At 60.6% G+C, this 57,671-nt stretch carries 48 protein-coding genes and 1 pseudogene (1 of these 49 running past the window's edge); 37 read left to right on the top strand and 12 right to left on the bottom strand.

Going from position 1 to position 57,671, the window contains the following annotated elements; genetic code table 11:
* Positions 1 to 699: the 3' end of a Lon protease family protein gene (locus ACR80S_RS12390; RefSeq protein ID WP_435403338.1), read on the top strand. 1,809 nt of this gene lie to the left of the window's left edge; the window shows 699 of its 2,508 coding nt (coding positions 1,810-2,508); its start codon lies off the left edge, out of view; the stop codon is at positions 697 to 699.
* Positions 692 to 1,447 carry a universal stress protein gene (locus tag ACR80S_RS12385; protein ID WP_435403337.1) on the top strand — a complete coding sequence of 252 codons (756 nt, stop codon included), beginning with the start codon at positions 692 to 694 and terminating at the stop codon, positions 1,445 to 1,447. Before ACR80S_RS12390 ends, ACR80S_RS12385 begins: the two co-directional genes overlap by 8 nt.
* Here ACR80S_RS12385 and ACR80S_RS12380 read toward each other — a convergent pair.
* Positions 1,444 to 1,650 (bottom strand): PIN domain-containing protein, encoded by a 207-nt coding sequence (locus tag ACR80S_RS12380; RefSeq protein WP_435403336.1) that lies wholly within the window; start codon positions 1,648 to 1,650, stop codon positions 1,444 to 1,446. The genes ACR80S_RS12385 and ACR80S_RS12380 overlap by 4 nt on opposite strands.
* A gap of 228 nt (positions 1,651 to 1,878) precedes the next feature.
* Here ACR80S_RS12380 and ACR80S_RS12375 point away from each other — a divergent pair, with 228 nt between their 5' ends.
* From ACR80S_RS12375 to ACR80S_RS12260, 24 genes and pseudogenes are all read left to right on the top strand, one after another.
* A complete protein-coding gene (locus ACR80S_RS12375; RefSeq protein WP_435403335.1) occupies positions 1,879 to 2,343 on the top strand; it encodes a DUF1289 domain-containing protein in 465 nt (154 codons plus the stop codon).
* The gene (locus ACR80S_RS12370; RefSeq protein ID WP_435403334.1) at positions 2,334 to 2,990 is read left to right on the top strand and encodes a MiaE family protein; all 657 of its coding nucleotides are present in this window, start codon (positions 2,334 to 2,336) and stop codon (positions 2,988 to 2,990) included. Before ACR80S_RS12375 ends, ACR80S_RS12370 begins: the two co-directional genes overlap by 10 nt.
* Before the next feature lie 31 nt (positions 2,991 to 3,021).
* Positions 3,022 to 6,942, top strand: coding sequence for an AAA family ATPase (locus tag ACR80S_RS12365; protein ID WP_435403333.1), 3,921 nt, complete (start codon positions 3,022 to 3,024; stop codon positions 6,940 to 6,942).
* 550 nt (positions 6,943 to 7,492) lie between these two features.
* Positions 7,493 to 7,687, top strand: a complete 195-nt coding sequence (locus ACR80S_RS12360) for a glycosyltransferase family 2 protein (protein WP_435403332.1) — start codon at positions 7,493 to 7,495, stop codon at positions 7,685 to 7,687.
* A gap of 30 nt (positions 7,688 to 7,717) precedes the next feature.
* On the top strand, positions 7,718 to 7,930 hold the full coding sequence (locus ACR80S_RS12355) for a hypothetical protein (protein WP_435403331.1): 213 nt from the start codon (positions 7,718 to 7,720) through the stop codon (positions 7,928 to 7,930).
* A 496-nt stretch (positions 7,931 to 8,426) separates the two neighbouring features.
* On the top strand, positions 8,427 to 9,425 hold the full coding sequence (locus ACR80S_RS12350) for a hypothetical protein (RefSeq protein WP_435403330.1): 999 nt from the start codon (positions 8,427 to 8,429) through the stop codon (positions 9,423 to 9,425).
* The gene (locus tag ACR80S_RS12345; protein ID WP_435403329.1) at positions 9,425 to 10,972 is read left to right on the top strand and encodes a class I SAM-dependent methyltransferase; all 1,548 of its coding nucleotides are present in this window, start codon (positions 9,425 to 9,427) and stop codon (positions 10,970 to 10,972) included. The genes ACR80S_RS12350 and ACR80S_RS12345 overlap by 1 nt, the downstream gene beginning before the upstream one ends.
* Before the next feature lie 53 nt (positions 10,973 to 11,025).
* The gene (locus ACR80S_RS12340; RefSeq protein ID WP_435403328.1) at positions 11,026 to 11,376 is read left to right on the top strand and encodes a hypothetical protein; all 351 of its coding nucleotides are present in this window, start codon (positions 11,026 to 11,028) and stop codon (positions 11,374 to 11,376) included.
* A 64-nt stretch (positions 11,377 to 11,440) separates the two neighbouring features.
* A complete protein-coding gene (locus ACR80S_RS12335; RefSeq protein ID WP_435403327.1) occupies positions 11,441 to 12,715 on the top strand; it encodes a nucleotide sugar dehydrogenase in 1,275 nt (424 codons plus the stop codon).
* A 2-nt stretch (positions 12,716 to 12,717) separates the two neighbouring features.
* A complete protein-coding gene (locus ACR80S_RS12330) occupies positions 12,718 to 15,201 on the top strand; it encodes a glycosyltransferase (RefSeq protein WP_435403326.1) in 2,484 nt (827 codons plus the stop codon).
* Between the two features lie 86 nt (positions 15,202 to 15,287).
* Positions 15,288 to 17,246, top strand: a complete 1,959-nt coding sequence (locus tag ACR80S_RS12325) for an acyltransferase family protein (protein ID WP_435403325.1) — start codon at positions 15,288 to 15,290, stop codon at positions 17,244 to 17,246.
* 263 nt (positions 17,247 to 17,509) lie between these two features.
* On the top strand, positions 17,510 to 18,163 hold the full coding sequence (locus ACR80S_RS12320; protein WP_435403324.1) for a class I SAM-dependent methyltransferase: 654 nt from the start codon (positions 17,510 to 17,512) through the stop codon (positions 18,161 to 18,163).
* 9 nt (positions 18,164 to 18,172) lie between these two features.
* Positions 18,173 to 18,901 (top strand): nucleoside/nucleotide kinase family protein, encoded by a 729-nt coding sequence (locus ACR80S_RS12315; protein WP_435403323.1) that lies wholly within the window; start codon positions 18,173 to 18,175, stop codon positions 18,899 to 18,901.
* 122 nt (positions 18,902 to 19,023) lie between these two features.
* A complete protein-coding gene (locus ACR80S_RS12310) occupies positions 19,024 to 19,308 on the top strand; it encodes a hypothetical protein (RefSeq protein WP_435403322.1) in 285 nt (94 codons plus the stop codon).
* Between the two features lie 173 nt (positions 19,309 to 19,481).
* Positions 19,482 to 20,647 (top strand): annotated as a pseudogene (locus ACR80S_RS12305) (nucleotide sugar dehydrogenase).
* 427 nt (positions 20,648 to 21,074) lie between these two features.
* Positions 21,075 to 23,000 carry a glycosyltransferase family 2 protein gene (locus tag ACR80S_RS12300; protein WP_435403321.1) on the top strand — a complete coding sequence of 642 codons (1,926 nt, stop codon included), beginning with the start codon at positions 21,075 to 21,077 and terminating at the stop codon, positions 22,998 to 23,000.
* A gap of 127 nt (positions 23,001 to 23,127) precedes the next feature.
* Positions 23,128 to 24,279: an ATP-grasp fold amidoligase family protein gene (locus ACR80S_RS12295; protein ID WP_435403320.1), complete on the top strand. Its 1,152-nt coding sequence runs from the start codon at positions 23,128 to 23,130 to the stop codon at positions 24,277 to 24,279.
* A complete protein-coding gene (locus ACR80S_RS12290; protein WP_435403319.1) occupies positions 24,276 to 26,060 on the top strand; it encodes a hypothetical protein in 1,785 nt (594 codons plus the stop codon). Before ACR80S_RS12295 ends, ACR80S_RS12290 begins: the two co-directional genes overlap by 4 nt.
* 257 nt (positions 26,061 to 26,317) lie before the next feature.
* Entirely contained in the window at positions 26,318 to 27,205 is an 888-nt protein-coding gene (locus ACR80S_RS12285; RefSeq protein ID WP_435403318.1) for a glycosyltransferase family 2 protein, read from the top strand.
* Entirely contained in the window at positions 27,202 to 27,630 is a 429-nt protein-coding gene (locus ACR80S_RS12280; RefSeq protein ID WP_435403317.1) for an oligosaccharide biosynthesis protein Alg14, read from the top strand. Before ACR80S_RS12285 ends, ACR80S_RS12280 begins: the two co-directional genes overlap by 4 nt.
* Positions 27,627 to 28,136 carry a glycosyltransferase gene (locus ACR80S_RS12275; protein ID WP_435403316.1) on the top strand — a complete coding sequence of 170 codons (510 nt, stop codon included), beginning with the start codon at positions 27,627 to 27,629 and terminating at the stop codon, positions 28,134 to 28,136. Before ACR80S_RS12280 ends, ACR80S_RS12275 begins: the two co-directional genes overlap by 4 nt.
* A 14-nt stretch (positions 28,137 to 28,150) precedes the next feature.
* On the top strand, positions 28,151 to 29,533 hold the full coding sequence (locus ACR80S_RS12270; RefSeq protein WP_435403315.1) for an undecaprenyl-phosphate glucose phosphotransferase: 1,383 nt from the start codon (positions 28,151 to 28,153) through the stop codon (positions 29,531 to 29,533).
* Positions 29,534 to 29,579: 46 nt separating this feature from the next.
* A complete protein-coding gene (locus ACR80S_RS12265; RefSeq protein ID WP_435403314.1) occupies positions 29,580 to 30,845 on the top strand; it encodes an O-antigen ligase family protein in 1,266 nt (421 codons plus the stop codon).
* An 11-nt stretch (positions 30,846 to 30,856) separates the two neighbouring features.
* Complete coding sequence (locus ACR80S_RS12260) at positions 30,857 to 31,993, top strand: glycosyltransferase (protein WP_435403313.1); 1,137 nt, start codon at positions 30,857 to 30,859, stop codon at positions 31,991 to 31,993.
* Here ACR80S_RS12260 and ACR80S_RS12255 read toward each other — a convergent pair.
* Entirely contained in the window at positions 31,990 to 32,802 is an 813-nt protein-coding gene (locus ACR80S_RS12255; RefSeq protein ID WP_435403312.1) for a glycosyltransferase family 32 protein, read from the bottom strand. The two genes, ACR80S_RS12260 and ACR80S_RS12255, sit on opposite strands and share 4 nt — an antisense overlap.
* Complete coding sequence (rimO, locus tag ACR80S_RS12250; protein WP_435403311.1) at positions 32,799 to 34,118, bottom strand: 30S ribosomal protein S12 methylthiotransferase RimO; 1,320 nt, start codon at positions 34,116 to 34,118, stop codon at positions 32,799 to 32,801. The genes ACR80S_RS12255 and rimO overlap by 4 nt, the downstream gene beginning before the upstream one ends.
* Before the next feature lie 78 nt (positions 34,119 to 34,196).
* On the opposite strand from rimO, the gene ACR80S_RS12245 reads away from it, so the two are divergent.
* Both ACR80S_RS12245 and ACR80S_RS12240 read left to right on the top strand, forming a co-directional pair.
* Entirely contained in the window at positions 34,197 to 34,607 is a 411-nt protein-coding gene (locus ACR80S_RS12245) for an SRPBCC family protein (protein ID WP_435400122.1), read from the top strand.
* Positions 34,608 to 34,716: 109 nt separating this feature from the next.
* Positions 34,717 to 34,866 (top strand): hypothetical protein, encoded by a 150-nt coding sequence (locus tag ACR80S_RS12240; RefSeq protein WP_435403310.1) that lies wholly within the window; start codon positions 34,717 to 34,719, stop codon positions 34,864 to 34,866.
* Positions 34,867 to 35,016: 150 nt separating this feature from the next.
* Here ACR80S_RS12240 and ACR80S_RS12235 read toward each other — a convergent pair whose 3' ends face one another.
* The 3 genes from ACR80S_RS12235 to coaE are packed head-to-tail and all read right to left on the bottom strand — an operon-like array spanning position 35,017 to position 36,783.
* A complete protein-coding gene (locus ACR80S_RS12235) occupies positions 35,017 to 35,895 on the bottom strand; it encodes a DNA replication terminus site-binding protein (RefSeq protein WP_435403309.1) in 879 nt (292 codons plus the stop codon).
* 7 nt (positions 35,896 to 35,902) lie between these two features.
* Positions 35,903 to 36,133, bottom strand: a complete 231-nt coding sequence (gene yacG / locus ACR80S_RS12230; RefSeq protein ID WP_435400119.1) for a DNA gyrase inhibitor YacG — start codon at positions 36,131 to 36,133, stop codon at positions 35,903 to 35,905.
* A complete protein-coding gene (gene coaE, locus ACR80S_RS12225; protein WP_435400118.1) occupies positions 36,130 to 36,783 on the bottom strand; it encodes a dephospho-CoA kinase in 654 nt (217 codons plus the stop codon). Before coaE ends, yacG begins: the two co-directional genes overlap by 4 nt.
* 254 nt (positions 36,784 to 37,037) lie before the next feature.
* Here coaE and ACR80S_RS12220 point away from each other — a divergent pair, with 254 nt between their 5' ends.
* The 4 genes from ACR80S_RS12220 to ACR80S_RS12205 are packed head-to-tail and all read left to right on the top strand — an operon-like array spanning position 37,038 to position 41,125.
* Positions 37,038 to 38,714 (top strand): carbon starvation CstA family protein, encoded by a 1,677-nt coding sequence (locus ACR80S_RS12220; protein ID WP_435403308.1) that lies wholly within the window; start codon positions 37,038 to 37,040, stop codon positions 38,712 to 38,714.
* Positions 38,715 to 38,728: 14 nt separating this feature from the next.
* Complete coding sequence (locus ACR80S_RS12215; protein WP_416137022.1) at positions 38,729 to 39,031, top strand: cory-CC-star protein; 303 nt, start codon at positions 38,729 to 38,731, stop codon at positions 39,029 to 39,031.
* A gap of 7 nt (positions 39,032 to 39,038) precedes the next feature.
* Complete coding sequence (locus ACR80S_RS12210; RefSeq protein ID WP_435403307.1) at positions 39,039 to 40,046, top strand: ArsA family ATPase; 1,008 nt, start codon at positions 39,039 to 39,041, stop codon at positions 40,044 to 40,046.
* Positions 40,046 to 41,125 (top strand): tRNA-queuosine alpha-mannosyltransferase domain-containing protein, encoded by a 1,080-nt coding sequence (locus tag ACR80S_RS12205; protein ID WP_435403306.1) that lies wholly within the window; start codon positions 40,046 to 40,048, stop codon positions 41,123 to 41,125. The genes ACR80S_RS12210 and ACR80S_RS12205 overlap by 1 nt, the downstream gene beginning before the upstream one ends.
* Here ACR80S_RS12205 and ACR80S_RS12200 read toward each other — a convergent pair.
* The 6 genes from ACR80S_RS12200 to ACR80S_RS12175 form a co-directional block, all read right to left on the bottom strand.
* A complete protein-coding gene (locus ACR80S_RS12200) occupies positions 41,098 to 42,201 on the bottom strand; it encodes a hypothetical protein (protein ID WP_435403305.1) in 1,104 nt (367 codons plus the stop codon). The genes ACR80S_RS12205 and ACR80S_RS12200 overlap by 28 nt on opposite strands.
* A gap of 88 nt (positions 42,202 to 42,289) precedes the next feature.
* Positions 42,290 to 42,925: an endonuclease III gene (nth, locus tag ACR80S_RS12195; protein ID WP_435403304.1), complete on the bottom strand. Its 636-nt coding sequence runs from the start codon at positions 42,923 to 42,925 to the stop codon at positions 42,290 to 42,292.
* An 85-nt stretch (positions 42,926 to 43,010) separates the two neighbouring features.
* On the bottom strand, positions 43,011 to 43,805 hold the full coding sequence (locus ACR80S_RS12190) for an RnfABCDGE type electron transport complex subunit B (RefSeq protein ID WP_435403303.1): 795 nt from the start codon (positions 43,803 to 43,805) through the stop codon (positions 43,011 to 43,013).
* Positions 43,806 to 43,812: 7 nt separating this feature from the next.
* Positions 43,813 to 45,849, bottom strand: a complete 2,037-nt coding sequence (gene metG / locus ACR80S_RS12185) for a methionine--tRNA ligase (protein ID WP_435403302.1) — start codon at positions 45,847 to 45,849, stop codon at positions 43,813 to 43,815.
* Positions 45,850 to 45,919: 70 nt separating this feature from the next.
* Positions 45,920 to 49,048, bottom strand: coding sequence for a transglycosylase domain-containing protein (locus tag ACR80S_RS12180; protein WP_435403301.1), 3,129 nt, complete (start codon positions 49,046 to 49,048; stop codon positions 45,920 to 45,922).
* Between the two features lie 313 nt (positions 49,049 to 49,361).
* Positions 49,362 to 49,643, bottom strand: a complete 282-nt coding sequence (locus ACR80S_RS12175; protein ID WP_435400109.1) for a hypothetical protein — start codon at positions 49,641 to 49,643, stop codon at positions 49,362 to 49,364.
* A gap of 468 nt (positions 49,644 to 50,111) precedes the next feature.
* Between ACR80S_RS12175 and ACR80S_RS12170 the strand changes: the two genes are divergently transcribed.
* From ACR80S_RS12170 to ACR80S_RS12150, 5 genes are all read left to right on the top strand, one after another.
* Positions 50,112 to 52,130, top strand: a complete 2,019-nt coding sequence (locus tag ACR80S_RS12170) for a TolC family outer membrane protein (protein ID WP_435403300.1) — start codon at positions 50,112 to 50,114, stop codon at positions 52,128 to 52,130.
* Between the two features lie 84 nt (positions 52,131 to 52,214).
* Positions 52,215 to 54,389 carry a type I secretion system permease/ATPase gene (locus tag ACR80S_RS12165; protein WP_435403299.1) on the top strand — a complete coding sequence of 725 codons (2,175 nt, stop codon included), beginning with the start codon at positions 52,215 to 52,217 and terminating at the stop codon, positions 54,387 to 54,389.
* Positions 54,389 to 55,831, top strand: a complete 1,443-nt coding sequence (locus ACR80S_RS12160; protein WP_435403298.1) for an HlyD family type I secretion periplasmic adaptor subunit — start codon at positions 54,389 to 54,391, stop codon at positions 55,829 to 55,831. The genes ACR80S_RS12165 and ACR80S_RS12160 overlap by 1 nt, the downstream gene beginning before the upstream one ends.
* The gene (locus tag ACR80S_RS12155) at positions 55,832 to 56,464 is read left to right on the top strand and encodes a response regulator transcription factor (RefSeq protein WP_435403297.1); all 633 of its coding nucleotides are present in this window, start codon (positions 55,832 to 55,834) and stop codon (positions 56,462 to 56,464) included.
* A gap of 168 nt (positions 56,465 to 56,632) precedes the next feature.
* On the top strand, positions 56,633 to 57,671 hold a 1,039-nt coding region (locus ACR80S_RS12150; protein ID WP_435403296.1), incomplete at its 3' end, for a retention module-containing protein.

Here is a 57,671-nt window from a genome sequence, read left to right as displayed (position 1 = left end):
ATCCATACCAAGGCGGTGATGATCCTGTCGCGCTTCCTGGCCGGCCGCTTCGCCCCGGACCAGCCGTTGTCGCTCTCCGCGAGCCTCGCCTTCGAGCAATCCTACGGCGGGGTCGAGGGCGACAGCGCCTCGGTGGCGGAGGTGTGCGCGCTGATCTCCGCCATCGGCCGGGTGCCGCTGGACCAGAGCTTCGCGGTGACCGGCTCCATCAACCAGCACGGCGAGGTGCAGGCGGTGGGCGGGGTCAACGAGAAGATCGAGGGCTTCTTCGATGTGTGCCGCGCCCGCGGCGAGCTCAATGGCCAGGCGGTGATCCTGCCGGCCAGCAACGTGGTGCACCTGATGCTCAAGGCCGAGGTGCGCGAGGCCATGGCCGCCGGCACGTTCCGCATCTTTGCCGTGCGCCACGTGGACGAGGCGCTGGCCCTGCTCATCGGCGAGGCGCCTGGCGAGGCCGACGCGTCCGGCCAGTTCCCACCCCAAAGCGTCAACGGCAGGGTGCAGGCGCGCCTGGTGGCCTTCCGCGAGGCGGTCAAGGCCGCCCGCGGGGGCGATGGTGAGAGCGACGGGAATAACGGGGACAAGAACAGCGACCATGAAGAGGAGGGCGGCGGCGACCACAAAGAGAAGGGCGGCGGCGACCATAAAGAGCAGGGCGGCGGCGACCATAAAGAGCAGGGCGGCGGCGACCATGAGTGAGCACAGCGAGGCCATGCGCGTGCTGGCGCTGCTGGATGACTCCCGCCAGAGCCAGGCCGCCCTGGCCGCGGCGGTGGCCCTGGCCGATCAGGTCAGCGCCGAGCTGGTGGCGCTGTTCATCGAGGATCTCGATCTGCTCGCCTGTGCGGCCTTTCCCTTCTCCCGGGAGGTGGGGGCCAGCACCGGCCTGACGCGGCCGCTTCAGATCGCCGAGCTGGAGGCGAGCCTGGCCCGCCAGGTGCAGCGCATCACCCGTTCGCTGGATGAGGCGGTGGCGGGGCGCGCGTTGCGCCATCGCCTGCAGGTGAGCCGCGGCCAGGTGGTCAGCGAGGCCCTGGCCGAGGCCGCCCCCGGTGATGTGCTGGTGCTGGGCAAGGCGGGCCTCTCCTCGCGCTGGGGCTGGAGTTCACGGCTCGGCTCCACCAGCCGCCGCCTGGTGCTGGAGGCGCCTTGCACGGTGATCATCTGGGACGAGCGCCACCCACCCGTATCCGGCCCGCTGCGCACCCTGCGCGGCGAGGCGCCGACGCTGCCCTGGGGCGAGAGTCTGGCCGAGGCCTCCCGCAACCACCCGCTGTTTCGCGGCCGCGAGGAGCTCGCCCCCATGGCCGCCCCCGAGCTAGAGCGCTTCCTCGCTCACGCCCGCAGCGGGGCCCTGGTGATCGGCCGCCAGACCCTTACCAGGCTCTTCACCGAGGACCCGGAAGTGTTGGCGCGCCTCCCCGTGCCGGTGGTGGTGGTGCCTTAGGGATGCGGAAGCATTGGCCGAAAGATCTCGATCTCCAGACCGTCGATATGCCGATAGTGGCGATCGTTAGCGGTGAGCAGTGTCACTCCTAGCTCCATGGCGGTTGCCGCAATCAGCGCATCGGCCATCTGCATGCTGTGGCTGAGCGCATAGCTCTCGACCAGGAAGGTGGCCCGCGCCGAAATGCCCTCCTCGAGATGCACCAGCTTGGCTTGGTAGGCAACACCGCCGGGCAGAGCCTAGATCCCACCAGTTGCGACATGCTTTATCAGTAGCTTCCATCCATCGTTACCAGTCACTTAATTAGCCAAAGTGTCAACCACCACCAAGGGCTAGCAGTGGGCGGCTGTTTCAAACGTTCATTTCGCGTTACTATTTGTCACGACGATCAACGTTGCATTCAACGAGGGGATGGCCGTGGGGAGACGACTGTGAGCGCCATCGCTTCGCCTTGCGTGGGGCTCTGTTCCACCACCCTGGGCGATCGCACCTGCCGCGGCTGTCAGCGCAGCGACTCGGAGATTCGCGACTGGTTCGGCCTGGCGAGCGACGAGCGAGCCGCGTGCATCCAGGAACTCGATGCCCTGCGCGAGGCCGTGGCCGGCCGCTACCTGCGCCTGGTGGACGGCGCGGCGCTGGAGGCCCAGCTCAGGCGCCACCGCATCCGCTTTCGGCCCGAGCAGCCGGTGCTGTCGCGAGCGGTGGAGCTGCTGCGCGTCGGCCGCGAGCGCATTCAGGAACTCTCCCGCTATGGCCTGGCGCCGGTGGGGAAGGGCGAGGGTCTCGCCGCCGCCGAGCTCCACGCCCGGTTGGCCGCCGAGCTCAATAAGGCTGCCGAGGCCCGCCGCTATTCCTCCTTATTTGACCATTCTGCCGAGTGCCCTTCATGCCCGTGACCCTGCCCGAGCCCCTGCCCGAGCCCGTCGGCACCAGCGCCGACGACCTGCTGTCCGACGAGCTGCTCGACTTCCTGGGCTGTCGCACTCCGGATGCCTGGGTGGCCTGGGCCCTGGAGAACCCCGAACTCCTTCTGATCGACCACGCCCAGTGCGAGAAGAAGGCCGCCTCCACGGCGATGAGCCTTCTCTACCGCTATGTGAACCAGCCGCTGCTGCTCACCAAGATGAGCCAGCTGGCCCGGGAGGAGCTGCTGCACTTCGAGCAGGTGGTGATGCTGATGGAGGCACGGGGCATTCCCTATCGCCACATCAGCGCGTCGCGCTACGCCGAGGGGCTTCGCCGCCACGTGCGCCCGGAGGAGCCCGACCGGCTGGTGGACGTGCTGATCATCGGCGCCTTCATCGAGGCGCGCAGCTGCGAGCGCTTCGCGCGGCTGATTCCCCACCTGGACCCCGAGCTTGCCAAGTTCTACCGCACTCTGGTTAAGTCGGAAGGGCGCCACTACGAGGACTACCTGATGCTGGCCCGCCACCTGGCCGCATCGCCCATCGAGTCCCGTATCGCCTTCTTCGCCGATCGCGAAGCCGAGCTGGTGCAGACGCCCGACACGGCGTTCCGTTTTCACAGTGGCGTGCCGGCGTAAGACCGGCCCCATGTTACGCAGGACCGATACGATGCGAGATGCAACTGACGTCGCCGATACCCCACAAGCGGATCGGCTGGCCCTCTTCGGCCACTTCTCGCTTACCCTCGGCGAGGATGTGCTGACGCAGTTCAGCTACGACAAGGTGAAGGCGCTGCTGGTCTACCTGCTGCTGCACAGCCAGCCGGTGAGCCGTGCCACCCTGGCGGAGCTGCTGTGGCCCGACCAGGGCCTCTCTTCCGGGCGCACCAACCTGCGCCACGCGCTGCACTGCCTGCGCCAGTCGCTGGGGGAGCACGCCGACGAGGTGCTGTCCGTCTCGCGTCAGACCATCGCCTTCCGCCTGCCGCCGCGCTGGCAGTTCGACCTTCAAGAGGTGCAGCGCCTGCTGGAGGGTGAGCGCGACCTATCGACCCTGGCCGCGCTGCTCGAGCACTACCAGGGCGATCTCGCCGAGGAGCTGCAGCTCAACAACTGCGGTGATTTTCAGCGCTGGCTGGTGCAGGTGCGCAACGACTGGCGCCAGCGGGTGATCCGCTTCGCCGAGGCGGTGCTGGAACAGCACGACAGCGTCCCCGACCGCCTGCTGGTCGATCTGGTCAACCGCTTCTCCGGCTACGGTCCCTTCCACGAGAAGCTGGTGCGCCAACTGGCCGAGCAGGGTCAGCTGGCCGCCGCCCATGAGCAGTACAACGCCTACCTGCAGCTGCTGGCGCTCTCCGGCCAGCAGCCGGAGCCCGCCTTCCTGCAGCTGGCCCGCTACTGGTCCGACACCCACGCCGACGCCGCCGCCAGTGGGCTGGGCTTCGCCCGCACCCTGGCGCCGGACAGCGCGCCGCTGCGCGAGGAGGAGATCGAGCAGCGCCAGCTCTCGGTGATGGCCATTCGCCTGCGCCTCAAGGGCGATCTCTCCAGCCGCCCGGCCAGCCGCGCCTGCCTGATGCTGCAATATGAGCTGTTGCGCTGGCTGGAGGAGCAGTGCCACCACCTGGGCGGCTTCTGGCTGCCCGGCGCCACCGGCGGCCTGGGCCTGGCCTGCTTCGGCACCCACGGCCCCGCCCACCAGCTCGCCGAGCTGGTGGCGCTCTACGAGCACTGCCGACGCATGTTGCCGGAGGAGAGCCGCCGCCACTGGAGCGGCGAGGGCGAACCGCCCAAGGTGGAACTCGCCGCCGGGCTCAACAGCGGCCAGGTGGTCTACCTGCCGGAGCGCGGCCTGGTCGATCCGCTGGGCCAGGTTACCCAGGGCTCGCTCGAGCTGATGTCCGCCGCCGAGGGCAGCGAACTGGTGATCTCCCAGGACGCCAGCCAGCACATGCCGCCGGCGCTGGACCTGCAGCCGCGGCTGAGCTCCCGCCTGGTGGCCAGCGACGGCCGGATACGCCTGCGGGCGCTGGTGCTGGGGGCGAATGAAGGCGGCCGTGAGGCGCTGCCACCCAGCCTGGTAGGCCGCGAGACCCAGCTGCGTACCCTACGCGACGCCCTGGCCCGGGCCGGCATCGGCCTGCGCCAGAGCGTGCTGGTGCGCGGCCCCTCCGGCATGGGCAAGTCGGCGCTGATGGTCGGCTTTCGCCAGCTCGAACAGAGCCGCGATGCCGCCATCTGCTGGCAGCCCACCACCCGGCTCTCGGTGCAGGAGCCCTATGGCGTAGCCCGCCAGCTGCTGCGCTGGCGCCTGGACGGTGCCCTCACCCCCGAGGCCCTGGCCGGCCTGCGTGGGCAGCTCGCGCTGCCGGAGCTCGACGAGCCCCGCCAGCAGCTGCTGGAGGAGGCCCTTGGCGCCCGCGAGCCCCGCGAGGTGGCCCTGCTCACCCAGAGCGGCGAGGCGGTGGAGCTGGTGGTGGGGCTGCTGCAGCGCCTGATCACCGCCTTTGCCGCCGAGCGCACCCTGGTGTTGATGATCGACGATCTGCAGTGGCTCGACGAGCCCAGCTTCAAGCTGCTGGCCGGCCTGCAGGCGCGGCTGCCGATCAACTGCGGCTTCATGCTGGTGGCCAGCCACCACGGCCGCGAGGCGCTGCCGGCGCGGCTGCACTGGGACCAGCAGATCACCCTGGGCCGGCTCGATGCCCTGCAGTCGTCCAGGCTCCTCACTCAGCTCTCCCGCCGCTACCGCATCCACCTGAGCCCGCGCCTGCGCGGCCAGATCATCGAGCGCTGCGACGGCGTGCCGCTCTATCTGCAGGAGATCTGCCGGCGGGTCGACATGGACCGCCGCGAGGGGCGCAGCGTGCACCTGGACGAGCTGCCCCACGGCCTGCTCGGCCTGCTGGCCAGCCGTATCGACCAGCTCGACGGCGACCGCGAGGTGGCCCACGCCGCCGCGGTGCTCGGCCGGCGTTTCCGCTTCGACTTCCTGGCCGAGTGTAGTGGCTGGGACAAGCTGCGCCTCAGCCAGGCGCTGGAACAGATGCGTCGCCTGGAGATCATCGAGCCGGTGGAGGGCGACGAGGACGGCCGCGAGTACCAGTTCACCCACCAGCTGCTGCAGGAGGCCGCCTACCTCTCCTGCCCGCGGGATGTTCGCACGGCGATCCATCGCCAGGTGGTCGAGCTGATCGAGGAGCGCTTCCCGATGTGGATCAGCCGTCACCCGGGGGACTTCGCCACCCACCTGCGGCGCAGCGGCCACTACGCCCGCGGCGCCCGCTACTATGAGCTGGCCGCCCGCGAGGCGCTCAAGGTGAGCGCCAACCGCACCGCGCTGAAGATGGCCGATCTCGGCCTGGTCAGCCTGCGTCAGGTCGAAGGGCAGGTTGAGCGCGAGGTCAGCCTGCTCACCGTGCGCGGCCAGGCCGCCTTCGCCCTGGAGGGGCACGGCTCGCCTACTGCCCACGAGAGCTTCGTGCGCGCCCGTGAGCTACTCAGAAAGGTCAAGCAGCTGGACGGGGAGGAGGGCGAGCCCGCCGACCTGGAGCAGGCCTTCCTGGTCAAGTGGGGCCTGTGGGTAGGCTGCAGCCAGCGCCACGCCCACGCCGATGCCTTCCACCTCGCCTCCAAGCTGGCGGGCCTGGCCGAGCGCATGGAGGACCCGCGCTACCGCCGCCTGGCCGAGTATGCTCGCGCCAGCTGCGAGTACTGGGCGGGTCGCATCCAGCGCGCCTACGACCACCTGGAGGAGATCAACCCCCTCGAATCCCCGATGATGATCGAGTGGCTGCCCTTCTCCGATCACCCCCAGGTGGCCGCCGCCTGCTTCCAGGGCTGGGCGCTCTGCCTGCGCGGCGACTACCGCCGTGCCGAGACCCAGGTGGAATCCGCCATCCGTCTGGCCGAGACGATCGGCCACCCCGGCAGCCTGGCCATGGCCCTGATGTACGCCGCCTCGCTCTACCGCCAGCTCGGCCACGTACACCTGGCGGCTACCCGTGCCGAGCGCGCCTATGAGCTCACCGGCAGCCAGGACCTGCACCTGTGGCAGATGGCCGCCCGCGGCGTGCTCGGCTGGCGGCGCGCCATGGCAGGCGATCGCGAGGGACTCACCCAGGTGGAGCAGGCCCAGGAGGAGCTCGCCGAACTCACCGGTCGCGACCCCTATAGTCGCCCCTCGCTGTGGTTCGTGGACGCCTGCGTGGCACTGGGCGAATTCAGCCGCGCCGAGGACTACCTGGACCAGGCGCTGATGCTTGCCCGGGAGAAGACCACCCTGTTCGTGCCCGAACTCGCCGTGCACCTCGCCCGCGTGCGCCACCGCCTCGGCCACCCGCGCGACGAGATCATCGCCTTGATCGAGCTCGCCCAGCAGCAGGCCCGCGAAGACGGCAACCTGCACCAGCAGATCAACGGCCTGGAGCTGTGGTTGACGCTGATCGACCCCGCCGACGACAAGGCCCGCCAGGAGCTGCGCCGGCTGCTCGCCGAGGTCAGTCACTCCGACGCCCCGATCATCGCCCGCTGGCGCAGCCTGCTCGACCGAGCTCTCCCTCACCCAGCCAACGCCGACGCCCTCTAGGGCGCCGGCGGCGATTGATCGCCGATGAATCGGGCTCCTACGCTGCTGTAGGAGCGCAGATTCTGCGCGATAGGCGGCGCAGCCGCCCTGCGGTGTTGCGATGGCGGTTCAATCGCCGATAAATCGGTCTCCTACAGGTGGGCGCTCAGGATGTAGGAGCGCAGATTCTGCGCGATTGCCGGTGTCACCAGGGCCTGCCGTAGGGGTGGTAGGACCACGTTCCGCGGGGCGAATTGAGGCCGGAGGGCTTCCCGCTCTGCTGCCCACCTATCACCTCCATAGCCAAAATTCCCTTGTCTGTAGAGCCCCTCCACCTCCTCGCGTAGAATAGGCTGATCAACGATACCAACAACGACACAGCAGGGATGCTGGCACACGGGCAGCAGGTAGGCGTGCGGGCAAGGGCCTTATCCCTCCTCACCGCCCCTGGCATCCGCCAGGAAGCTTTTCCTGTCCCGTGCCCAGCCTCCCTACCGAACTAATCAGGGCATGGGAATGCGCCCGGCACAATCCCCGGGCGGTAGCGTGCCTGCCTTCCTGATGCGCCCCTATGCCACCACTATGCACCGTCATCATTCCGGTCTATGAGCACTGGCACCTGATTCCTGCGCTGGTGCAGTGCCTGCAGCGCCAGAAGTTGAGCCAGGAGAGTTTCGAGGTACTGCTGGTCGACAACGGCTCGACGCACTTTTCTCCCCCCGCCGAACTGCCCGGCAATATCTGCATCCTGCACTGTGCCACCTGAATCGCCCCAGGTTCCTATGCGGCCCACAATGTGGTCTTACAGGAAGCGCAGGGCCAGTGGCTGGTATTCACCTATGTGGAGTGCCTGCCCGCAGCCGGCTGGCTGGAAGCGCTGACGCGGAAGGCCGATCGCCTGAGGGGCGAGGATGCTGTGCTCGCCGGTGCCATCGAGATGCGCGCGAGCGGACCCGAGCCCAGCATCTACGAGATGTACGACTTGGTGAAGGGCATCCATCAGGCCTAGTAAGTCTCACGCGGCTATGCGGTATCCGCCAATCTGGCCGTACCCGCTGAACTGGCCAAGCGTCTTGGCGGCTTCGAGGCCAAGCGATTCTCCGGTGGCGATGCGGATTTCGTGAGGCGAGCCATTGGCACAGGCGCGATGTTGCACTACGTGCCAGAGGCAGTGGTCGAGCACCCGGCACGGGACAGCTGAGACGACATTGTGACCAAGGCGCGTCGTTTCTTAGGAGGGCAGCTCACCCCAGGTACTCGAGCCCAACGGGCTCTGTGGCTGCTCTTCCGTACCTTTACCCCGCCGCTGGTGGCGTGGTATCGCTTTCTCCTTGCATCACCCCCACCGAGGCGCTACCGCCTGATGGCATCGATCCTGCAAGCCAGGCTATGGGGCGTAGAGGCCCTGGAAGCCATTTGGCTGTTATTCCACCAACAGGCAGAGCCGTGCTGACGCTTTCTCAGTCCTGTATCAACTTGCTACTCAAGATCCCAGGAGAACTGTAATGACGACCGCTAGCCCTGAGACGGCGATGACGAGTTCACGGAACGAGACGAATGCCAACCAACTGGTGCTGGTGAACTTGTCTTCTCGCCCCTGCGAGGCATGGCTCAATGCCGTGCGCGCGGCTGGTCAGCCATGGCATCCGGAGATCGTGGACAATCTTGCCAAGGCCAAGCTGTTGCTAAACGAACGTTCCGGTATACACGCTCTGATTTGCTATGACATGCCTGATCGCCAAGTGGCCAGCTGCATTGCCGAGGGGCGACTACCTTCTCAGGCGCTAGCCAACTGGCGCAATGCTACGGAGGTACTGCTTGATCTCTATCGAAATAGCTATCAGCGCATCACTTTGGTAGCAAGGGATGCCCTGGAAGGGGATGCCAAGGTGTTGTTCTCCCAACTTGCAGCGCGGACTGGTATTTCCCTGGGGCGCGTTCCAACAGAGACGGCAGAAGAAGTTGGCACCTCCGCTCCGCAACAGCGAGCCGCACTGCAGCTGCTGGCACAGCAGGCCCTGCAGCTTTCTTCGGCCAGGTGCGTGTTGCAGGAGTTGGAGGCCAGTTCGCTCCCGTTGATCGAGCCGGCTGATCCTCTCGATGTGATCGATATGGCCTATGAGACGCTCAAGAGCACGATCCTGGATGCTAGAGAGCCTGGAGAAACACAGAAGGAGCATGAGACGCTACAGGAAGAGAATGAACTGCTCATTGCGCAGCTTCAAAGGATACAAGAAGAGCTGGAACTCTACTTGCAGGGTAATAAGGGCAAGGGTAACACTGAGAGGGTAAATGAGCTAAAGCTTGATAAGCTTCAGCAGATCATCAAGCAAAAGAACGAGAAACTTCATAGCTTCTCTCAGAAGAACAAGCAGTTGGCAGCCAAGCTGCATGCAGCAAGAAAAGAGCTCAAAGCATTGCGTGATTCGAAATCCTGGAAGGTGACAGCTCCGTTGCGCAAGACCATGCAAGTGCTGGGCAGTGGCAAAGGTGGAAATTCCTGATGGATCAGCAACCCATATCGGCACTCAAGAATGTCAACGGCACTATTCTGCACCTGGGAGCGGGCGAGTGTCGTGAGCTGGAATCCTACCTGGAAACGGCAGCCGAATTGATCGTGCTGGTGGAGCCGGACCCGCAGATCGCCCAAACTTTGAGGCTGCGGAGCCATGCCGAGCCCCGTGTGAAAGTGATAGAAGCTGCAGTGTCCGACCAGGAAGGGGAGGGCGAGTTGCATCACTATAGCGTTACGGGCCTGGCTACCCTGCACCCCTTGAAGGTACTTCCGGAAAAATGGCCAGGGCTACGCAAGGTCCATAGCACAGGCGTGCAGACGAACGACATGGCTCAGTTGCTCGATCAGGTGGTTCTCGCAAGCGATAAGCAGCACTGGCTGGTGATCGAGACTCCCGGTGAGGAGCAGCAGGTGTTTCAGGCCATCCGCAGGCACGAAGCTTATCAGCCGTTCGATTATATAACTTTGATACTCAGCAATCTGACGCCAGAAGTGGAGCAGGCCCGACCCATGCTGCTCGAGATGTTCGAGGAGGCTGGATATCGGCTGGAGAATATCACAACAAAGACCGATCAGATGGCCTATCATGCCAAAGCCGATATACAGTGGAAAGAATACCAAGAGCTGAAAGCTGAGTGCGACAAGCTCAAGATCCTGAACACAGAGCTGACGCAGCAGCTAGTGAATAGCGAGGAAGCCGGCTCTCAGGGACGCCTTGCGCATCTTGAGAGAAAGCTCGACCTGCTATTCAGCGAACAGCGGAATTATATCCAGCTGACCACTAATGCCTTGGGGCAGCATCTCACACGCTGTGCGCAGCAGCAGAGAGACGAGCAGGCATTGGCATACTATCTGGAGCACGGCCAGCATCAACCTGGCATTCAGTTATCGCCAGCCCTGGCCATGGCGTTGTTAGAGTTACGCGATGCCCAACGCTACGATAGCGTTGTCATATTCGGCAGCGGCCCTATGACGGAGCTGTTTGCGCGTGCCATCTTGCAGGATCAGGGGAGCCAGCGGCGCCTTGTAAGGGCAGGCCAGGAGGATGAGGCCGGACCTTCTGGGTATGCGGCCCCTTTCCAGAGCGACTTGTCTCCATCCATCCTCAGTGTGGAGCATCAACAGACCCTATGCGACCAGCTCGAGAAGAAATTGGCTGCGCAGGATTTGAAAATAGTCGTCAATATCGTCAACAGCCCTTGGACCGAATGCCGCTATCAGGATCAATCCGCACTCTTTTACTCTAGCGAGCAAATGATTGGCCAGCTCAATCAGTGGCTGCGAGCGGAAGGCCGAAGCCTGGTAATCGTCGGGGAGGCATTAGCGCGGGTACAGCATAGTCGAGCCGCTGCGCTACCACTACTGCTGCAGCACCTGGAGGCCATGCCGAAGGAGTTGGATGTGGTGCTGGAGCACGCCCCCTATTCCCAAGAAAGCACTCTCCTCAAGCAATGGAATACTTTGCTGGATGCTCGCCAGCAGGCATGGCAGTTACTGGAGATGCCTGACGCACTAGGCTGGCGTATCAAGGGGTAGTGTGCTGCCCCGTCACAATACCTGAAAACCAGATAACGATGCGAGGCTAGATCATGGGCACGATCCTTCAGGGAGCGAATCCACCGCTAACGAGGCGCGCCGCCGAGGCCTTCAATCGTGGTGATTATGAAGATGCTTACAATCTCTACCTGCAAGCCGCTCGGCTTTATGGCGAGGCGTTGTTTCGGGCAAATATTGTGCTCTGCGAGAAGCGCATAGGGGTAACCCAAGAAGTAGAAACCTTAACGCATGGAGAAGGTGGCAAGGTGAGCGCCCTGCAAGCGGAGATTCGGCAGTTGAAGAGACAGCTTAAAGAAAAAGACGCTAGCATAAAACAGCGATTCGACGAGCTGGCCCTCCTGACCAAGATGTTGGAAGAGAAGAACGCCTTCTCTGGTGAGTAGCAAATAACCAACATAATGCTTTTGAGTCATTAATTAATGAGATTCACTCAAGGAATCTAAGGACATGCAAGTAGAAAATACCACTATCGCCATTCTCGGGCTTGGCTATGTTGGTCTGCCATTGGCCGTCGCGTTCAGCAAGCACCACCCTACCATTGGATTTGATATCAAGGAAACCCGAGTCGATGAGTTGAAGCAGGGCAGGGACAACACTCGCGAAGTTGACGAAGCCGCGCTAGCCAGTGCCGATAACCTGCACTTCACCTGCGATGAGGCAGACCTCAAAGCCGCAAATGTGCTGATCGTCACCGTGCCTACCCCGATCGATGATCATCGGCAGCCAGACCTTACTCCGCTGATCAAGGCTTCCGAACTGCTGGGCCGGGTGATAAAGAAGGGCGACGTGGTGATCTACGAATCGACTGTCTATCCTGGAGCCACTGAGGAGGACTGCATACCTGTAGTGGAGCGTGTATCAGGCTTGAAGTTCAACCAGGACTTCTTTGCCGGCTATAGCCCCGAACGCATCAACCCCGGTGATAAAGACCGCCCGGTGACCAAGATCATGAAAGTCACCTCGGGCTCCACCGCGGAAATCGCCGACTTCGTTGACCGGTTGTATGGCAGAATCATTGAAGCCGGCACCCATAAAGCCAGCAGCATCAAGGTGGCTGAAGCCTCCAAGATCATTGAAAATACTCAGCGTGACGTAAATATTGCGCTGGTCAACGAGCTTTCCATGATCTTCAGCCAGATGGGTATCGATACTCATGACGTGATCGAAGCTGCTGCTACAAAATGGAACTTCATCAAGCTACAGCCAGGATTGGTAGGCGGTCACTGTATCGGCGTGGACCCCTATTATCTAGTCCACAAGTCGATGGCGGTGGGGCATATTCCCGATATCATTCGTACTGCACGCGAAATCAATGATGGTATGGCACGTTTCGTTGCAACCAAGCTGATCAAGGCCATGATTGCCAATGATCAAGCGATCAAAGGTAGCAACGCTCTCGTCATGGGTATGACATTCAAGGAAAATTGCCCTGATATTCGTAATACCAAGGTTGTCGACCTGGTAGCCGAGCTCAAGAGCTATGGGATGCATGTGGATATTCATGATCCTTGGGTTGACCCGGAAGAGCTCGAACTAGAGTACGGACTCAGCCTGACCCAGGATCCGGCACATGGCTACTATGATGTGATTGTATTGGCCGTCGCTCATGAAAATTTTAGAAATTTGGGTGAGGGTGTCCTTGAGTTTGGTAAAAATAATGCAACCGTCTTGGATATGAAGAAAATTCTGCGGTCAGATAGCTCTAGAATTGTAGGGATGTAATAATGATGCAGGTGGATGAAAAAAACTTGGCGCTTGTCCAGTGTTCGGATCTCTTCGACGCGGATTGGTACCTGCGTCAATACCCGGATGTGGCTCAATTAGGGATGGAGCCGGCAGAACATTACTTAATGATTGGCAGCCACTTAGGGAGAGATCCTTCACCATATCTATCGACGAAATTTGCCAAGTCGGCGTTTGGCTTGTCGGCTAAGAAGAACCCCGTCATAGAGCTGGAAAGGATAAGAAATGCTGCTGGTGCTATGCCAGATCCGAAGTCAGGTCGTATATTGCATGCCTCGAACTTGGTTGCGCTGGTGGGCAATCATGAACGAGCCGTCTCGTTAGCTGAGCAGTATCTCCCTGAGCATCTAAAGCACACAATCAATATTCTATCGGCAAACGAAGCATTGCATAATGATTTGGGTGAGAATGTCTGGCTTAACAGGTTAAATCATTACGTTAGACACTTTGGTCTATCCGATCTGACGCTTAAGTCAAGTGCAGGAAGTGTTTTTTCTCGCTTATCATCTCAAGCCGAAAGAGCTACTGTGGAGGGGCCATTAATTACGGTAATCATGGCTGCCTATAATGCTGAAAAAACCATAGAGCAATCAGTAGAATCAATTGCTAATCAAACGTGGAAGAATATTGAGCTTCTAATTGTAGATGACTGCTCAACAGATGGTACATGGGGGGTTTTATGCGCCATTTCCAAGATGGACCCGCGGATAAAGATTTATCGGAATTGCATCAATGTAGGGCCGTACGTATCTAAGAATGTTGCGTTAAAATATGCTAAAGGAGAGTGGGTAACAGGGCAAGATGCTGATGATTGGTCACATCCTCAGCGATTAGAACAGCATATGATCTTGGCTAAGGGGGAGAAAGCCAGCACTACCTGCATGATAAGGATGACAGAAAATGGCATGTTTAATCATATTAAGAATGTCACTCCGATTACTAAAGATGGTGTGACTATAAATTCATCTATATCCTGCCTTTATCATGTGGATTTGTTAAAAAAGTCATTGGGGTATTGGGATTCTGTACGCTTTGGAGGGGATTCGGAGCTGATTGATAGAGCTGCTATTTATCTTGGGAAAGATATTCCGAGATATGATACATTGGGTATGGTGTGCCTAAATTTGGAAAGTAGCTTGTCTAATCATCCTGAATGGGGGATTCAGAGCGTAGACGGACAGGACTCTCCAAGGAAACTATATCGATCGGCTTGGCAAAGCTGGCACGGTGAAATCAAGGGAAAGAGGGATAGCAAACTTTATCTTCCATTTCCACAAAGGAAAAGAAGTTTTGATGCTGATCAGAACGTATTGGTCTCTAATGAGGTGGTCAGTAAGCTTTTAGCTTCGTATGAAAGAGTGCTGCAAAGACTTGTGTTTATAGTTGAGGATGTTACTGTTATTGGTGGGGTCGCCAATAGAACAAGATCCGTAATGCAGGGTCGTGCTGGAAGAGAGTACGAGTATGTGGTCATTTCAAGAAGGCACTCCAATGAGAATAATGTTGAAAATTCCTATTCATGTGAGCACGATGAGAAAAAAATAATCGAGTTGATAGAGGAATGGTCTATTGGCGATACAGTGTTCTTTGTTTCAAACAATACACTGAAAGATTTTTCAAAGAATGTAGTCGAAAAAGTCATGAAATTTCCTATCTGTTATATCGCTGCAGCCCAAACGGCATTTATGCTTCAAGACTCCAAAATAATGCTTGACAAGAAGTATGTCGAAAACTTCAAGGTTTCTAAAATAATCAGCTTCTCTGATGGCGATATAAATTTTCAGCGACAGCTAGGCATTCATGGTCAAGTGAAAGGGTTTGTGCCAGTAGGAACTCGTGAGGTCAATGATTACGATCCAGATGTTAAGAACGTTCATTATGCTTATGTTGGGAGAATTGATTTTGCTGCCAAAGACTGCATGAAGTTGATAGACATTGCCGCGGAGCTTCGTTGTCGGAAGTTAAGTCCGATTAAAGTATTTACTACCGATGGCAGTAACTCACCTGATTTCAGGTTCTTCATGAATTCAATTAAGGAAAGAGGGTTGGAGGATCAGTTTGATGTTATCGTTAATTGCACGGATAAAGATAAGATTTTTGACCAGTTGAAGCTTCTGATCCTGCCCTCTTGCAAAGAATCTTTCGGCAATGTTGTCGTTGAAGCATATTCTTATGGAGTGCCAGTTATTGCTGCCTCATATGCTCCTGGTCCTGCCGAAATAATAGATCATAAGATAAATGGAATTTTATTGGATGAGTTGACAGGAACCACCGTCGTTGATGAGATAGAAAGTGTAGGGCGCGAAGATCTCTTAACGATGTCGCGCAACGCGTTTGATAAACATAATAATTACTCTCTTGACGATCATTTGAGCTTTCTTGAGGAAGTGGCTAGAGGTATAATTAAGGAGTTTAATGGGGTTAATATGTTGCCAGTGCTTCCAAGGCTAACAATGCTTAACTAGTTCTGATTGCTCATCACAGACAGACACTAGGGCGGCGTTACAATTTGGCCAGCTGTCACTACCTCATCTCACACATGGCTCATCACATGAGTAATCAACGTACTATCCTTCCTGAAATACAGGGCTTGCGAGCTATAGCTGTGGGCCTTGTTCTGCTATTTCACGTCTGGCCCGATCTGGTTCCGGGTGGTTATGTCGGTGTCGATGTCTTCTTTGTTATTTCCGGCTACCTGATTACGGGCCTGCTCGTACGGGCGGCTATACGGGACGGGCGCATCTCACTGATCGATTTCTATGCGCGACGTGCCAGGCGGCTGCTACCGGTGGCGACGCTTGTGCTTGCGGTCACATTTGCTGGAACGCTGATTTTGCTTCCGCAATCGCGCTGGGAGGAGACGGCCATACAGATTGGTGCGAGCGCGCTCTATGTGCAGAATTGGGTTCTTGGATGGCTCGCGGTCGACTATCTCGGTGCCGAAAATGCTGCCAGCCCTGTTCAGCATTTTTGGTCGCTGTCCATTGAGGAACAATTCTATTTCGTGTGGCCGTTGGTGATGATCGCAGCAATGGCTTTGGCGCGGCGTGCCGGTATGCCGTTGCGTCGAGTCTTTCTCGCCGCTCTCGCTGTGATATTCCTCGCATCTTTTGCAGCTTCCGTGTTCGTTACGGAGACAAATCGCGAATGGGCCTATTTTGTCACCCATACGCGGATGTGGGAACTGGCGTTAGGAGGTCTACTTGCGCTGACGATTCATCGATTCAATGCTGGTTCATTGGTTCGCGCAGGCATGGCGAGTGCCGGGCTCGCCGCGATCTTCTATTCTTCTGCAACCTACTCTGCGAACACACCTTTCCCAGGAACTGCTGCCTTGCTTCCCACGATGGGCACGGTTTTAATCATTATGGCAGGCGATATACGCCTGGGGCGCTTCAGAGGACTTGATTCCAAGTGGCTACGCTATATTGGCGACCGGTCCTATTCCATCTATCTGTGGCACTGGCCGCTCATAACCTTCTACGTGGTGGGCCAGCCGCGTGTGGGGCTGATCGACGGTATTGGGCTGATTGCGCTGACGCTTGTTTTGTCGCACCTGTCTTACGAGCATATCGAGCAACGGTTTCGTCATCCGCGCCACATGGAGAAATGGCGTCCGCTAGGTTATGCCGCCGCATCGATCACGGCATGCATACTGGCCGCTGGTGCACTGCAATACAGAGTGACGAGTGAGGCTATCGCGGCAATTCCTGTTGCTGATGCGAACTATCCCGGGCCTGCCGTGCTGCTTGCGGGCGCTCCGGTGCCCGAAGGTATCGACCTTATTCCTCCGATGGCACAGCTCAAGAGTGACCTGCCTGTCGTATACTCCGATAAATGCCATCAGAACCAGGAAAGTGCCGAGCCGATCTTCTGCACGCTAGGCGCTGTCGATAGTGAGGGAACTTTGATTGTGGTCGGTGACTCGCATGCGGCGCACTGGGTGCCGCCCTTGGAGGAGATCGCCACAGAGAGAGGTTTGAGACTGTTGACCTTCACCAAGTCGGCGTGCGCGTTCAGTAGGATCATGTTCAATAAGGGTGGTGAGCCCTATCCCTCATGTTATGAATGGCGCGAGAATGTGTTGAATGAGATCCGCGAGATACAACCCGATATGGTTATTGTTGGACAATCGAAAGGCTATTCGGTTGATGATGATCAAATGTTTGAAGGCGTTCGTGGGATGTGGTCAGATCTAATTGAAACCGGTGCTAGAGTGGTGGCAATCGACGATACGCCATGGATGCCGTTCGTGGCGGGTGATTGTTTGGATAGCAATAAGCAGGATTGTTTCGCGCTGCGCGAGGAGGTTGAGTCGCCAAAGTTATTCGCTTCGTTGGCAGAGGGTTTTGACGGCGTACAAGTCGTTGATATGACAGATGCCATATGCGGTCCGAACCGGTGTGAGGCGCAAGTGGGAAATATCATCGTCTGGCGTGATCGTCATCATTTGACGGCAACTTATGCACGGTCTTTAGCTCCTTATCTGGAGCAGAGTATTGGACTGTAGATCGAGCTTGTTATGCTTTGTGTCTGCACCACCATATCGTGAATTTTACAAGGAGAATGTATGGCTATTCCCTCCCCTTTATTATTTTTCGTAGCAATTAAGGCATGCAAGCCAATATGTTTTTTCGGCATGTTTCGGTATATAAGGTTGCCGTCTTCAGGCGGCTCAGTTTTTGGTTCCTTTGAGGGGCTAGGCTAGCAATATAAAGCCTCCAGCTTTTCCAAGGAGACTTACTTATGATGACGGCTGGATGAATAGAGAAAATGAAACGATTTCCTGATGAGATAATGGAGATGCTACAAGATGCATCTCGCTCTTTCCGTAAAAAATCAGATCGACACTATCTCAAAAGCCAGGGGCTGATTTACTCTGCTTTCTCGGTGGCGGGTTTTTCAGTTGCTCGTGAGCTTGCACAGCGCGATGCAGAAAGCCGTATTCAACAGTTTTCTCTACCGGATACGATATGGCAGGGTGCTCGAGTCTTGGACTTAGGTTGTAATAATGGCGCAATGCTCTTTCAGGCGAGTAATCTTGGGATCCAGTGTGGTCTTGGTATCGAGTATGATCAAGACAAGGTGGAGTTGGCGTTAAAAATAACTAATACTGCTGGTTTGAAAAACCTGGAGTTTCAACAGGGTGATATTGACCAGCTGCTCGCCTCAGATCTTGAGCCTTATGATATTGTCTTTGCCTTGGCAATTGAGCGCCATGTCAATGATGTGGAAAAGCTGTATCTGTTACTGGGGAAGGTAACAAGTAAAGTGCTGTGCTTCGAGGGGAATGGTGGCTGTGATATTGACGTGGTGAAAGAAAAGCTGATTGCTGTGGGTTTCCGAGATTTTTCTTATAAAGGGTTCTGTCAAGACGATGTTGTGCCTTCTAATAATAGGCGCCCAGTTCTTCTGGCCTTTAAATGAGAGGGTGCGATGAAGATTGAGTTGGCTGGTGCTTCAGGAATAGGTAAAACAACAGCCCTAAAACTTATTGGCGATATTATAGCTAGACAGCATGATGCTGCTTCTGGTGACATTTTAACCAAGGCTATCAAAGAATCCGGAGAAAATAAAAGCCATCTGCAGCTGAAGATGGAGGTTGATCAAGCAAGTGTTTTTAAATCATCTTGCTTCATTGATTCGTATCTCGTAGTGATTTCAGAGTTAACGGCCAGTTTCTCTCAAAAAATTAATCTTGTTAGGTTCATTGATAAGCACCTGAAGGATTACCTAGCTCGCCAATTTTTGGATTTCCGCCATTTGGTTATTGATGAAGGATTTGTTCACGCTAGCTTCCCTTTGTCACAATTTTCATGTGATTTAGTAAGTTCTGTTCGCTTTTTTATCGATAATGTTCCCTTGCCAGATGCTGTAATTCAGTTACACGCTAATCCCCAGGTCTTGCTTTATCGTATTCAGCAGAGGGAAAGAGTTGTTAACTCCTACAGGTATAAAAGTGAAGAAAAATTGATATGTCACCTCTCACGGGTGGATTGGTACTTGAGTATTATGGAAAGTGCTCTGCGCAAGCGTGGTTGTCGTGTGCGTCATATTGATGCCAATGGACCTGTCGAGCAGTGGGCAAAGGTACTGGAAGATGTTATTGAGGAAGAGATTTTTATTTATGAGAAGGGGCTAAAGACTCCGGAGCCCCTATGCTAATATAAAAACATCTCAAAGAAGAATAAAAGAGCCCTTTCAGTGGGCCGAACTGCGGGATTGAAGAGGTGTACAGTGCTGGCTGCAATGGCGCTGCATTTCAAATTGTGATTTTGGAGATGATTATGTCGACATCGGACATACCGCTACCTCCCAGCTACGAGGTCCTGCAGCAGCACCTGCAGACTCTGGTCAAGAATCATGTCCGTGAACGAGAATACTTGGCGGAACTGTTAAGCCAGCTGCTGGAAGAAAACGACCGTCTGAAGCGCCGCATCCGAGAGTTGGAGGCCGTGAAGTCGGAAGCCAAAGAGACTGAAGTTCAGGCATCTTCAAAGCCTCCGTGGTCACCTAGAGCAGTGGCACCGGAACGGGCACTTGGCTTGAATTTTTCCCTGCCGAAGCGATGAGCGCTGTATCTTGTGGACCGTGCCGACCAAGTGAATATTTTTATGCTTACTATACTACACTCGATAGAATGGTTGTAAGCGCTATCTGTCATCGTAGTTGTCGATATGTCAGTATTTGAGACACGCGCTTCCTATTTAATGCGATAATATAATAGTGGAAAAAGGATTTATTTTTGAAAATTGCTATTGCCGGTACCGGCTACGTTGGTTTATCCAATGCCATTCTTCTGGCTCAGAATAATGAAGTGGTGGCAATTGATATTGTTTCCGAAAGGGTCGCTACTCAATGACAGACAGTCGCCTATCGAAGATGCTGAAATCTCCGACTTCTTGGCGAACCGTGAGCTGAACTTCACGGCGACACTCGACAAGGAGGCGGCCTACCGGGGGGGCGGACTCCGTGGTGATCGCTACGCCGACTGACTACGAACCGGAGACCAACTATTTTAATACGAGCAGCGTTGAATCGGTAATTCAGGATGTGCTGGATATCAACCCCGACGCGCTGATGGTGATCAAGTCAACCGTGCCGGTAGGCTACACGGCCTGTGCACGTGAGAAGTTCGGCGCCGAAAACCTGATCTTCTCGCCGGAGTTCCTGCGTGAGGGCAAGGCGCTCTACGATAACCTCTATCCCTCGCGAATAATCGTCGGCGAGCGCTCCGAGCGCACCGAGACCTTCGCCAACTTGCTCAAGCAAGGGGCGGTCAAGCAGGATGTGCCGGTACTGTTCACCAACAGCACCGAGGCGGAGGCGATCAAGCTGTTCTCCAACACCTTCCTGGCCATGCGCGTAGCCTACTTCAACGAGCTGGACACCTACGCCGAGACTCATGGATTGGATTCCCGCCAGATTACTGACGGGGTGGGGCTGGATCCGCGGATTGGCAGTCACTACCATAATTCATCGTTTGGCTATGGCGGCTACTGCCTGCCAAAGGATACCAAGCAACTGTTGGCCAATTACCATGAGGTGCCCAACAACCTGATACAGGCCATCGTCGAGGCCAACCGCACACGCAAGGATTTCATTGCCGAGACGGTGCTGTAGCGCAAACCCAAAGTAGTGGGCGTCTACCGGCTAATCATGAAGGCTGGCTCCGACAACTTCCGGGCCAGCGCCATGCAGGGCGTGATGAAGCGCATCAAGGCCAAGGGCGTCGAGGTGGTGGTCTACGAACCGGTACTTAACGAAGAGCAGTTCTTCGGTTCGCGTGTGATTCAGGACTTGGCGGATTTCACGTCACAGGCTGATGTCATCCTCGCCAACCGCATGGTGGAAGAACTAGTCGATGTGGCCGAAAAGGTTTATACCCGGGACCTGTTCGGCAGTGACTAAAGGTATGGTAAAGCACGAGGCATCATTGTTGGTAACAACAGGAAGCCGAGCATTTCATGAGTGCCTATCCAAGGGTGCCGAGTGGAGTTTCAAGCAGAATGCCAAGAGTGTATTGGCTTGGTAGCACTTATCTTCATTTTGTGTTAATGCAGAGCCTTGTTTAATAAATGACTGACCGATTCATGGACTATAGAGATGAAAAATTTCTGTGTACACAATGTGAAGTAATTGTAATCGTTAAGAAAATGAAAGATTAAAATATTTTATAAGTTTTTTTTGTTAGTTTCAGGAAGCCAGCATTTTATTAGCCTATTTCCGAGAGAGAAAGACGTAATGAATTGGAATGCAGTTTTTTCTAGCTTGCTTTAAGGCAATATCGATAAGCCAATTGCTTCAGGTGCGGTTTATTTTTTTATGAGGTTTCGTGATGGAACGATTTACTAGTTGGGCTCTTCAGAAGTTTTTTTATTGCACTCCCGTTCCCGTGAGGCACTTTGTTCGCGACTTGATGCCAGAGGACTGGGTATTCCGAATTCGACGCAATGTGGGCTGGCGAAGCTGGGAGAAAATCGTTGATAGGAGCAGTAAGGCCAAGGAAATTGAAGGCAAACTATGGGGGGGGTTTAGCGAGCAGGCCAAGTCAGACCTTATTGAGCTGCGGGATGATAGTCAGAGAGGCATTACTGAACGTGCTCGTGCTGCCTGGGCCCTAGCGCGTTGGTACCTGGTGGCAAAAGATCATGAGAGCGTTTTAGAAAACTTGCAGTTCTTCAGAAGTGCTCTGCCTGAGCGTTATTGGTATCAATCATTTCGCTTGTTGGAGATTGACTGCATGATGGCATTGGGAGATGTCGCCCTTGCGCGCCATTATGCAGAGGCGGCCCTGCAGAAAAAACCACACAGCCCGCATTACAGGCTGGCGTTAGCTAATACGTACGCTACCACTTCTGAGCATGAAGACTTGGAGGCTGATGATGCAGAGCGGCTGCGATTGATCAATACGATACTTGAGGAGGTGAGGGTATCGTCCATTAAACAGGCTTGCGTCGATAAGCCATTGGCACTCGATAACCTTTGCGGTAGTGATCAACCTTATGATGATAGCCCCATGCCGGATGCTACTGTCAGCATCATCATGCCAGTCTTCAAGGCAGAAGATACACTACCCATCGCCTTGGACAGCTTGTTGGCTCAGACCTGGAAGCAATTGCAAATCATCGTTGTGGATGATTGCAGCCCTGATGATACATTTGAAGTGGCAAAACGCTACAGCCAGAAAGACGCACGAGTTATTGCCGTGAGGCAGCCTTTCAATCAAGGAGCTTACGCAGCACGCAATTTCGGATTACACCATGCCACGGGTGAGTTGGTCACGACACACGATGCGGATGACTGGTCACACCCGCAGAAAATCGAGATTCAGGCTCGGGACTTGTTGGCTACCCGTGGGCGTAAGGCTAATCTGACCCACTGGGTCCGTGCCTTGCCTGAGCTGTATTTCAAGGGTACGTCCCGACCATCGGAACGGCTAGTACAGATGAACCATTCATCGCTGATGATGAGGCGGGAGCTGTTGTTAAAGCTAGGCGGGTGGGATCGTGTCCGCATTACCGGTGATACGGAACTGATCTGGCGCCTGGAGCACCATCCTGAGGGAGATAAGCCAAAGCAGATTTTGGAAGGTATACCGTTATCCTTTGCTCTGGAAGATGTATCTTCGTTGACGCGAAACAGTCGTACACATGTACGCACCATGTTCTATGGGGTTCGTCGAGAATATCGGGAGTCGATAGCCCATTGGCATGAGCACACTCAGAATCACTCTCTCTCTTTATCTAAGCCAGAGGAGAGTCAGGAGACTCCGCCGGAACGCCCGTTCCCAGCGCCGGGATTCATCCACGCCCATCGCATTTCCTGGACGCTGGACCGATTGATGCTGATGGACTTCAACTCACCGGGCCCTGCGTTGCAGCATGCCCTGCAACTGGTTGATGCCTGGGAGGCAGCCGGTTTAAGTGTTGGCGTCTTTCAGTGGCGCTATTACCCACTCGATGTTCGTGAACCGCTCAACGATGACATTCGTGACAGGGCGCTGGCTGGGAAGTTGAAAATCATAACGCCCGGAGAAAGTGTTAGTTCAAATATCACGCTGCTGGCATCAGCTCCATTGGCACATTATGCCATTGATCTTCCTCCGCAAATCGATACACCAAGGATTCAGGTGGTGACGAGTGAAAAATATTGCTGCCTTCAGGCCGAGACGCCTGAAAGTTGGGATGCTGAACGTGTAAAAAATCAATTGGAAAATCTGTTTGAGGTGCCGGCTGTCCTCGGTGAGAATTTCCACGAATGAGATAACTTTGGCGGTCGGGCTGAATGAGATGTCCAAGATCAGATTGCGATTTGTCAATTTTTCGCTGTCTGCTTTTTAAAATCAGGCAGCTGTGAATAATACCTTGATCAGTTTTAGAGAGGGCTTCATGTATACCGATTGGAAGGCAGTGCGTGACACCATGGAGTCATGGCTGCGTCAAGGTGAGTTTGAGCGAGCACATGAAGAGTTACGATCCATGCAGGCTTGTTATCAAGCCTGCGTCGAAACCTGGGCAGATCAAGGTGCCAAGGCACTGAGAGAGGATGCCAAGGCAGCCAGCGAAATGAAGGGAGCACCTCGCTCTAGCACTCCCCTCGATGTTCGTAAAAAGGAATTGATTTACGACTTTTTTAATACTTTGGGGCCTGATTATATCAAGGAGCCCTTGATGGTAAAGGCTCGCAGTCTGAAGCTAAGCCTTGACAATGTACAATCATTTCGGCGTTCGCTGGTAATGCGCAGCAAAGCTCGGGTGTCTTCTAAACTCACTCTTGAGTGGGTTGTCAATAACAAGCAAAAAGCCTATCGCCTTGCAGATTTTCTAGGCCTGCATTATCCAAGTGTCCAAGCCAGTGGTGTTTCCCTAGAACAGATTGATGCATCTTCTTTCGAGAGGGTGGTGATCAAGCCTGAAGGTGAGTCAAGCTCAAAAGGCGTGTTCCTGGTTTTTTCTCCACGACGTATTTATGATGTTTCCGGTGACAAATGGCTCGACTGCGTAAGCGATATGACAAAGAAGATGCAGGATGATTTGTCCAAGCGCCGTATTCGCAACGATAGCTGGATGGTTGAAGAGTTAGTGCTTGAGAATATTGCCGAGGAACTTCCTGGGCGAGATCTGAAATTCTATTGCTTTTATGGTCGTGTGGGGATGGTGTTGGAGATTCGTCGGTGGGGCGGCCGAGCTTACTGTGAGTGGAGTGGAGATGGAAGCCGAATATACTCTGGGAAGTACAGTCGTAACGAGTTCGATGGAGGTGGCGTCACAGAGGAGCAGCTTGAATATGTAAAGTCGATCAGTAAGAAAATTCCTGTGCCTTTCATGAGAATCGATTTCTTGCGCTCCGAGACCGCACCTCACGGGCTCTCTTTCTGCGAATTCACTCCGCGGCCTGGCAACTTTCATGCCTTCGGTGACGAGGTAGACCGCATGTTGGGCCTGGAGTTCCTGCAAGCGGAAGCGCGGTTGGAAAACGACTTGGTGAAGAGGCGCAACTCCTTTCGTGAGTATCGCCAGTTATTGGGTGTTGTAAAATGAACCTGATGAAGGCCAATCAGAGCTTCTGGGTATGGTTCTGGAAGGCATTTCAGGTCCTGCTGCGGAATCGACCGCTCACCACCCTTGCCGTGGTTGCCTTCACGGCAATTGGCAGGGTCACCAGCTTTCTGGCCATGGTGCTTCCTTTGAAGGTAATTTTGTTGGCTGGTTCTAGTGGGGTACCCCGCTATTTTGCTTTCTTTATTTCTCCAGAGGAAAAATGGAATTGGATTATCTATCTCGCCGTTGGAGCCGTTCTCTGTTACGTGCTGACACGTGTGCTTGATGCCCTCTCTGATAGGATGGCCACATCCGCAGGTATCGATATTCTCGAGAAAGCTAATGAGTTGGCGGTGTTCAGTAATCAAGAAGCGGTTGCTAGAGAGTTCTATTCCCGCTTTTGCAAGGTGGTCGCTTGGCTATTGTTCAGTTTTGCTGTCTCCGCGTTGCTGTTATTTGTTTATCCGGAGGTTATGGCATTTCTGTTCGCTATGTTTACATTGCAGATTCTATTCAGTCTATGGGTCTTGTCCGGAAGTGATGATATAAATCCGGGTGCGTTAAAGAGTTGGGTGCAGAATAAGTATCAAGGGTATCTTAGTACACTGCAGTCCATCAATTTTTTGGGGGGATTCTTTGTCATTTTGTTACCGTATTTGCGAGGTATGGATGGTAATATTTTAATTTCTATTGTTGCATTCCTGGCGGTTCGACAGATGTTAAGTGCTTTGAGTGATATGGTCATCGCCTCTGTTCGATTAAATAAGTCTAGGCAACGTGTGAATGCGATCTTGTTTCGAGAACACCGTCTTGAGGATCAGCAGAAGAAAACGCATGTAGAAATTAACGACCTGTTTTCCAAGGAGAAGCGTAGTCGCCTCGTGACCGAGGCTATTGCAGAAGGTGAAGTTCTGTCTCCAGTCGATGCCTGCTGGCAAGACTCAACGATTCCTTCGGTAACTACCTTTGTCATCAAGGTAAACCAATCCGCGCCTGTTAATGAGCTATCTCAATGGTGCCAGATGCATGTGTATTCATATAAGGTCGCGTATCAGCTAGAGAATGAAGAGCGCCTATTTAACTATTTACCCCGCGCGCGCCTATGGGCACCAGAATTGGTGGCGCGCTTTAGAGAATCACATTTTCAATGCCAAGTGGTGGAGTACGGTTCTGGTCAGCCAGTTGGCGGAGATTGGAAGAATATTGAACCGTCATTGTATGAACATCTTTGGTCTATAACACCAGGGGTGGAGCTTCTTCATGCCTATAATGCCTCGCAGTTGCTCATGCACCAGCGACTGAATACGAAATTTTTTGATCGCATTGATATTGCACTGGATACTGATGAGGATAGCGCGAGGAAAGATGAGTTCATGGCCGCGCTGCCTAGGCTTACTGAATTGGTGGAGGCTGTCCCTCTGTATGTCTATAATCCGATGGCCAATGCTGCGAATGTCGTAAAAAAGGCCGACGGTAAGGGGGTGTTAATCACCACTTGGGGGAAGTGGAAGTTAGAGCCGATCGGGGTGCAGTTGCCCAGTCTAGATGGCGACGAACTTTCTTGGATGCTGTTGCAAGTTCGCAAACACCGCCATGATATTCCGGGTTGGTTTGGTGTCAATGAGCTTTACTTGGTCAATGGGTGCAGGCGACTCGAATCCCTTGTACAAAAAAATCAGTTCAAGAAAGCCTTGGAACTAATGCCTGAGATTGTGGATAAGTTAAAAGGCTTGGGAGGAGACGTCTCTTCTCCAACTGCAAGAGATTTAAATTTTCGGTGATGCTTTTTTCAGGCAGCTTGGCCTGGGTGCAGCGAGGTGATATATTTTGTTGTCAACTCTAACGATAATGTTTTCACCTTATAAGTTATTTTTTCGTTTCTTAAGACGAGACAGTTTAAGAAGACTTTGTTAAGGCCTGTGTGCCATTGAAAGTGTACCGCTACCGTCGCGCTGATCCCGGAGGTGCTTGTCTGCCATCCTCAACCGGCATCAGAGACTGAAGAAACCAAGGCACTGGACAGCAAAGTGAAAGATTTATGAGTATATTTGTACGGCCGATTGTTTCGGTTATCGTTCCCACCTACCGCGACTGGGGAAGTCTCGAAAAGTGCCTAAGGGGCCTGGCTAGACAGGACTATCCCTCGGATTGCGTTGAGGTGCTGGTGGTCAACAATGCGCCGCAGGAGTCTGCTCCACTTGGCATAATATTGCAAAACTATGTGCGGCTGATCGGCGAGACGGCGCCGGGCTCCTACGCGGCGCGTAATTGTGGCATTGCTGAGGCGGAAGGAGAGGTGCTGGCTTTTCTCGATGCCGACTGCGTGGCAGAGCCGGTCTGGCTGAAAACGGCGCTGGCCTGCATGGGAACCCATGGCGCCGATCTGGTAGCGGGGCACATTACCTTGTTCTATCAGGACAATAAGCTGACTCCAGCAGAGTGCTACGAGAAGGCCTTTGCCTTCCGCCAGGCGAAGAACGTGGAGCAGGGGGTGGCCGTAACCGCCAACCTGATCGTCAGGCGAGAAGTATTTGAAGCCGTCGGTAATTTTGATGAGGGCATGATGTCTGGCGGTGATTTCGAATGGACCCGCCGGGCTACGGCGGCCGGCTACAGGCTAACCTATTGCCCGGCTGCGGTGGTTCGCCATCCGGCACGTAGCACGCTTGCTTCCCTGGCGCAGAAGGCTAGGCGTGTCTCCGCCGGGAGCATGGTGCTGCATGACGAGAGCGGCGCTCTGCAGGGGAGTGGTCGTGTAATGGGGAATTTCGGCAATGATCTGCGTGAGTTGCTGAAACGCAGTGACATGAGTTGGCGTGAACGAAGCTGGGCATTCGGGGTGCTGGTATACCTGAAAGGCATCAAGCTGCACCAGCGCCTGGCCATGCGCTTCGGCACCCGCAAGGCAAGGGAGCTCCCACGGTGAGGGTACTGCTGGTGGCCTCTTTCGGTGGGCACTGGGTGCAACTGCAACGGCTGGCAGCGATGCTGGAGGTGGACGAGCAGGTCTTCGTTTCCACCGCCGAGGCGCAGCACGGTGGCGCGTCTTACTATCTCGATGATTTCAGTGTGCGTGAGCTGTGGCGGGGTGTGCGTCAGCTGCCCCGAGCCATCGGTATCGTGCGCCGGATCTGGCCGGATCTGATCATCAGCACCGGCGCGGCGCCGGGGCTGCTGGTGCTCTTCGCCGGCTTCCTGTTGGGCAAGAAGACACTCTGGGTGGACAGCATCGCCAACTGTCGCAGGCTCTCCCTTTCCGGGCGCGTGGCCAAGCTGTTTGCCAGCCAGGTGCTCACCCAGTGGCCCAAACTGGCCTCGGGTCGCGTGCGCTACCTGGGGAGGCTGCTGTGAGAGTTCTTTTCGCCGCCGGCACCCAATTTCCCTTCCCCCGCATGGACCGGGTAGTGCTCGAGGTCGCACGCCAGAGGCCGAACTGGTCATTGGTCTATCAGGCGGGCCCGGGCGCGGACCTTGAAGCGTTTCAATCCTTGAGCAACCTGCTGGTGCAGCCACTTTTCGCGGGTGAACACTACCAACGCCTGTTCGCCGAGGCCGATCTGGTGGTCACCCATGCCGGCATGGGAAACATCCTGGCCTGCCTGGAGCAGGGCAAACCATTCTTGATGTTGCCACGCCGCGCTGGGCTGAGAGAGCATCGCAATGATCACCAGCAGGATACGGCCGAGGCTATCACCGACCTCTATGACGTGCCCTTTCACGAGGAGACGGACTCCCTCATCGCAGCCATTCTCGCGTATGATGGCGTCGCATCAGGTAGTGCCTCCCTTAAAGAGTCAATACGCTTTCAGCGCCTAGCGTTCGGGAAGAATCTCAACGCGCTGATTCGAACCCTATAGATTTAAGCGTACTCATGGACAGAAGTTTTGCAGGAATCTCAGAGCGGTACCCGGCGCAGCTGATCGTGCCGGTGGTAGATATCATCGCCATGTTGGCGGGGGCCCTGCTGGCCAATTGGTTTCGCTTCGAGACCTTCGAACTGCACGAGCGCTACTGGCTGGCCACGACCATAATGGCCCTGCTGTTGGTGTTGCTGAACCTGATGCAGGGGGCCTACACACGCTGGCGGATCACTAGCATTCCGACCTTGCTGGCCAAGCTATGCTTGGTGTGGGCTACCGTAGCGATCATTGCGGCCTCCTTGATCTTCTTCGCCCATGCCGCCGAGCGCTTTTCGCGATTATGGATCGGCGGGGCCCTCCTGATCTCCTTTGGGATCTCGGCTTCCGCCCGGGTAGCCGCCCAGGTTGTACTTCGGCGGGCTCGCCGCTTCGGGCGCGCACGCCGTTCGGTATTCCTGGTGGGGCCCTCCGAGCTGCTACTGCTGGTGGGGAAGGGGATGCGAAATGCCCCGGCGGAGGGGTATTCGATTGCAGGGGTCCAGCGTGTTGCCGGGACGTTGGGCCCCGATGAGTTAGATCGGCTAGAAAGGCGAGTCGTGGGCTCAGGGGCGCGCGAGGTATGGATCTGCGTTCCTCTGGAGATGGGCGGCATCGTGCGATCCATTTTCTATGTATTGCGCCACCATACATTGGAGGTGCGTTTCATCCCGGATTTCCGCGGCATGCAGCTGCTCAATCATCGCATGAGCGAGGTGGCGGGGCACCTGGCCGTGGACCTCAGCGTGACGCCGCTGGACGGCCTGGCGCGCATCGTCAAGCGCTTGGAGGATTTGACCCTCGGCGCCCTGATTACCCTCCTGATCATTCCCGTGTGCCTGGCCATTGCAATTGCCATCAAAGTGACTTCACCGGGGCCCGTGCTGTTCAAGCAGTACCGCACCGGGTCTAACGGGCGTCGCTTCAAGGTCTACAAGTTTCGTTCCATGGTCTTGCATGAAGAGCGCAACGGTCAGGTCACCCAGGCACGGCGCGATGATCCCCGGGTTACCCGGGTAGGCGCCTTCCTTCGCCGCACCTCCTTGGATGAATTGCCGCAGTTTTATAACGTGCTGCAGGGGCGCATGTCGATCGTGGGTCCCAGGCCACACGCCCTGGCACATAATGTGTACTACATGGATATCGTGGAGTCCTACATGAAGCGCCACAAGGTCAAGCCTGGCATCACCGGCTGGGCACAGGTGAAGGGCTACCGCGGTGAGACGGATACCGTGGAGAAGATGGAGAAGCGTGTTGCCTGTGACCTCTGGTATATCGACAACTGGTCACTGTGGCTCGACCTGCGCATCATCTTGATGACGATCTACAAGGGTTTTTACTCGAAATCGGCGTATTGACCGGTGGGTCAAGAATTCTCACGCAAGGGACAAGGGATGAAATTGAGTGATCTTTGACAAGCGCCTAGCCGTGAATCTCGTACTTGCGACTACCTTTCTGGTGCTGGCGCTTTTAGTATCTACACCGTTGCGTGTTCACGCGTTTATAGCCCTGCTGCTGCTCTATGCAATTGCTTTTCTGATCCATCACCGTCGCCAGCTCAGTTTCACAAGGCATGACGGTGTCGTTGTGGTAATGCTTTCCCTCTATGCATTGAGCCATCTGCCGGTCTTTGTGCTGGATGGCTACTCCTGGCGCTACCTCAGCCCTGGCTTGCACATGGTCGGGGTGATTCCCATCTACCTGATGCTCCGGCACTGCTGGGAAGAGATCGAGACCGAGCGGTTCCGGACCATGCTGGAGTATGGCGCCTTTCTGGGTGCGCTGGGTGGTGGTCTGTTGGCGTTCTTTCAGGCCTATTGGCTTGGACTGGAGAAGGTCGACGGCTTCCTCTTTCATATCAATTTTGGCTATCTGGTGGGGTCACTCTTCTTTCTGCAGGTGGCGCTGTGGCCGAGCTCTTGCCGCAGAGGCATGTTGACAGTAGGTATCGCCCTGGCACTTGCCGCAACCCTGTTGAGCACTGCGCGGGGCGCCTATTTCGCGATTCCTATTGTGCTGGGGAGTGTGGCGTTGCTTCACTGGCGTCGGATCGGAGTCAGGAAACTTGCCTTGGGCACCTTGGCGTTCTGTGTGATGGCCGTAGCCAGCTACCAGTTTGTGCCCCTGGTCGAGACGCGCGTCGACTACACCGTCGAGGAAATCACAAGAACCCTTGAAGGGGATGTCAGGCACTCCAGTGGTGGCCGTCTGCGCCTATGGGTGCTCGCCATCGAAGCCTTCAAGGAGCGGCCACTTATCGGGCTGACTTACGGGGAGCGGGAAGCACTGAACGAGTCACTGGTGGGTACCGGCATCATCAACCAGTGGGTGGCCACAATCAGTCGCGGGCACGCCCATAGTCAGTATTTCGAGACGCTGGCAACCGGGGGCCTCATTGGTATGGCGGCGCTGTTCGGCTACCTGATCTTTCCTGGGCTTTACTTTTTCATTCGACATATCAGGACTCCAAGCGATGACTTTGCTCTTGTCGGAATGGTCTTCAGCTTTGGCTTTATCGTCTTCTGCCTGACGGAGGTTGCCCTTCAGCACGAGATGATAGGCACCTACTATGCGTATATGTTGGTGCTGCTCTATGTCATGTCGTGCAAGCGAGAACAGGACGCCAGAGTCCGCGTCACTAGAACCACCGACCAAAGGGGCGTCAATTGAGGACCTTGGTCGTGGTGCGCTCTCTCAAGATGGGTGGCATGGAGCGCGTGGCTGTAAACCTGGCCGATGCGTTCGCTCAGGCAGGGCATGAAAGCCATCTGGTAAGCCTGGCTCGCGTTACGCATCCTCTCGCTCCCGAAGAGCCGGGCGTGGTGTCTCATGTGCTGCCGCTAAAGCGTTGGGCAAGGATGACCGTCATAGGTTTTATTCTGGAGTTATTGGCCAGGCTGCTACTTAACCCACTACTCAAGCGCTCCTTGTTCTTGGGCTCAGGCGTTATGGGGGGCGTGGTTTTTCGCCTCTGGTTGCACCGCTTCGAGGCCCGTCATGGCCGAGTTGATCAGATTATCTTCCGCGGAATTGGCACCTTCGAGATGGTGTGGAGCTTTCGTGACGCCCGGGCCTGCTATGTGCTCGAGAATATCCTCCAGGATCGTGGTCCTCGCTGGCGAAAGCGGTTGTTTGCGAGATGCCTTTACCAGGGCCGGCATCTGGTGGCGGTTTCCTCTGGCGTGGCGGAAAGCGTGCGCGAGGCCATGGCGTCATGGCCTTTTACGCCGGCTTCGCTTCGGGTGGTCGTCAATCCTTGTCCGATCTCAAGCATTCGTCGTCAGATGATGGAAGGTGACCCCGACCTTCCGGTAGGCCCCTACATCGTGACGGTCGCACGTCTGGTGCCGGCCAAGGACCAGGCGCTGTTGATCAGGGCCTATGCGCGATCCGGTGTGGAGATGCCGCTGGTACTAGTGGGCGATGGTCAGGAGCGTCTGCGCCTGGAATCCCTGGCCGCCGAGCTGGGCGTGGAGCAGCGAGTCATCTTCGCGGGGCAGCGCAGCAACCCTTACCCTTGGATGCATCATGCACGGCTGTTTGTGCTCAGTTCCCGCTTCGAAGGTATGGGTATCGTACTGTTCGAGGCCCTGGCCTGCGGTACGCCGGTGCTGAGCGTGGATTGCCCTGGGGGTATCCGCGAGATTCTCAAGGGGGAGTTGAAGGGCTGCGTCGTGCCTCATGATGAGGAGAGCCTGGTGCAGGGGATCGCCTTGAGTGTTCATGGGGCCAAGCCTCCCATCAAGGAGGCATGGCTGGACGATTTCCGACCTGAAACGGTGGCCGATCAGTTCCTTCAGGAGCCCGAAGGCCGCTAGTTTCGAGTCTCCGGTGATGAGTGCTGGGGAGAGGCGTCGCTGACAACAGCCGTGTTGTGCTGTTGGCGGGTCCATTTCCCTTCTGCTTTGTCGATGTACTGGAAATACTCGTTGGTAAAGCTACCCTGGTGGACAGCGTGGCGGTAGGAAACCGTCGGCACGATTGCCTTGTCGAGCACTTTATTGAAGACGCCTGGACCAGTGGTGTCGAACACGCCGGTGACGGTATCGCCGGTAATGTTCTTGATGATCTGGTCGATCACCGCTTGCATGTGCGGATTACCCGGCGCGCTGGCGATGAAGTAGTTGCTGAGTTCACCGCGGCGAGTGGTGACATACAGCTCCTCTCGCTCGGCGCCCAGTACGCAGGAGAGCGGCCAGACTTGGTGGGCGTCGATGTCCAGATAGACCCCACCGAACTTCTGTAGTACCAGCAGGCGCCACAGATCGGCCTGGGCGGCGCCGATCTGCAGTCGCTCGTAGTGTGGCAGGATCTCTGGGTAGTGCTCGGCAATGAACTCTCGGCGGGCCTCGGTGATCATGAAGCGGTAGTCGAAGCGCGGCGCCATCAGGCGGTTGAACAGGTAGTTGAGGTAGACCGGTAGCGTCACCCGGTTGGTGAAATTGGTCTGCCAGATGATGCGGGGAATGCGACTGGGTTTACCGCCCTTGAGCAGCGGGGCGGCTTGTTCGGGAAGCGTGAAGCGCTTGTTGGGCAGCAGCCAGTGGAAGGGGTAGCTCAGCACCTTGGTGATGTTGGCCAGAAGCTTGATCACTCGGCTGGTGGCGACAATCAGTGGTTTTTTCATATGACCTCCGCCCACAGGTCATACTCGTCGGCGTGGGTCACCCGGGCGCGTACGATCTCCCCCGGGGCCAGCTCGTGGCCGCTCTCCAGAAACACCATGCCGTCGATCTCGGGGGCGTCGGCGGCGCTGCGCCCGATGGGGCCTTCGTCGGTGATCTCGTCCACCAGTACCTCGATCTCGCGGCCGATCTTGGCCTGTAGGCGGGCGGCGGAGATCTGCTGCTGGTGGGCCATGAAGCGCTCCCAGCGCTGCTGCTTGATCTCATCCGGCACCGGTTCTAGATCCAGGTCGTTGGCGGGGGCGCCCTCCACCGGGGAGTATTGGAAGCAGCCAACGCGGTCGAGCTGGGCCTCGGTGAGCCAGTCGAGCAGGTACTGGAAGTCCTCCTCGGTCTCGCCGGGGAAGCCGACGATGAAGGTGGAGCGGATGGTGAGCTCGGGGCAGATCTCTCGCCAACGCTTGATCCGTGCCAGCGTCTTGTCTTCAAAAGCCGGGCGCTTCATGGCCTTGAGCACCCTGGGGCTCGCGTGCTGGAAGGGGATATCCAGGTAGGGCAGGATTTTGCCCTCGGCCATCAGCGGGATCAGCTCGTCCACGTGGGGGTAGGGGTAGACGTAGTGCAGGCGCACCCAGATGCCGAGCTCGCCGAGCGCCTCGCAAAGCTCGGTCATGCGGGTCTTGACCGGGCGGCCGTTCCAGAAACCGGTGCGGTACTTGAGATCGACCCCGTAGGCGCTGGTGTCCTGGGAGATCACCAGCAGCTCCTTCACACCGGCACGGGCCAGACCCTCGGCTTCCTTCAGCACCTCACCTACCGGGCGGCTGACCAGCTTGCCGCGCATGCTGGGGATGATGCAGAAGCTGCAGCTGTGGTTGCAGCCTTCGGAGATCTTCAGGTAGGCGTAGTGGCGCGGGGTGAGCTTGATGCCCTGGGGCGGCACCAGGTCGATGCGCGGGTCGTGATCCTGGCGCGGCGGCACGACGTCGTGCACGGCGTTCACCACCTGCTCGTACTGCTGGGGCCCGGTCACCGCCAGCACGCTGGGGTGCACGTCGCGGATGGCGCCTTCCTCCACGCCCATGCAGCCGGTGACGATCACCCGGCCATTCTCGGCGATCGCTTCGCCGATGGCGTCCAGCGATTCCGCCTTGGCGCTATCGATGAAGCCGCAGGTATTGACCACCACCACGTCGGCGTCGTCGTAGCTGGGCACGATCTCGTAGCCCTCGGTGCGCAGCTGGGTGAGGATGCGTTCTGAATCCACCAGCGCCTTGGGGCAACCCAGCGAGACGAAACCGACCTTGGGTGTGGACATGCAATTGACCTTCGCTTGATGATACGGGCAGGGTAAGCGCAGAATTCTACCGGTCTCACCGAGCCCAGGGAACCGCCTATGGCCACCATTGAACACAGCGCGATCCTCAAGGCACCGCCGGAACGGGTTTTTGCCCTGCTGGAGCGGGTGGAGGACTTCGCCGATTATTCCGACCTGATCCACGCCATCGAGCCGCTGGGCGATAACCGCTACCGCTGGCATGTGCACGCGGTGGGGCGCGACTGGCACTTCGATGTGGCCGTGACCGAATCCCGCTCGCCCGAGGTGCTGGCCTGGGAGTCGCTGGATGGGGTCAAGAACCAGGGGTGCTATCGGCTGAGGGCAGTGGACGGGGGCACCGAGGTGGCGCTGACGTTGACCTATGTGCTGCGCAACAAGCTGATGGAGAAGGCCGTCAACAAGGCCGCCAAGCCGCTGGTGAGCCGGGTGAGTCGACAGATCCTCGAGCGGGTGGGGGAAAGGCTATAGCTTCTTCCTGCCTGATGTGAAAATTCTATTAGGCTGCTATCTACGTATTCCTCATCGGTGGCCCTATGATGTTGGTATCGAGGCCGTCGGCCTCAAAGAGGAATCCGCCATGATCAAGGGGCTGCTGTGGTGCTTCGCCATCCTGGCGTTGCAGCTTGGCCTTTTGCGCTACATCGATATACGTGTGGCGGCCATGCCGCGGCTGCAGGATCCACCGGAAGAACCCGGCCAGGAAGACCTGCCGAAGTTGCCGGGTTGATTAGCCAGTTGGTAACCCCGCCGGGCGGCTTCGCCGCCATTCGCCGGGCATCGTCCAGCTCCCACCAGTCGTTCGAAGCGATAGTGACTCCGCCATTCGCCGGGCGGAGTCCAGCTCCCATCAATAACTTGAGGGGATGACCGTTTCCGCTTACCGGTATCGGTAGACCCGCAGGCTGGCCAGGAAGGGCTCGTCTTCGAGTTTTTCGTCGCTCCGGCGGGCGCGGGTGCGCTGCGCGGGCGGGTGCGGCGGCGGGAGGTTGTAGTCGGGAAGGCGGCCGTCGGCGCTGGGCACGATCAGAGGCAGGGCGACATTCATGGCACGGCGGGTGCGGCCGTCTTCCAGCGGTTCGCGGTAAAAGAGGTTGGCGCGCATCAGTGGGGCCTGGCGCTGTACCTGGGCCAGGGGTTCGCCGCTGGGGATGCCGGCGAGTTGTCGCAGTTGGATGCGCACGTGGGCGGCATCCACGTCGAGCTTGAGCAGCTTCTGCTCGGCCTCCTGAACCGTCAAGCGCTTGATGGAGCGCCCACTGGAATACCAGGCCAACCGCACCCGGGCCAGGGGCGCCTCGGCCCAGGGGATCGCCCGCCAGCACTGCTTGAGGTGCACCCTCGCCAGCCCCTGGCCGCGAAGGTGGTCGTGCAGTTCCGGATGACGGAAGGGCAGCACGGCTTTCGCCTCGGGAATCAGCTCGGGTTCGCTTTCCTTGATGCGGGCGAGCAGGGCGGCGAAGTCGCCCTTGGCGGCATTGGCTCGGGCGACCGCTTCCATGAGCGCCTCTCCGGCGGCCACCAGCCCGATGTGGGTGCGGGTGGCACGCCCGTCCTGACCGTCCTGATACCAGACATCGAGCAGGGCGTGGCGCAGCCAGGCCTCGGCGCGCTCGGCACTCACCGGTTCCGGTTCGCCGAAGATCCAGCAGGCGGTGGGTTTCCGATGGTAGGCAACCGCCACCGCCTCGCCACCTTCAATCAGGGCATCGAAGGCGGCCTCCAGTTCGGCCAGCAGGCGGTACTCGGGGCGACTCATCGGAGAATCACTCCGAATCCTGCAGTCCGCGCTCGGCGCGCATGATCATCTCGTCGATCTCGGTCTCGTCCATGGCGGGCTCGCCGGCGATGCGGCGTGTGCCGTCGGCCCAGGCGCCGAGATCCAGCAGGCGGCAGCGCTCGCTGCAGAAGGGGCGGTCGGGATTCTTCTCGCTCCATACGACCTTCTTGCTGCACTGGGGACAGGCGACTTCCAGGGGGCGTTGCGTGTTGCTCATGAGGCTCCTCGGGGTTGTGTGATGGCATCTGCAGCCGGTTGAGAGGCCAACTGGCGGAAGTAGCGGTCGAGCTCGGCGACCCGGCGGCGCATCTCGGCTTCGCTGCAGCCATTGTTCAGCACGTCGTCGGTGCGGGCCAGTCGCTCGGCGCGGGGCATCTGGGCGGCGACGATGGCACGGGCCTGGGCCTCGTCGACGTCGTCGCGAGCGGCGGTGCGTTCGATCTGTAGCGCCTCGGGCACGTCGATCACCAGCGTCCGGTCGGCCATCTTGTTCTGGCCAGATTCGAACAGCAGCGGCGAGACCAGCAGCACGTAGGGCGCGCCGGTGGCTTCGAGCCTCGCAAGGTGTTCGATCAGCCGCGCCCGGATGCGCGGGTGGGTGACGGATTCCAGCCAGCGGCGCTCTGCGGGGTCGGCGAAGACGATCTCGCGCAGCGCCCGTCGGTTCAGGGTGCCGTCGTCGTTGAGCACGAGGCTGCCCCCGTCTCGGGAATAGCGCGCGGCGATCTCCTCCAGCGCCGGCTCGCCGGGCTCGACCACCTCGCGGGCCACGTCGTCGGCATCCACCCAGGGTGCGCCGAGCGCCGCGAAGGCCCTGGCCACGGTGGACTTGCCCGAGGCGATGCCGCCGGTCACGCCTATGATCATCGTTGCTCTCTCTCCCGACGTTCTTGCCTAAAGCCGATGCTGTGAGTCCATACAGTTTAACAGTGTATGGATAAGGGTCGTAACGTTCGAGCGGGCTCTACGACTTTGGGCGAAAGTTGAAGGATAATTCATGCTGGGTCATGGACTTGCTTGAGACAAGGTAAGACCATTGGACCGCAAGATGCCCCCGCAGGTATCAGGTATCCCATCACATTCAGCTACGCTTCTCACACTGTGCCAGCTAGGAGAGTCATATGAGTGCCATCATTCTTCTGGTCCTGGGTCTTGCCGCGATGGCAGCCGGGTACTTCGTGTACTCGAAGTTCATCGCCGAGAAGATCTACCGACTGGATCCCGACTTCAAGACACCCGCCCATGAATACGAGGACGGCGTCGACTTCGTGCCCACCAACCGCTTCGTGCTGTGGGGCCACCATTTCACCTCGGTCGCCGGGGCCGCGCCCATCGTGGGGCCCGCCATCGCCGTGATCTGGGGCTGGCTGCCGGCCTTTCTGTGGGTGGTGTTCGGTACCATCTTTTTCGCCGGGATTCATGATTTCGGCGCCATCTGGGCCAGCGTGCGCAACAAGGCCAAGTCCGTCGGTGCCCTGACCGGCGACGTGGTCGGCAAGCGGGCCCGCAGCATCTTCATGATCGTCATCTTCCTGGTTCTGCTGATGGTCAACGCGGTGTTTGCGGTCGTGATCGCCGGCCTGATGATGAACTTCTCCAGCGCCGTGGTGCCGGTGTGGGGCGCCATCCTGGTGGCACTGGTCATCGGCCAGCTGATCTACCGCCGCGTGCTGAGCCTGCCGATGGTCTCCATCATCGGCGTGATCTGCCTCTATGCGCTGATTGGCATCGGGCCCTCGGTGCCGATCCAGATGCCCGCCGAGGTGGCCGGCTTCTCCGGCAACGCGGTGTGGATCCTGATTCTGTTCGCCTACGCCGCCATCGCCTCATTGCTGCCGGTGTGGGTGCTGCTCCAGCCCCGCGACTACATCAACGGCCTGCAGCTGTTCATCGGCCTGATCATCCTCTACGGCGCCATCGTGCTGATGAACCCGACCCTGGTGGCCCCGGCCTTCAACACCAACGTGCCCGCCGGTACGCCATCGCTGCTGCCGCTGCTGTTCGTGACCATCGCCTGCGGCGCCATCTCCGGCTTCCACGGCCTGGTCTCCTCCGGCACCACCTCCAAGCAGCTCAACAAGGAGACCGACGCCCGCTTCGTCGGCTACTTCGGGGCCGTGGGCGAGGGCATGCTGGCCCTGGCCGCGATCCTGGCCGCCACTGCCGGTTTCGCCACCTTCGGCGACTGGGAGGCGATGTACAGCGCCTTCGGCCAGGGCGGTGTCAACGCCTTCGTCGAGGGGGGTGCCTTCATCATCCATAACGGCATCGGCCTGCCGGAAGCCACCGCGGCGACCCTGCTCACCGTGATGGCGGCGCTGTTCGCCGGCACCACCATGGATACCGGCCTGCGCCTGCAGCGCTACATCTTCCAGGAGTGGGGCGAGATCTATAACCAGCCGTGGATGAAGAAGCCTGCCATCGCCACCTTCCTGGCGGTGGCCAGCTGCCTGCTGCTGGCGTTCGGTGCCGGCGGCGCAGATGGCTCCGGTGGTCTGATCATCTGGCCGCTGTTCGGCACCACCAACCAGCTGCTGGCGGGTCTGACCCTGCTGGTGATCACCGTGATGCTGGTGCGCTTGCGTCGTCCGATGTGGTACACCCTGGCGCCGCTCTGCTTCCTGCTGGTGATGACCATCGCGGCCCTGCTGATCCAGCTGCGCACCTTCTATCAGCAGGGCAACATGTTCCTGCTGATTCTGGATATCGTGGTGCTGATCGCCGCGATCATGGTGGCCATGGAGTGCGCCTCGGCGCTCAAGCGCTCTCGCGCGGAGATGGCCGCCGAGCAGAAGTAACGAAGGAGTGACCCATGAACGACGATCATGACACTGGTCATGATCCTCGTCTCGAACGGATTCGGGCCTGGCTTAGCCAGGCCCGTTTCTTCGCGGAGGAGGTCTACTCCTCCCGCTACCGGGGCGCCATCGCCCGCGCCCGGCGAGACGAGGACGACCTCTTCATGCTGCTGGTGTTCTCCGAGATGATGGGGGTGCCCAACCCGGCGGCCTACTACACTCTCGAGCTTCAGCCGCTGCTGCTGGAGCGCTTCCACGACTGGCATCGGCGCATGGGGATGGAGCGCTCGCCGCTGGATCATTTCAAATGTTGCTGAGGCCCTCATGAAAGAACTGCTGGAAAAACGCCTGCTGTGGGTGGGCGGCAAGGGCGGGGTCGGCAAGACCACCGTGGCCGCGGCCCTGGCGGTGCTGGCGGCGCGGCGGGGCAGGAAGGTGCTGGTGGTCTCCACCGACCCGGCCCACAGCCTCGGCGATGTCTTCGATCGCGAGCTGGGCGACGTTCCGCGCCGGTTGCTGCCCAACCTGGACGCCATGGAGATTGACCCCGACGCCGAGGTGGAGGCGCATCTGGCGCGGGTCACCGAGCAGATGCGGCGCTATGCGGCCCCTGAGATGATGAAGGAGCTGGAGCGCCAGATGCGCCTGACCCGGCAGTCGCCGGGGACCCAGGAGGCGGCGCTGCTGGAGCGGCTGTCGCGGCTGATCGTCGATGACGACAGCGACTGGGACCTGATCATCTTCGACACCGCGCCTACCGGCCACACCCTGCGTCTGTTGACCCTGCCCGAGGCCATGGCCGCCTGGACCGACGGTCTGCTGGCCCACAACCGCAAGTCGGAGGAGCTGGGCAAGGTGCTCTCCCACTTGACGCCCAAGCGCGGCCGCGACGTGGCCTCGCCCTTCGACGACCCCCAGGAAGACCCTCTCGCCGATCTGGACGACAAGACCCGCGACGTGGCGAAGACCCTGATCGAACGAAGGCGGCTCTTCCACCGGGCGCGGCGGCGCATCGAGAACGTCGAGGAGACCGGCTTCCTGTTCGTGCTGACCCCGGAGCGGCTGCCGATCCTCGAGACCGCCCGCGCCGTGGCCACCCTGGAGGAGGCCCAGGTGCCGGTGGCTGGCATCCTGGTCAACCGGGTGATTCCGGAGGATGCCGATGGGGACTTCCTGCGCGCCCGCCGCGAGCAGGAGGCGACCTACCTGGCGCGTATCGATGAGGAGCTGGGCCACCTGCCGCGCCCGCGGCTGCCCTGGCTGCCTACCGACGTGCAGGGCCTCGAGACGCTGGACAAGCTCGCCGACCTGCTCATGGACAGGGGCTTTTGATGCGGGTGCTGTTGCTGTCGGCCTACACGGCGGTCAGCCATCGGCACTGGGCCCATGGCCTGGTCGATCATTTGAACGAGATCGAATGGACACTGCTGGAACTCCCGCCGCGCCACTTTCGCTGGCGCATACGTGGCAACCCCTTGAGCTGGATGCTCAAGGAGCATGACGCCCTGTCGAGGGACTACGATGTGGTGCTGGCGACCTCGATGGTGGACCTGGCGACCCTGGTGGGTCTCTATCCCCACCTTGGCGCCGCCAGGCGCATCGTCTACTTCCACGAGAACCAGTTCGCCTACCCGGAATCCGGAGACCAGCGTCATCAGGGCGAGGCGCGCATGGTCAATCTCTACAGTGCCCTGGCGGCGGACCAGGTCGTCTTCAACACCGCCTACAACCGGAACAGCTTCATCGATGCGGCACGGCGTTTTCTCAAGGGAATGCCGGAGAACCTGCCCGCGGCGCAGCCACTTGAGGAGTTGCGCAAGCGGGCTGAGGTGCTGCCGGTACCTATCCATCCCTTGCCCTCGATCGAGCCACTGTCCCCTGCTGACGACCTTGTGGGGGCGAGCCGCCGCATCGTCTGGAACCATCGCTGGGAATACGACAAGAATCCCGAGGATTTCTTTGCGGTGCTCGAATCGCTCAGCGAGCAGGGTGTCGATTTCGAGCTAGCGGTGATGGGGCAGCGATTCCGGCAGCAGCCGGCAGTCTTCGAGCAGGCCCGGCAGCGCCTGGAACACCATCTTGTCGTCTGGGGGCCTCAGCCTGGCGACCACTATCGCGCCCAGCTCGATGAGGGTGCCATCGTGGTCTCCACCGCCTACCACGAGTTCCAGGGGTTGGCGGTGATGGAAGCCGTTCAACGCGGCTGTTTGCCGCTGGTTCCCGATCGTCTGTGCTTTCCCGAGCTATATGCCGATGCCTATCGCTACGATGGGTCCCGGCAGGGGCTCGAGAGACAACTGTGCGCCTGGCTAGACGATCCGGAGTCGCGCCCGCCTGTTCCGTCAACGGCCGAATGGGAGTGGCCGACACTCTTGCCAAGGTATCAACGCCTGCTCACGGGTGGTTCATAGTCGACCCCCGAGTCGGCGTCGAGCAGATCGAGACGCCGGGTGGGCCAGTGCACCACTGCCGTGTGGCGGTGCATGCGCTCGGCGAGCCAGGGGTGACGTTCGTGGATAACCCGGCTGGCGAAGTCGGCCAGGAAACGGGACTTGAGCTCGGCCCGGGCGCGATCCACGCCCACCGCCTGGAAGGGGGTGGAGGCGAGCAGCATGAAGCCGTCATCGGGAATGCGCCCCGCGGCCATGTTGGCGTCGATGATGTCCGCGGCGGTGCCGATGGGCTCGGCCAAATTCGGGCCGTAGGGGCCGACGATCAGGGCCGTGTTAGGCAGGTGCAGGAAATCGAAGCCGCGGCCCACGCAGATCACCCATTCGCGGTGTTCGATGTCGAGGTGCCGCGCCACGCCGCGCAGGCTCGCGGCGTGGGCCAGGTTGCCGGTGAGGAGCGGCAGCAGGTCGCGGCGGATATCGGCCGGCATGTCCGGGCAGAGGATGGCGACCCGGAGGCCCAGGCTGTCGCCGTCGGCCCCATCAAGCTCCCCGATATCCAGGGTCTCGTTCCCTTCGCCATGCAGGATCAGGGAATCGGTGTCGGTCTCGAAGCCGCACACCAGCGGGTAGACGTGCTGGTGGTCGCGCCCGAAGAGCCGCTCCGCCTGGGCGCGGATCTGGCGGGCGTGGGCCAGGGCGGCGTCGGCATCACAGCCGAAGCCGGCACAGCCCCGTAGGCGCTCACCGCGGGAGAAATGGTAGGTGATCATCAGCAGCGCACCATGGCCGGCGCGGATGCCCTCGGCCACCGCCTCGGTGACCAGCTCGCCGAGATAGGGCCAGCCCAGATCGAAGATGCCGCCCAGGTTGCGAAAGGGGGTGATGATGCCCAGCGGTGTGCGGGTGGCATGGGGGATGTGGATGCGCCCGTCCATGCACTTGAACACCAGCAGGCGGGTGGGGTGCTGGGCCAGATAGCGCTCCCGGGCCAGGGTGGCCGAGGGACTGCAAAAGCTGGCGGCATGCTGGAGGGAAAGGGCCTGCAGCGCCTGGATGCGCTCGCCGATGGGACGGTCGTGGAGTGGGGTGGGCATGGGTGGCTCAGTCGTTGTCATTATGCTGCCATCCTCGCTCAGCCCGGCGTGACTGCCAACCCGCCGTTTGGCGCAGGGAGCCTTTTGGCTACAGCTCGGTCTTCTCCTTGAACTCGCAGAGGTCCTCGATCACGCAGCTGCCGCAGCGCGGCTTGCGCGCCACGCAGGTGTAGCGACCGTGTAGGATCAGCCAGTGGTGGGCGTCCTGGCGAAACTCCTTCGGCACGTGGCGGACAAGCCTTTTCTCCACCTCGACCACGTCCTTGCCCCTTGCCATCCCGGTACGGTTGGCGACCCGAAAGATATGGGTGTCCACGGCGATGGTGGGCTGGCCGAAGGCGGTATTGAGGATGACGTTGGCGGTCTTGCGGCCCACGCCCGGCAGCGCTTCCAAAGCCGCGCGGGTCTGCGGCACCTCCCCGGCGTGGTTGTCCACCAGCAGGTGGCAGGTCTTCATCAGATTCTCGGCCTTGGTGTTGTAGAGGCCGATGGTCCTGATGTGTGCCTTGAGCTCGTCAATGCCCAGGTCGATGATCGCCTGGGGGGTGTTGGCCACCGGGAAGAGCCTTGCCGTGGCCTTGTTGACGCCCACATCGGTGGCCTGGGCGGAGAGCAGCACCGCGGTGAGCAGCTCGAAGGGGGTCGCCCAGTTCAGCTCGGTGGTGGGCTCGGGGTTGTGGTCGCGCAGCCGCGCGAAGATTTCATGGCGTTTCTGGGCGTTCATGTGATTCCGTTGTTAGACCTCCTCTACGAGCCGTTCCCGGCGCCCCTGTCTTGGCGATAGATCAGCAGGCCCTGTTTCGGCTTGGCTAAGTTGGCTGGCTCTTTTCCAGCGCACTTCTGGCCTTGGCGAGCAGCCGCTCGGCCTCGGGGAGCTGGACTCTGGCGGTGGCTTCTGCGTCGCTGTCGCCTCGTCGCTGGGCGCTCTCCAGCTGCTGCCGGGTCCGCTTGACGGCCTGTTCGGCGGCCTTCAATGCCATCCGACGCTGACGCTGCTGGCCGGGGCCGGCGCTCGATCCGGTGCCCACTTCGCTACCCGGGCGGCGACGCTGCTGCATCAGCCGCTTCTGGCGCTCCAGGCGTTTCTCCTTGGCCTGCCGGGCCAGGCGCACTTGGCGGGCGCGATGACGGCGGCGGCCCAACTCAGCGCGGCGGGCGAGGTAAGCGTCGCGTGCTTCATCGCTCTCGGCGGCCTGCCAGGCGGGGTGGGGGACGAGGTCAATGCAATCCACGGGGCAGGGGGCCACGCAAAGCTCGCAGCCAGTGCATTCATCGGTGATTACCGTATGCATGCGCTTGGCGGCGCCGAGGATGGCGTCCACCGGGCAGGCCTGAATGCACTTGGTGCAGCCGATGCATTCGGCCTCGCGGATCACCGCGGCCAGCGGCAGCTGGGTGGGCTCGGCCAGGGGCTGTACCGGCTGGCCGGTGAGGTCGGCCAGCCGCTCGAGTGTGGCCTCTCCGCCCGGCGGGCAGCGGTTGATCGGCTCGCCCGCGGCGATGGCCTCGGCGTAGGGCAGGCAGCCATCGAAGCCGCACTTGCCGCACTGGGTCTGCGGCAGCACGGCGTCGATAGCTGTAATCAGCGGGCCATCGCGGCTCACAGCGGCCTCAGGTGACCCGCTGGCCGGGCTCGGCGCCGGTGTCCGGCGAGAGCAGGTAGATTCCCTCGTCGTTGGCCGAGGCCAGCACCATGCCCTCGGAGACGCCGAAGCGCATCTTGCGCGGCGCCAGGTTGGCCACCATCACGGTGAGCCGGCCCTCCAGCGCCTCGGGGGCGTAGGCGGCGCGGATGCCCGAGAACACCGTGCGGCTCTCGCCGCCGATATCCAGGGTCAGCTTGAGCAGCTTGTCGGCGCCCTCGACGTACTCCGCCTTGGCGATGCGCGCGATGCGCAGGTCCACCTTGATGAAGTCGTCGAAGCCGATCTCGTCGGCGATAGGCATCTCGGCCAGGGGCCCCTTGGGGGTCTCCTTGAGCTTCTGTTCTTCCACCAGATCCTCCTTGGACGCCTCCATCATGGCGTCGATCTTATCCCGCTCCACGCGGGTCATCAGCGGCTTGAATTTGGCGATCTCGTGGTTCAGCAACACCTCGTGGCGGCTGTGCCAGTCGAGGCTCTCGAGCTTCATGAACTCGCGAGCCTCCTCGGCCATGGCCGGCACCACGGGGGCCAGATAGACCATCAGCTGGCGGAACAGGTTGAGGCCCACCGAACAGATGTCGAGGACCTCCTGCTCGCGCCCCGACTGCTTGGCCAGCACCCAGGGCTCGGCGTCGGCGATGTAGGTGTTGGCTTCATCCGCCAGCTCCATCACGCGTCGCATGGCGCGGCCGAACTCGCGGGCCTCGTACAGCTCGGCGATCTCGTCGCCGGCACTGATGAAGCGGGCCACCATTTCCGGCTCGGCGCAGTGGGCCGAGAGCCGGCCGTCGCCGAGCTTCTTGACGAAGCCGGCGCAGCGGCTGGCGATGTTGACCACCTTGCCGACCAGATCGCTGTTGACCCGGGCGGCGAAGTCCTCGAGGTTGAGGTCGAGATCATCCACCCGGGAGGTAAGCTTGGCGGCGAAGTAGTAGCGCAGGTACTCGGGGTTCAGGAAGTCCGCGTAGGTGGCGGCCTTGATGAAGGTGCCCCGGGACTTGGACATCTTGGCGCCGTTCACCGTCACGAAGCCGTGGCAGTTCACCGCCGTGGGGGTGCGGAAGTCGGCGCCGTGGAGCATGGCCGGCCAGAACAGCGCGTGGAAGTAGACGATGTCCTTGCCGATGAAGTGGTAGACCTCGGCCGCGCTGTCCCTGCGCCAGTAGGCGTCGAAGTCCAGGCCCTGCCGGTCGCACAGGTGCTTGAAGCTGGCCAGGTAGCCGATGGGCGCGTCCAGCCACACATAGAAGTACTTGCCCGGGGCGTCGGGAATCTCGAAGCCGAAGTAGGGGGCGTCGCGGGAAATGTCCCACTCGTTGAAGCCGGCCTCGAACCACTCCATTAGCTTGTTGCGGATCTGCGCCTGGACGTGGTCGTCGTTGATCCACCGATGCATGAAATCGGCGAAGTCGGGCAGCTTGAAGAAGTAGTGGGTGGAGCTGCGCACCTCGGGGGTGGCCCCGGAGATGGCCGATACCGGGTCGATCAGCTCGGCCGGCGTATAGGTGGCGCCGCACGCCTCGCAGTTGTCGCCATACTGGTCGTCTACCCGGCACTTGGGGCAGGTGCCCTTGATGAAGCGGTCGGCCAGGAACAACCCCTTCACCGGATCGTACATCTGCTCGATGTCGCGGGTGGCGATATGGCCCTTGTCGCGCAGGCGGGTGTAGATCAGCTCGCTGAAGTAGCGGTTCTCTTCGGAGTGGGTCGAGTGGTAGTTGTCGAAGGCCACGCCGAAGGTGGCGAAGTCCGCCTGGTGCTCCCGGCTGACGCGGTCGATCAGGGCCTCGGAGGTGATCCCCTCCTGCTCGGCGCGCAGCATGATGGCGGTGCCGTGGGCGTCGTCGGCGCAGACGTAGTGGCACTCGTGGCCGCGGCTCTTCTGGAAGCGTACCCAGATATCGGTCTGGATGTACTCCAGCAGGTGGCCGAGGTGGATGGCGCCGTTGGCGTAGGGCAGGGCGCTGGTAACCAGGATCTGGCGCTTGGCGGTCGTCGACATGTCGGCTCTGGATTCCCGTGAAAATCAGGCCGACGATTGTAGCGGTGTTGGGGCTCTACTGCACCCGCACTCATGAGGAGCCGCCGCTGGGCTTGGCGTCGGCCATCAGCATGTCGTGGTCGCGGGGCGGCTGGCACTGGGTGCGGGCGCCGGGAGTGAGATAGGTTCGCAGGATCGGCTCCATACCCTTGAGCACCTGTACCGGCAGGGCCGAGGTGAACCGGAAGCGGTCGGAGTCGCTACCGGCCACGTAGGCGGTGAGGGTGCCGAAGTGGTCGTCACCCAGGTAGAAAACGAAGGTGGCGGTGCGGTTGCGCGCCTCGGAGTGCACTACCTGGCCCGAGCGGGTGACGGTCTGGAAGCGGTTGTTGCCTGTGCCGGTCTTGCCGCCCAGGGTCAACGGGGTGTCGTGCTCCCCCAGGAAGCTGCCCTGCAGGCGGCGGGCGGTGCCGCCCTCCACCACCTGGGAGAGGGTGCGGCGCAGGATCGCGGCCACCTCCGGTGCCATCACCTGGCGGGCGCGGCCATGGTCCGGCAGGAATCGGGTCTCGTAGGGGGTGTGCTCGGCCAGGTGCAGGTCGTCGATGCGCAGGGTGGGCAGGCGCACGCCGTCGTTGAGGATAATGCCCATCAGCTCCGCCAGCGCCGCGGGGCGATCCCCGGAGCTGCCCACCGCGGTGGCCAGCGACGGCACCAGATGGTCGAAGGGGTACCCGAGCCGCGCCCAGCGCTGGTGGATGTCGAGGAAGGCCTCGACCTCGAGCATGGTGCGGATGCGGGTGTCCCGGGCGCTGCGGTGGCGGGTGCGCAGCAGCCAGCCGTAGACCTCCTGGCGCGCCTCGCGGCTGGCCGCCTCGGCGTCAGCGTAGTTGGCGTCGGGCTGGTCTTGCAGGAAACCCACCAGCCACAGCTCCAGCGGATGCACGCCGGCGATATGGCCCTGGTCGGAGAGGGTGAAGGCGCTGGGGTCGCTGCGCTCGAACAGCGCGCTGGGCTGGAAACTGCCATCGCGCCCGCCCAATCGCTCGGCCACGAAGGCGGTGAAGCCGATGGGGTCCGCCTCCGGGTAAAGGTAGCGGTAGACCGCCGCCAGCCGAGGGGCGCCGGGACGCAGCCCGCCCAGGAAGGCGTCCAGGCGCTGCTCGGACGGCAGGGCCTGGTACTTGCGCCAGAAGCGCTGCAGGAACACCCGGCCTTCGCGGTCGGCGAAGCTCGCCAGGTAGTCCAGGCGGCGCGGGTCGGCGTCGTCCTCCAGCATCTGCCGGCGACTGTCGTTGTGGTGGATGCTGTAGCTCACCAGGTCACGCATCAGGCGGATGAAGGGCAAGTTGAGGGACTCGCGCATGGCCTCCTCGAGGGTGGGGTTGCGCCCGTTGTCCTCGCGGCGGAAGTTGCTGAAGGTGTGGCGCCCGCCGCCGGTGAAGAAGGCCTCGTGGGGGCTGGCCGAGTAGCGGCGCTGCATGGCCTGGGCCAGCAGCACGTCGAGGGGTAGGTCCGGCGTGGCGATCAGCCGTTCGATCACCCAGCGGCTGAGGTGATCCTGGCGGTCCACCGGAATTTGCCGCAACGTCTCGGCCGGCAGCCCCACGTGGCGGCCATGCAGTTCGGCGATCACCTCCAGGTAGGTGGCGAGCACCCGCAGCTTGGCGGTGGAGCCGAGCTCCAGCTTGCTGCCCTCGTTGATGTCGAAGGGCTGGCCGCTGTTGTCGGTCTGCACCCGCACCCGGAAACCCTCCTCGCTGCGCTCGAAGAGCGTGAAGCTGTAGCGCACCTCGGCGGTCTTCTCCGGGGAGAGCAGGCGCTCGCCGAACAGGCCGATCTCGCCGGCGACGTCGGGATCGGCCAGCCGATACAGGTAGTCGGTGACCTCGCCCTGCAGGTCGGGATGCAGGGTGGTGCGGGCGGTGAGGTCCAGGCGATCCAACTCGTGCAGGGAGACGCCGAGCATGCCCGACAGGCGTGTGCGGGCCACCTGCAGCCCCTTGTCGCGCGGTACCCGATGGGCCACCGGCGCGGCCTGAAAGTCACGGAAGACGAGACGTTGGGCCAGGGCGGCATCGCGCAGCTCGGTGGGCAGCACGCTTTCATTGGCGAGCAGCCGCAGGTGGCTGTCGGTCACGCGCTCCAGGGCCTCGCGGCCGCCCCGCAGATACCAGGAGGGGCGACGCTGGGCGATCATCAGCGCGAGCACCTGCCGCACCGCCAGCCCCCGTCGCTCGAGCGAGTCGGGCCCGCTGAAGTCGGGCACCAGCAGGCGGTTGGTCTCGTCGGGGTCGGCGCCGAACCACACCCACAGGCCGTCGGCCAGGCCGTGGACCTCGCCGTGGCCGGGGGCGGCGGCCAGCGGCACGCTGTTGAGGTAGTCCAGCGCGATATCCTGGCGGGCGGTAAGGGTCTCGGGGCCATGGCGGTAGCCGCGCACGCTGGCCGAGGCCATCTGACGCAGCTTCTCCATGGGGGTGTCGGTGCGCCCGCCGGGGGAGTGGCGGTATTTCTCGATCTGGGTGGCCAGGGTGCTGCCGCCGGCGGACTGGTCCGAGACGTCCATGGCGCGGCTGGCCTGTGAGAGGGCTGCCCGGGCGAAGCGCGGCCAGTCCACCGCAGGGTTGGCGTTGGGTGCGCTGGCGTCGAGGAGCTGGCGGTTCTCGATAAACAGCAGCATCTCCAGCACCAGCGGCGGGATGGCCGCGAAGTGGGGGAAGTGGTGCCCGGGTTGGCGGTAGGCATAGAGGGTATCGCCGGTGCAGCTCTCGAGGGTCAGGCCGGCGCGGGTCTTCTCGCCATAGGGGGGGAAGAAGCCGTGACCGGCGTAGTCCATCAGCGCCGGCGAGAAGCGCGCCTGACGCTCCACCAGGAAGCCGCGTTCGACCAGCCGGGACTGGAAGGCCGGCAGCCGGCTGTAGCCGAGCCGCTCGTCGAAGGGGCCATGGGTGGGGGCGAGCAGCCGCTCGCTGCGACCCGGGGCAATTGTCCAGGTCAGGGTGGCGGCGTAGCGGGAGAGCTCCTGGGACTGGAAGCGCGAACTGCGCGCCTCGGCCACCAGCAGGGTGGCCAGCGCGCTTGCCACCAGCACGAAGAACAACAGCAGCCACAGGCCGACGCGCCGCCGTGTGGGCGGCGGCTCGGCCGAGAGCCCGACGCCCGGCGGCCTCGGCCAGCCATCATCGAGTAGCGGCTCCTGGGTGTCCTGGCTGCTCATGCAGTATCTCTCATGCATCACCTCGCCCTCGGCCCGATAAAAGTCCGGGCCTCTTGCTTGAGAATAGAGGGATTCTGGCAGTTGTGTAGCGAAATGTAACTATCGTGGGACGGCATCTTGATAGCCGCCGACATGGGCGAGGCAGAACTGCGAAGGTGCTGGGCCACCAGCGACTTATTACGTCCGCTCGTCCTGCCTTCAGGCGCATTCGCGCCGTCAAACGCAGACGCCCGGCATGGCCGGGCGTCGGGGTGTGCGTCAGTCGGGGGGGCGCTGAACGAGGTGTTGATGCCGATGGGCAGTGGAGGGACGGTCAGTAGAGCGCCTGCTCCTCGTCCACTACCTCCTTGAGCAGTTCCAGAAAGAGGCGGTCGGCTTCGGAGTGTTCGGCGGGATCCTCCGGGATATGCACGCTGGTGGTGTCCGAAATATCGTTGGCGATGCGCGCCATCACCGCGCTGTTGCCGCCCTCGGGCAGATGGCGACGGGCGATCTCCAGGGACTGCTCGAGGATCTTCGGGTCCTGCAGCAGTTTCTTGATGAAACCGCGCAGCTCGTTGATGACGCGGGTCTTCTGGATTTGCGATGAGGACATGGCCTTCTCCTTGGGTAACGTTGCCGTGCCGCAGTGGCGAGACAATATCACGTTTACCCGATTCGGAAGAGAGGGTGCCGGCAGTCGGACGGGGCGAGCAAGGCAGCTGGTTCATGGTTGAGGCGGGCCGCCTGCACCAGACCGAGCAGCGAACTGGCGTGTACTCCTTGGCTTGCATCAAGAGAGGTTGATTTCTTTGCATTCCCGAACCGACCTGAGTGGACAAACGGGAAACCTTCGTTACACTGGGTAACAAATAATACCGATGTCAGTCGAAAGTGCTGACTAATTACTTATGGATCAACTAGCATTCTGGTAGTGCGCTGTTTCCGGAGGGAAGAGAACGGTAAGGGATGCGCCATTCCGGCGGGGAGGGACCACGTCGGCAATGCGGCCAATAGCAATTCATCACTTCCTGCCGGGTAGTGGCCATGGTCAGCGCCCGGAGATCATGCAAAGGGAATCACCATGACACGCGCCACCGAAGTTATCCGTTACCGCCGTCTCGCCGGGGCCGCCGTTGTCGGTTCCGCCCTGACGCTGATGCCGCTGGCCGCCGCCGTGGCCCAGAGCCTGCCCCCGGGCCTCGCTCGGCCCGGCACCACCGACATGACCGAAGTGGTGCGCCAGGCGCTGGCCACCAACCCTGAAGTGCACGCCGCCTGGAACGGCCTGCGCGCCGCCGGCAACGACGTGGGCGTGGCTCGCGGCAACTACCTGCCCAGCATCGATGCGGCCGCCGGGATTGGGCTTGAGTACCGAGAGAGTGATCCCAATTCGAGCGGCAGCTACGAAACCACTTTCGCCGAGTTGACCCTGACCCAGATGATCTGGGACGGCTTCGCCACCCGCAGCGAGGTAGAGCGCCTGGATCGCGCCAAGCTGGTGCGTTACTACGAGCTGCTCGGGGCCAGCGAGAACGTGGCCCTGGAGGCGTCCCGCGCCTACCTGGACGTGAGCCGCTACCGCGAGCTGGTGCGCCTGGCCCAGGATAACTACGCCGACCACCTGCGCGTGTTCAACCAGATCGAGGAGCGGGTGCGGTCCGGCGCCGGGCGTGGCGTCGACCTGGAGCAGATCAGCGGTCGCCTGGCCCTGGCCGAATCCAACCTGATGACCGAGGCCTCCAACCTCCATGACGTGACCGCCCGCTACCAGCGCATCGTCGGTCAGTTGCCTGCCGCGAACCTGGCGCCGGCGGCGCCGCTCGATGACCGCCTACCGCCCAACGTGGCCGGGGCGGTGAACCTGGCCTTCCAGGGCAACCCCGAGTTCCATGCCGCCATCGAGAACATTGAGGCGAGCCGCGCCGAACAGGCCGTCACTCGGGCCGGCTTCCAGCCGCGCCTGGACCTGCGCGGCCGCACCGGCACCTACGACAGCAGCGACGGTAACTTCGACCCACTGGGCAGTCGCGATCGCCACAGCATCGAGCTGGTGGCCAGCATGAACCTCTACCGCGGCGGTAGCGACCTGGCCTCCTTCCGGGCCGCCAGCGACCGTGTCGAGCAAACGATCAACCAGCGCGAAGTGGTATGTCACAACATCCGCCAGACCACCCAGATCGCCTACAACGACACCCGCCGCCTGCGCGAGCAGATGCAGTACTTGAACCAGCATCGCCAGTCCATCGACCGGGTCCGCGGTGCCTACCAGCAGCAGTTCGATATCGGCGCGAGGACCCTGCTCGACGTGCTGGACAGCGAGAACGAGTTCTTCGAGGCCAGCCGTGCCTTCGTCAACGCCCGGTATGATGTGTCGCTGGCCGACGCCCGCACCCTGGCCGCCATGGGCCAGCTGATGCCGACCCTGGGCGTGGTGCGCGACGACATGCCGACCCTGGCCGAGATGGGCAGCGACGGCGTGGCGCTTAACCCTGATGTGGTGTGTCCAGCCGACGGACCCCAGGGCTTCACCCTGCAGGACTTCACCGGTGGCATCAGTGCACCCGCCCCCACCCGGGCGCCGGATGTGACGCTTTCCGCCGATGCGTTATTCGCCATCAACAGCGCCGACCTCTCGGCCTCAGCCCGTGACGAGCTTGGCCAGCTGTCGCAGCAGATCCGGAGCATGAATAACCTGGAGCGGGTCTTCATCGCCGGCCACGCCGACAGCACCGGCAGCGATGCCATCAACGACCCGCTCTCCCAGCGGCGTGCCGACAGCGTGGCCGACTACCTGGTCAGCCAGGGCGCGGAGCGCGGCCTGATCCAGACCCGCGGCTACGGCTCCCGCCAGCCGGTGACGACCAACGACACCGTGGACGGACGGCGCCAGAACCGTCGCGTCGAGGTGACCCTGGAGCGGGTGGGCGAGAACCTGGACCTGGGCTTCGCGCCGGTCGAAGCGCAGCCACAGGCGCTGGCCGCCGGCAACGACCCGGTGTCGCAGGCCTGGTCGGAGTCGGTGGCGCCGCCCAGCGTCAATCTCTATGCCGAAGTGGACGCCTTCGTCGCACCGCTGCCGGGCCAGTTCGCTGGCCGCTAGGCGGAGGCGGTGTTTGCACCTCTCCTTTAGTCTGCAGCCCCGTCGGCACCGTGCCGGTGGGGTTTTCCCACTCATGAGGTGTTCGTGAGCCAGAGAGAATCCCTGGATCCCCCGGAGGCACCGGGCTCCCGTTCGGCGGTACGCGATGAACTGCTCGAGTGCCTGCAGAGCGTCGCCACCCTGCACGACCAGACCACCACCGCCGAGACCCTCACCGCCGGCCTGCCGCTGGAGGAGGGACGGCTCACCCCGGGCGTGTTCCCTCGGGCGGCGGCGCGGGCAGGCATGACGGCACGCCTGGTCAAGAGCCGCCTGGTGCAGCTCAACCCCTCGCTGTTCCCGGCGGTGCTGCTGCTGGAGCCGGGCCGCGCCTGTGTGCTGGTGGCCCTGGACATCAAGGCCCGCCGCGCCCAGGTGATCTTTCCGGAACTGGGCGATGCGGTCAGCGAGGTGAGCCTGGACGGTCTTCAGGCCAGCTACAGCGGCCAGGCGATCTACGTGCGGCCGCGCTTCCACTTCGATGCCCGCGGGCCCGAGGTGAACAAGCAGCGCGGGCGCCACTGGTTCTGGGGCGTGATCCGCGAGAACCGCAAGCTCTATCGCGACGTCATCGCCGGCTCGGTGATGATCAACCTGTTTGCCGTGGCGATGCCGCTGTTCGTGCTCAACGTCTACGATCGCGTGGTGCCCAACCACGCCACCGAGACGCTGTGGGTGCTGGCGATGGGCATCTTTATCGTGCTCTGCTTCGACCTGGCGCTGCGCCTGATGCGCAACGCCTTCGTCGATCTGGCGGCCAGCCGGGCCGACGTCAAGCTTTCTTCCTCCATCATGGCTCGGGTGCTGGGGCTGCGCATGGAAGCGAAGCCGGCCTCCACTGGCTCCTTCGCTGCCACCCTGCAGTCCTATGAATCGGTGCGCGGCTTCATCGGCTCGGCCACGGTGGTGGCCCTGGTGGACCTGCCCTTCGTGCTGATGTTCGCCGCTATCATCGCGCTGATCGGCCCGCCCCTGGTGATCCCGGTGCTGGTGGGGATCGTCGTGGTGCTGCTCTATGCGCTGGCGGCCCAGGGCAAGCTGCACGAGCTCTCCGAGACCACCTGGCGAGTCAGTGCCCAGCGCAACGCCACCCTGGTGGAGTCGGTCTCCCAGCTCGAGACGGTCAAGGCGCTGCGTGCCGAGAGTCGCATCCAGGGCCTCTGGGAGAAGGCGTCGGCGTTTCTGTCGCGTACCTCCGCCCAGCTGCGGCTGGTCAGTTCCTCGGTCTCGAGCGTGGCGCTGTGGGCTCAGCACTCGGTGGCGGTGTGCGTGATCATCATCGGGGTCTACCTGATCATGGACGGCAGCCTGACCCAGGGCGGGCTGATTGCCGCCTACCTGCTCTCCTCACGAGCCATGGCCCCGGTCAGCCAGGCGGCAGCGCTGTTGGCGCAGTATCACCAGTCCTCCACCGCGCTGCAGTCGCTAAACGGGGTGATGGAGCGCCCGGTGGAGCGCCCCGAGGGCAAGGCCTTCGTCAGCCGTTCGGCGATCCGCGGAGAGATCCAGTTCGACAAGGTCACCCTGCGCTACCCGGAGGAGGAGCGCGAGGCGCTGCGCGACGTGACGCTGAAGATCGATGCCGGCGAGAAGGTGGCGCTGCTGGGCCGAGTCGGCTGCGGCAAGACCACCCTCAACAAGCTGATCCTCGGCCTCTACCAGCCCAGCGCCGGGGCGGTGATGATCGACGGGGTCGACCTGCGCCAGTTCGATCCCATTCAGTTGCGTCGCCAGATCGGCTATGTGCCCCAGGATGTCAGCCTCTTCTTCGGGACCCTGCGTGAGAACATTGTCGCTGGCGGTGGCAGCGAGGGTGTCGATGATGAATCGCTGCTGCGGGCGATCAAGCTCAGCGGCCTGGAGAGCCTGGTCAACGCCCACCCCCAGGGCGTGGACCTTCAGGTGGGGGAGCGCGGCCAGGCGCTCTCCGGTGGCCAGCGCCAGGCGGTGGCCATCGCCCGCGCCCTGGTCAACGACCCGCAGATCCTGCTGCTCGACGAGCCGAGTAGCGCCATGGACCACGCCAGCGAAGAGGCCTTCAAGAGCGATCTCCAGAAGTTCGCCCGGGCCAAGACGATGATCGTGGTGACCCACCGCACCTCGCTGCTCTCGCTGGTAGATCGCATCATCGTGATCGACGCAGGTAAGGTGATGGCCGATGGTCCGCGGGACAAGGTGGTGGAGGCCCTGCGCAAGGGCCAGATCGGGAGGGCGCGCTGATGGCCGGCAAGGGCTCAGGCAAGGACATGCGCAGCGCTGAACAGCGTAGTTTCGAGGCCATCGGGCGCTTCTCGGAGACCGGCGGCAAGCCGTTCCGACCCTTCATGGACCGGCTGTTCTCCCGACGGGTGACCTCTGCTCACCTCAACCGTGACTGGGCCAGCGATGCCGACTGGGCGCGGATGCAGCAGGACCCGATCCGAGCCCGCGCCTTTCTCTATGGGGTGCTGCTCACCGTGTTGGCGCTGCTGGTGTGGTCCTGGTTTGCGGCGATCGATGAGGTCACCCGCGGCAGTGGGCGGGTGATCCCCTCCAGTCAACTGCAGCGCATCCAGACCTTCGACGGCGGGGTTGTCCAGGAGATCCTGGTGCGTGAGGGCCAACAGGTCGAGGCTGGCGAGGTGCTGATGCGCATCGACCCGACCCGCTTCGTTTCGAGCTTCCGCGAGAACCGTGCCCAGGCGCTGTCGCTCGAGGCAAGGGCCGAGCGGCTGCGGGCCTTGATCACCGACACCTCCTTTGACCCTTCGGAGAACCTGCGTGCCGAGGCGCCGGCCATCGTGGCCCAGGAGCGCGAGGTCTACGAGAGCCGCCGTGAAGAGCTGCGCGAGCAGGAGAACATCCTGCAGGACCGCATCCGCCAGCGGCAGGAGGAGCTGCGCGAGGCGCGCGCCCGCCGGGATACCGCCCAGCGCGAGGCCAACATGACCAGCCAGGAGCTTAACCTGACCCGGCCGCTGTTGCAGTCGGGGGCCGTGTCGGAAGTGGATATCCTGAGGCTGCAGCGGGAAGTGTCGCGGGCCACGGGCGAGCGCGACCAGGCGGCGGCCTCGGTCTCCCGGCTGGAGTCTGCGGTGGAAGAGGCGCGCAACCAGCTGAACGAGCTCGGCATCGAGCGACGCAGCGACTGGCGCAATGACCTGGCGCAGACCCTGGGGGATCTCAATGCCCTGGACGAATCCAGCGCCGGCCTGCAGGACCGCGTGCGCCTGGCTGAGGTGCGCTCGCCGGTGGATGGCGTGGTACAGCGGCTCAACATCAACACCATCGGCGGCGTGGCCCAGCAGGGACAGGAGGTGGTGGAGATCGTGCCCAGCGATGACCAGCTGCTGGTCGAGGCGAAGGTCGCCCCGCAGGATATCGCCTTCCTGCGCCCGGGGCAGCCGGCCACCATCAAGCTTACCGCCTACGACTTCGCCATCTACGGCGGCCTGCAGGCCGAGCTGGACCATATCAGCGCCGACACCATCACCGACGATAACGACAACACCTTCTATCTGGTGCGCGTCCGGGCGCTGGACGGCGAGGAGGTCAATCAGCAGCTTGCCGTGATTCCCGGCATGACCGCCCAGGTCGACATCATGACCGGAAAGCGCACCGTCATGCAGTTCATGCTAAAGCCCGTGCTGCGGGCCTGGGGCGACTCATTGGGAGAGCGATAGATGGCGACCTATTTCATCAGTCAGGGACATGACGAGATTCCGCGGTGGCGGGTGGCCTTCAGCGATGCCCGGTTGATCTCCGCGAGGGAGATCAATGCCAGGACGGCTCGCGGCGACTGCGTATGGGTCACGGTCGATACCCAAGGCTGGCCGCCGCTGGTGGCCGATCTGTGCCGGCGCGGTGCCGCGGTCGGCGTCATGAGCTACTCACCCAGCGCCACGGAGGCCTTTCAGGCCCTGGAGAGCGGCGCCCGGGGCTATGTGCATGCGCTCTCGCCGCCCGAGCTGTTGCGTCAGGCTCAGCTGGTGATCATGAACCAGGGGATCTGGGTCCCGCCCGAGCTGATGGCCCGCGTGGTGGGGGGCACCTACCGTGCGCTGGGTAGCCAGGTGAAGGCCCAGCCCCAGGCAGAAGAGTTCCAGGCGCTGACCGAGCGCGAACGGGCGGTGGCCCTGGCCGTACTGGAGGGGCAGAGCAACAAGGAAGTCGCGCGCACCCTCGGGATTACCGAGCGCACCGTCAAGGCGCACCTCGGTGCCGTGTTCCACAAGCTCGGGGTGCGTGATCGCATGCAACTCGTGCTGCGCCTTGCGGGCCTCAGTCATTCTCTGGTGGACGCCGGTCAGGCGTAACGCGTCCATTTGGATGAGTACGACTCCTTGATGCATATCAAATCGATGGGCGACCTGTCCATCGGTCCAATACTCGTCACTCCATTCCGCGCCTAACGTGAAAGCATTAATCGGCACTGCGCCGTCACGTCGTTGCAACATCAAGATCATCATGCAGGGAGTCTTACCATGACCATCGCAACCGTCATCTTCATTACCGGTCAGGCCTGGGCGCGGGACGCCGATGGCAATCTTCGCGAGCTCCGCGTAGGCGACACCCTGCAGGAGGGCGAGACCCTCGTTACCGACGACAACGCCCGGGTCCAGTTGGACTTCGGCGATGGGCTCGACCCCACCTTCATCGAGGGTGGCCAGCAGGTCGCCATGACGCCGGAGCTGGATAATCAGCAGCCGGTGGCAGCCGAGGATTTCAGTGCCCTGGATGAGGTCCTCGAAGCGCTGCTCGCGGCCATCGACGAGGGCGAGGGCGATCTGCTCGATGCGCTCGATGCCACCGCCGCCGGTGCCGGCCCGGGTGGCGGCGCCGACGGCGGCCACAGCTTCGTGATGCTGGGGCGTATTGCCGAGGATGTTTTGTCGCTTAACTTCGACTACGGGATGGGGCAACTGGCCGCCATCGACTTCCCGGAAGATGTGGCTGAGCTGGGGATTGATCCCGAAGAAACCGCGATTGAAGTTGATCCTGAAGAAGACGAGCCTGTGGATGGGGCTCCCGAGGCCGGCGCCTCTGCCGCCGAGCTCTTCGATGCGCAGCTCCTTCAGGAAGGCGGTTCCATCTTCACTGGCACCCTGGCATTCGACTACGGCCCCGATGGCGTGGGCAGCATCGGCTTTGCCGGGATGGATGGCACCACCGGTCAGGTCGGCACCGAGACTGCTACCTACAGCTGGAATGCCGCTACCAACACCCTCACCGCCACCGGCCCGCGCGGCGAGCTCTTCAGCCTGGTGGTGAATCCCATTACCGGCGAATACACCCTGACCCTGCTCGACAATGTGCTGCATGCGGAAGGCACCGATGAAGCTGGATTAGAACTGACCTTTACCGCTTTCGACGGCAACGGTACGCCGGCCGATGGCACCCTGTCGGTGACCATCATCGACGATGTGCCGGTGGCGAATCCGGTGGTCGTCGAGACCCTGACCAGTGGCGACACCGCCACCGGCAACGTCAAGGCGAACGACCAGCTGGGCGCCGATAGCCGCG

This window comes from Halomonas salsilacus (assembly GCF_051216275.1).
Lineage (GTDB): Bacteria > Pseudomonadota > Gammaproteobacteria > Pseudomonadales > Halomonadaceae > Halomonas.
This window is presented reverse-complemented; position numbering and strand designations above follow the sequence as displayed.

Coding starts and splice junctions, on each gene's coding strand:
- ACR80S_RS12330 (WP_435403326.1), top strand. CDS start 12,718: ATGATGCAGGTGGATGAAAAAAACTTGGCGCTTGTCCAGTGTTCGGAT.
- ACR80S_RS12200 (WP_435403305.1), bottom strand. CDS start 42,201: ATGCCCACCCCACTCCACGACCGTCCCATCGGCGAGCGCATCCAGGCG.
- ACR80S_RS12160 (WP_435403298.1), top strand. CDS start 54,389: ATGGCCGGCAAGGGCTCAGGCAAGGACATGCGCAGCGCTGAACAGCGT.
- metG (WP_435403302.1), bottom strand. CDS start 45,849: ATGTCGACGACCGCCAAGCGCCAGATCCTGGTTACCAGCGCCCTGCCC.
- ACR80S_RS12205 (WP_435403306.1), top strand. CDS start 40,046: ATGCGGGTGCTGTTGCTGTCGGCCTACACGGCGGTCAGCCATCGGCAC.
- ACR80S_RS12385 (WP_435403337.1), top strand. CDS start 692: ATGAGTGAGCACAGCGAGGCCATGCGCGTGCTGGCGCTGCTGGATGAC.
- ACR80S_RS12335 (WP_435403327.1), top strand. CDS start 11,441: ATGCAAGTAGAAAATACCACTATCGCCATTCTCGGGCTTGGCTATGTT.
- ACR80S_RS12320 (WP_435403324.1), top strand. CDS start 17,510: ATGAAACGATTTCCTGATGAGATAATGGAGATGCTACAAGATGCATCT.
- ACR80S_RS12155 (WP_435403297.1), top strand. CDS start 55,832: ATGGCGACCTATTTCATCAGTCAGGGACATGACGAGATTCCGCGGTGG.
- ACR80S_RS12310 (WP_435403322.1), top strand. CDS start 19,024: ATGTCGACATCGGACATACCGCTACCTCCCAGCTACGAGGTCCTGCAG.
- ACR80S_RS12215 (WP_416137022.1), top strand. CDS start 38,729: ATGAACGACGATCATGACACTGGTCATGATCCTCGTCTCGAACGGATT.
- ACR80S_RS12240 (WP_435403310.1), top strand. CDS start 34,717: ATGATCAAGGGGCTGCTGTGGTGCTTCGCCATCCTGGCGTTGCAGCTT.
- ACR80S_RS12255 (WP_435403312.1), bottom strand. CDS start 32,802: ATGAAAAAACCACTGATTGTCGCCACCAGCCGAGTGATCAAGCTTCTG.
- ACR80S_RS12325 (WP_435403325.1), top strand. CDS start 15,288: ATGAGTAATCAACGTACTATCCTTCCTGAAATACAGGGCTTGCGAGCT.
- ACR80S_RS12270 (WP_435403315.1), top strand. CDS start 28,151: ATGGACAGAAGTTTTGCAGGAATCTCAGAGCGGTACCCGGCGCAGCTG.
- ACR80S_RS12345 (WP_435403329.1), top strand. CDS start 9,425: ATGGATCAGCAACCCATATCGGCACTCAAGAATGTCAACGGCACTATT.
- ACR80S_RS12360 (WP_435403332.1), top strand. CDS start 7,493: ATGCCACCACTATGCACCGTCATCATTCCGGTCTATGAGCACTGGCAC.
- ACR80S_RS12350 (WP_435403330.1), top strand. CDS start 8,427: ATGACGACCGCTAGCCCTGAGACGGCGATGACGAGTTCACGGAACGAG.
- ACR80S_RS12370 (WP_435403334.1), top strand. CDS start 2,334: ATGCCCGTGACCCTGCCCGAGCCCCTGCCCGAGCCCGTCGGCACCAGC.
- ACR80S_RS12235 (WP_435403309.1), bottom strand. CDS start 35,895: ATGAGTCGCCCCGAGTACCGCCTGCTGGCCGAACTGGAGGCCGCCTTC.
- ACR80S_RS12170 (WP_435403300.1), top strand. CDS start 50,112: ATGACACGCGCCACCGAAGTTATCCGTTACCGCCGTCTCGCCGGGGCC.
- ACR80S_RS12290 (WP_435403319.1), top strand. CDS start 24,276: ATGAACCTGATGAAGGCCAATCAGAGCTTCTGGGTATGGTTCTGGAAG.
- yacG (WP_435400119.1), bottom strand. CDS start 36,133: ATGAGCAACACGCAACGCCCCCTGGAAGTCGCCTGTCCCCAGTGCAGC.
- ACR80S_RS12315 (WP_435403323.1), top strand. CDS start 18,173: ATGAAGATTGAGTTGGCTGGTGCTTCAGGAATAGGTAAAACAACAGCC.
- ACR80S_RS12300 (WP_435403321.1), top strand. CDS start 21,075: ATGGAACGATTTACTAGTTGGGCTCTTCAGAAGTTTTTTTATTGCACT.
- ACR80S_RS12180 (WP_435403301.1), bottom strand. CDS start 49,048: ATGAGCAGCCAGGACACCCAGGAGCCGCTACTCGATGATGGCTGGCCG.
- nth (WP_435403304.1), bottom strand. CDS start 42,925: ATGAACGCCCAGAAACGCCATGAAATCTTCGCGCGGCTGCGCGACCAC.
- ACR80S_RS12220 (WP_435403308.1), top strand. CDS start 37,038: ATGAGTGCCATCATTCTTCTGGTCCTGGGTCTTGCCGCGATGGCAGCC.
- ACR80S_RS12245 (WP_435400122.1), top strand. CDS start 34,197: ATGGCCACCATTGAACACAGCGCGATCCTCAAGGCACCGCCGGAACGG.
- ACR80S_RS12175 (WP_435400109.1), bottom strand. CDS start 49,643: ATGTCCTCATCGCAAATCCAGAAGACCCGCGTCATCAACGAGCTGCGC.
- ACR80S_RS12340 (WP_435403328.1), top strand. CDS start 11,026: ATGGGCACGATCCTTCAGGGAGCGAATCCACCGCTAACGAGGCGCGCC.
- ACR80S_RS12365 (WP_435403333.1), top strand. CDS start 3,022: ATGCGAGATGCAACTGACGTCGCCGATACCCCACAAGCGGATCGGCTG.
- ACR80S_RS12210 (WP_435403307.1), top strand. CDS start 39,039: ATGAAAGAACTGCTGGAAAAACGCCTGCTGTGGGTGGGCGGCAAGGGC.
- ACR80S_RS12285 (WP_435403318.1), top strand. CDS start 26,318: ATGAGTATATTTGTACGGCCGATTGTTTCGGTTATCGTTCCCACCTAC.
- ACR80S_RS12295 (WP_435403320.1), top strand. CDS start 23,128: ATGTATACCGATTGGAAGGCAGTGCGTGACACCATGGAGTCATGGCTG.
- rimO (WP_435403311.1), bottom strand. CDS start 34,118: ATGTCCACACCCAAGGTCGGTTTCGTCTCGCTGGGTTGCCCCAAGGCG.
- coaE (WP_435400118.1), bottom strand. CDS start 36,783: ATGATCATAGGCGTGACCGGCGGCATCGCCTCGGGCAAGTCCACCGTG.